Origin of the sequence: Halopseudomonas sabulinigri (genome assembly GCF_900105255.1) — a bacterium.
Classification (GTDB): Bacteria; Pseudomonadota; Gammaproteobacteria; order Pseudomonadales; family Pseudomonadaceae; genus Halopseudomonas; species Halopseudomonas sabulinigri.
Window position 1 is genome coordinate 1549012 of record NZ_LT629763.1, and the last position, 56491, is coordinate 1605502.

At 61.7% G+C, this 56491-nt stretch carries 60 protein-coding genes (2 of these 60 running past the window's edge); 36 read left to right on the forward strand and 24 right to left on the reverse strand.

Features of this window, described 5'->3' with window-relative positions:
* Nucleotides 1-115 carry the 5' end (the start) of an ATP-dependent helicase HrpB gene (gene hrpB, locus BLU26_RS06970; protein ID WP_092285145.1) on the reverse strand. It extends 2420 nt beyond the left edge of the window, so only the first 115 of its 2535 coding nucleotides appear in the window; the start codon lies at nt 113-115; its stop codon lies beyond the left edge, outside the window.
* Nucleotides 116-296: 181 nt separating this feature from the next.
* Here hrpB and BLU26_RS06975 point away from each other — a divergent pair, with 181 nt between their 5' ends.
* The 9 genes from BLU26_RS06975 to BLU26_RS07015 all read left to right on the forward strand — a co-directional run bounded on the left by BLU26_RS06975 (nt 297) and on the right by BLU26_RS07015 (nt 7773).
* The gene (locus BLU26_RS06975; RefSeq protein ID WP_092285147.1) at nt 297-707 is read left to right on the forward strand and encodes a polyribonucleotide nucleotidyltransferase; all 411 of its coding nucleotides are present in this window, start codon (nt 297-299) and stop codon (nt 705-707) included.
* A complete protein-coding gene (locus tag BLU26_RS06980) occupies nt 704-1588 on the forward strand; it encodes a cation diffusion facilitator family transporter (protein ID WP_092285149.1) in 885 nt (294 codons plus the stop codon). Before BLU26_RS06975 ends, BLU26_RS06980 begins: the two co-directional genes overlap by 4 nt.
* A gap of 327 nt (nt 1589-1915) precedes the next feature.
* Nucleotides 1916-2404, forward strand: coding sequence for an Lrp/AsnC family transcriptional regulator (locus BLU26_RS06985; protein ID WP_092285151.1), 489 nt, complete (start codon nt 1916-1918; stop codon nt 2402-2404).
* 87 nt (nt 2405-2491) lie between these two features.
* Complete coding sequence (locus BLU26_RS06990; RefSeq protein WP_092285153.1) at nt 2492-2689, forward strand: DUF2788 domain-containing protein; 198 nt, start codon at nt 2492-2494, stop codon at nt 2687-2689.
* 117 nt (nt 2690-2806) lie between these two features.
* Entirely contained in the window at nt 2807-3448 is a 642-nt protein-coding gene (locus BLU26_RS06995) for a TetR/AcrR family transcriptional regulator (RefSeq protein ID WP_092285155.1), read from the forward strand.
* Nucleotides 3445-5094 carry an acyl-CoA dehydrogenase family protein gene (locus tag BLU26_RS07000; RefSeq protein ID WP_092285157.1) on the forward strand — a complete coding sequence of 550 codons (1650 nt, stop codon included), beginning with the start codon at nt 3445-3447 and terminating at the stop codon, nt 5092-5094. The genes BLU26_RS06995 and BLU26_RS07000 overlap by 4 nt, the downstream gene beginning before the upstream one ends.
* Before the next feature lie 15 nt (nt 5095-5109).
* Entirely contained in the window at nt 5110-5550 is a 441-nt protein-coding gene (locus tag BLU26_RS07005; RefSeq protein WP_092288395.1) for a PaaI family thioesterase, read from the forward strand.
* A 21-nt stretch (nt 5551-5571) separates the two neighbouring features.
* Nucleotides 5572-6189, forward strand: coding sequence for a pseudouridine synthase (locus BLU26_RS07010; RefSeq protein WP_092285159.1), 618 nt, complete (start codon nt 5572-5574; stop codon nt 6187-6189).
* A 105-nt stretch (nt 6190-6294) separates the two neighbouring features.
* A complete protein-coding gene (locus BLU26_RS07015; RefSeq protein ID WP_092285161.1) occupies nt 6295-7773 on the forward strand; it encodes a class I adenylate-forming enzyme family protein in 1479 nt (492 codons plus the stop codon).
* A gap of 76 nt (nt 7774-7849) precedes the next feature.
* Here the strand turns inward: BLU26_RS07015 and BLU26_RS07020 are convergent, their stop codons facing one another.
* Complete coding sequence (locus BLU26_RS07020; protein ID WP_092285163.1) at nt 7850-8272, reverse strand: Mpo1 family 2-hydroxy fatty acid dioxygenase; 423 nt, start codon at nt 8270-8272, stop codon at nt 7850-7852.
* A gap of 251 nt (nt 8273-8523) precedes the next feature.
* Here BLU26_RS07020 and BLU26_RS07025 point away from each other — a divergent pair, with 251 nt between their 5' ends.
* The 6 genes from BLU26_RS07025 to BLU26_RS07045 all read left to right on the forward strand — a co-directional run bounded on the left by BLU26_RS07025 (nt 8524) and on the right by BLU26_RS07045 (nt 13914).
* Complete coding sequence (locus BLU26_RS07025; protein ID WP_092285165.1) at nt 8524-9792, forward strand: DUF1835 domain-containing protein; 1269 nt, start codon at nt 8524-8526, stop codon at nt 9790-9792.
* A 125-nt stretch (nt 9793-9917) separates the two neighbouring features.
* The gene (locus tag BLU26_RS18760; protein WP_231702019.1) at nt 9918-10718 is read left to right on the forward strand and encodes a hydroxymethylpyrimidine/phosphomethylpyrimidine kinase; all 801 of its coding nucleotides are present in this window, start codon (nt 9918-9920) and stop codon (nt 10716-10718) included.
* Nucleotides 10715-11344 (forward strand): thiamine phosphate synthase, encoded by a 630-nt coding sequence (thiE, locus tag BLU26_RS07030; RefSeq protein ID WP_231702020.1) that lies wholly within the window; start codon nt 10715-10717, stop codon nt 11342-11344. The genes BLU26_RS18760 and thiE overlap by 4 nt, the downstream gene beginning before the upstream one ends.
* An 11-nt stretch (nt 11345-11355) precedes the next feature.
* Nucleotides 11356-12648: a glutamate-1-semialdehyde 2,1-aminomutase gene (gene hemL, locus BLU26_RS07035; RefSeq protein WP_092285169.1), complete on the forward strand. Its 1293-nt coding sequence runs from the start codon at nt 11356-11358 to the stop codon at nt 12646-12648.
* Nucleotides 12645-13304, forward strand: a complete 660-nt coding sequence (locus tag BLU26_RS07040; protein WP_092285171.1) for a hypothetical protein — start codon at nt 12645-12647, stop codon at nt 13302-13304. Before hemL ends, BLU26_RS07040 begins: the two co-directional genes overlap by 4 nt.
* Nucleotides 13305-13311: 7 nt before the next feature.
* Nucleotides 13312-13914: a tetratricopeptide repeat protein gene (locus BLU26_RS07045; protein ID WP_092285173.1), complete on the forward strand. Its 603-nt coding sequence runs from the start codon at nt 13312-13314 to the stop codon at nt 13912-13914.
* A gap of 747 nt (nt 13915-14661) precedes the next feature.
* Here BLU26_RS07045 and BLU26_RS07050 read toward each other — a convergent pair.
* The gene (locus BLU26_RS07050) at nt 14662-14997 is read right to left on the reverse strand and encodes a DUF1820 family protein (RefSeq protein WP_092285175.1); all 336 of its coding nucleotides are present in this window, start codon (nt 14995-14997) and stop codon (nt 14662-14664) included.
* Nucleotides 14998-15148: 151 nt separating this feature from the next.
* On the opposite strand from BLU26_RS07050, the gene miaB reads away from it, so the two are divergent.
* From miaB to lnt, 5 genes are all read left to right on the forward strand, one after another.
* Complete coding sequence (gene miaB, locus BLU26_RS07055; RefSeq protein WP_092285177.1) at nt 15149-16489, forward strand: tRNA (N6-isopentenyl adenosine(37)-C2)-methylthiotransferase MiaB; 1341 nt, start codon at nt 15149-15151, stop codon at nt 16487-16489.
* A 145-nt stretch (nt 16490-16634) separates the two neighbouring features.
* Nucleotides 16635-17678 (forward strand): PhoH family protein, encoded by a 1044-nt coding sequence (locus BLU26_RS07060; protein WP_092285179.1) that lies wholly within the window; start codon nt 16635-16637, stop codon nt 17676-17678.
* A complete protein-coding gene (gene ybeY, locus BLU26_RS07065; protein WP_092285181.1) occupies nt 17668-18126 on the forward strand; it encodes an rRNA maturation RNase YbeY in 459 nt (152 codons plus the stop codon). Before BLU26_RS07060 ends, ybeY begins: the two co-directional genes overlap by 11 nt.
* Before the next feature lie 6 nt (nt 18127-18132).
* Nucleotides 18133-18972, forward strand: coding sequence for an HlyC/CorC family transporter (locus tag BLU26_RS07070; protein WP_092285183.1), 840 nt, complete (start codon nt 18133-18135; stop codon nt 18970-18972).
* A gap of 18 nt (nt 18973-18990) precedes the next feature.
* The gene (gene lnt / locus BLU26_RS07075) at nt 18991-20526 is read left to right on the forward strand and encodes an apolipoprotein N-acyltransferase (RefSeq protein WP_092285185.1); all 1536 of its coding nucleotides are present in this window, start codon (nt 18991-18993) and stop codon (nt 20524-20526) included.
* On the opposite strand, the gene BLU26_RS18565 is transcribed toward lnt, so the two are convergent.
* Entirely contained in the window at nt 20464-20748 is a 285-nt protein-coding gene (locus tag BLU26_RS18565) for a hypothetical protein (protein ID WP_157719321.1), read from the reverse strand. The genes lnt and BLU26_RS18565 overlap by 63 nt on opposite strands.
* A 206-nt stretch (nt 20749-20954) precedes the next feature.
* Between BLU26_RS18565 and leuS the strand changes: the two genes are divergently transcribed.
* Genes leuS through holA form a run of 3 tightly spaced genes read left to right on the forward strand, consistent with a single transcriptional unit; the run spans nt 20955 to nt 25170 of the window.
* Nucleotides 20955-23564 carry a leucine--tRNA ligase gene (gene leuS / locus BLU26_RS07080; RefSeq protein WP_092285187.1) on the forward strand — a complete coding sequence of 870 codons (2610 nt, stop codon included), beginning with the start codon at nt 20955-20957 and terminating at the stop codon, nt 23562-23564.
* Between the two features lie 21 nt (nt 23565-23585).
* Nucleotides 23586-24134: an LPS-assembly lipoprotein LptE gene (locus tag BLU26_RS07085; protein WP_157719322.1), complete on the forward strand. Its 549-nt coding sequence runs from the start codon at nt 23586-23588 to the stop codon at nt 24132-24134.
* A 7-nt stretch (nt 24135-24141) separates the two neighbouring features.
* Complete coding sequence (holA, locus tag BLU26_RS07090; RefSeq protein ID WP_092285191.1) at nt 24142-25170, forward strand: DNA polymerase III subunit delta; 1029 nt, start codon at nt 24142-24144, stop codon at nt 25168-25170.
* A gap of 15 nt (nt 25171-25185) precedes the next feature.
* Here the strand turns inward: holA and BLU26_RS07095 are convergent, their stop codons facing one another.
* The gene (locus BLU26_RS07095; RefSeq protein WP_092285193.1) at nt 25186-26049 is read right to left on the reverse strand and encodes a universal stress protein; all 864 of its coding nucleotides are present in this window, start codon (nt 26047-26049) and stop codon (nt 25186-25188) included.
* A 31-nt stretch (nt 26050-26080) separates the two neighbouring features.
* Nucleotides 26081-27574 carry a SulP family inorganic anion transporter gene (locus BLU26_RS07100; RefSeq protein WP_407920340.1) on the reverse strand — a complete coding sequence of 498 codons (1494 nt, stop codon included), beginning with the start codon at nt 27572-27574 and terminating at the stop codon, nt 26081-26083.
* Nucleotides 27575-27948: 374 nt separating this feature from the next.
* Here BLU26_RS07100 and BLU26_RS07105 point away from each other — a divergent pair, with 374 nt between their 5' ends.
* Together BLU26_RS07105 and lipA are read left to right on the forward strand one after the other, a co-directional pair.
* Complete coding sequence (locus BLU26_RS07105; RefSeq protein ID WP_092285195.1) at nt 27949-29256, forward strand: lytic murein transglycosylase; 1308 nt, start codon at nt 27949-27951, stop codon at nt 29254-29256.
* A 148-nt stretch (nt 29257-29404) separates the two neighbouring features.
* Nucleotides 29405-30454 carry a lipoyl synthase gene (gene lipA, locus BLU26_RS07110; protein ID WP_092285197.1) on the forward strand — a complete coding sequence of 350 codons (1050 nt, stop codon included), beginning with the start codon at nt 29405-29407 and terminating at the stop codon, nt 30452-30454.
* Between the two features lie 3 nt (nt 30455-30457).
* Here the strand turns inward: lipA and lipB are convergent, their stop codons facing one another.
* From lipB to BLU26_RS07165, 11 genes are read right to left on the reverse strand one after another with little or no spacing between them, the layout of a single operon-like run.
* Entirely contained in the window at nt 30458-31093 is a 636-nt protein-coding gene (gene lipB, locus BLU26_RS07115) for a lipoyl(octanoyl) transferase LipB (protein WP_092285199.1), read from the reverse strand.
* Nucleotides 31093-31371, reverse strand: a complete 279-nt coding sequence (locus BLU26_RS07120; protein ID WP_092285201.1) for an HP0495 family protein — start codon at nt 31369-31371, stop codon at nt 31093-31095. The genes lipB and BLU26_RS07120 overlap by 1 nt, the downstream gene beginning before the upstream one ends.
* 18 nt (nt 31372-31389) lie before the next feature.
* Complete coding sequence (locus tag BLU26_RS07125) at nt 31390-32592, reverse strand: D-alanyl-D-alanine carboxypeptidase family protein (RefSeq protein ID WP_092285203.1); 1203 nt, start codon at nt 32590-32592, stop codon at nt 31390-31392.
* A gap of 46 nt (nt 32593-32638) precedes the next feature.
* Nucleotides 32639-33559 carry a septal ring lytic transglycosylase RlpA family protein gene (locus BLU26_RS07130; protein WP_407920347.1) on the reverse strand — a complete coding sequence of 307 codons (921 nt, stop codon included), beginning with the start codon at nt 33557-33559 and terminating at the stop codon, nt 32639-32641.
* Entirely contained in the window at nt 33559-34581 is a 1023-nt protein-coding gene (gene mltB / locus BLU26_RS07135; RefSeq protein ID WP_269433966.1) for a lytic murein transglycosylase B, read from the reverse strand. The genes BLU26_RS07130 and mltB overlap by 1 nt, the downstream gene beginning before the upstream one ends.
* 25 nt (nt 34582-34606) lie before the next feature.
* A complete protein-coding gene (rodA, locus tag BLU26_RS07140; RefSeq protein ID WP_092285207.1) occupies nt 34607-35749 on the reverse strand; it encodes a rod shape-determining protein RodA in 1143 nt (380 codons plus the stop codon).
* Nucleotides 35746-37653 (reverse strand): penicillin-binding protein 2, encoded by a 1908-nt coding sequence (gene mrdA, locus BLU26_RS07145; protein WP_092285209.1) that lies wholly within the window; start codon nt 37651-37653, stop codon nt 35746-35748. Before mrdA ends, rodA begins: the two co-directional genes overlap by 4 nt.
* A gap of 3 nt (nt 37654-37656) precedes the next feature.
* Nucleotides 37657-38124 (reverse strand): 23S rRNA (pseudouridine(1915)-N(3))-methyltransferase RlmH, encoded by a 468-nt coding sequence (gene rlmH, locus BLU26_RS07150; RefSeq protein WP_092285211.1) that lies wholly within the window; start codon nt 38122-38124, stop codon nt 37657-37659.
* A 6-nt stretch (nt 38125-38130) separates the two neighbouring features.
* On the reverse strand, nt 38131-38490 hold the full coding sequence (gene rsfS / locus BLU26_RS07155) for a ribosome silencing factor (RefSeq protein ID WP_092285213.1): 360 nt from the start codon (nt 38488-38490) through the stop codon (nt 38131-38133).
* 21 nt (nt 38491-38511) lie between these two features.
* On the reverse strand, nt 38512-39153 hold the full coding sequence (gene nadD, locus BLU26_RS07160; RefSeq protein ID WP_092285215.1) for a nicotinate-nucleotide adenylyltransferase: 642 nt from the start codon (nt 39151-39153) through the stop codon (nt 38512-38514).
* 7 nt (nt 39154-39160) lie between these two features.
* On the reverse strand, nt 39161-40426 hold the full coding sequence (locus tag BLU26_RS07165) for a glutamate-5-semialdehyde dehydrogenase (RefSeq protein ID WP_231702021.1): 1266 nt from the start codon (nt 40424-40426) through the stop codon (nt 39161-39163).
* Between the two features lie 135 nt (nt 40427-40561).
* On the opposite strand from BLU26_RS07165, the gene BLU26_RS07170 reads away from it, so the two are divergent.
* Together BLU26_RS07170 and BLU26_RS07175 are read left to right on the forward strand one after the other, a co-directional pair.
* Nucleotides 40562-41299, forward strand: a complete 738-nt coding sequence (locus BLU26_RS07170; RefSeq protein ID WP_172830647.1) for a DNA-3-methyladenine glycosylase — start codon at nt 40562-40564, stop codon at nt 41297-41299.
* The gene (locus BLU26_RS07175) at nt 41289-42491 is read left to right on the forward strand and encodes a DedA family protein (protein WP_157719323.1); all 1203 of its coding nucleotides are present in this window, start codon (nt 41289-41291) and stop codon (nt 42489-42491) included. Before BLU26_RS07170 ends, BLU26_RS07175 begins: the two co-directional genes overlap by 11 nt.
* A gap of 19 nt (nt 42492-42510) precedes the next feature.
* Here BLU26_RS07175 and BLU26_RS07180 read toward each other — a convergent pair whose 3' ends face one another.
* Nucleotides 42511-43095 carry an LON peptidase substrate-binding domain-containing protein gene (locus tag BLU26_RS07180; RefSeq protein WP_092285221.1) on the reverse strand — a complete coding sequence of 195 codons (585 nt, stop codon included), beginning with the start codon at nt 43093-43095 and terminating at the stop codon, nt 42511-42513.
* 209 nt (nt 43096-43304) lie between these two features.
* On the opposite strand from BLU26_RS07180, the gene BLU26_RS07185 reads away from it, so the two are divergent.
* Nucleotides 43305-43760 carry a MaoC family dehydratase gene (locus tag BLU26_RS07185; RefSeq protein ID WP_092285223.1) on the forward strand — a complete coding sequence of 152 codons (456 nt, stop codon included), beginning with the start codon at nt 43305-43307 and terminating at the stop codon, nt 43758-43760.
* Nucleotides 43761-43829: 69 nt separating this feature from the next.
* Here the strand turns inward: BLU26_RS07185 and BLU26_RS07190 are convergent, their stop codons facing one another.
* Nucleotides 43830-44456: a flavin prenyltransferase UbiX gene (locus BLU26_RS07190; RefSeq protein WP_092285225.1), complete on the reverse strand. Its 627-nt coding sequence runs from the start codon at nt 44454-44456 to the stop codon at nt 43830-43832.
* Entirely contained in the window at nt 44449-45810 is a 1362-nt protein-coding gene (gene mpl / locus BLU26_RS07195) for a UDP-N-acetylmuramate:L-alanyl-gamma-D-glutamyl-meso-diaminopimelate ligase (protein ID WP_092285227.1), read from the reverse strand. Before mpl ends, BLU26_RS07190 begins: the two co-directional genes overlap by 8 nt.
* 287 nt (nt 45811-46097) lie before the next feature.
* On the opposite strand from mpl, the gene BLU26_RS07200 reads away from it, so the two are divergent.
* From BLU26_RS07200 to BLU26_RS07235, 8 genes are all read left to right on the forward strand, one after another.
* Nucleotides 46098-47357 carry a 6-phosphofructokinase gene (locus BLU26_RS07200; protein WP_092285229.1) on the forward strand — a complete coding sequence of 420 codons (1260 nt, stop codon included), beginning with the start codon at nt 46098-46100 and terminating at the stop codon, nt 47355-47357.
* A gap of 148 nt (nt 47358-47505) precedes the next feature.
* Nucleotides 47506-47955 (forward strand): GNAT family N-acetyltransferase, encoded by a 450-nt coding sequence (locus BLU26_RS07205; protein ID WP_092288399.1) that lies wholly within the window; start codon nt 47506-47508, stop codon nt 47953-47955.
* A gap of 216 nt (nt 47956-48171) precedes the next feature.
* The gene (locus tag BLU26_RS07210; protein ID WP_092288400.1) at nt 48172-48654 is read left to right on the forward strand and encodes a sigma-70 family RNA polymerase sigma factor; all 483 of its coding nucleotides are present in this window, start codon (nt 48172-48174) and stop codon (nt 48652-48654) included.
* Entirely contained in the window at nt 48651-49592 is a 942-nt protein-coding gene (locus BLU26_RS07215; RefSeq protein WP_092285231.1) for a FecR domain-containing protein, read from the forward strand. The genes BLU26_RS07210 and BLU26_RS07215 overlap by 4 nt, the downstream gene beginning before the upstream one ends.
* Nucleotides 49593-49686: 94 nt before the next feature.
* Entirely contained in the window at nt 49687-49881 is a 195-nt protein-coding gene (locus tag BLU26_RS07220) for a hypothetical protein (RefSeq protein ID WP_092285233.1), read from the forward strand.
* 12 nt (nt 49882-49893) lie between these two features.
* On the forward strand, nt 49894-52149 hold the full coding sequence (locus BLU26_RS07225) for a TonB-dependent siderophore receptor (protein ID WP_269433989.1): 2256 nt from the start codon (nt 49894-49896) through the stop codon (nt 52147-52149).
* A 155-nt stretch (nt 52150-52304) separates the two neighbouring features.
* Nucleotides 52305-52832 carry an inorganic diphosphatase gene (gene ppa / locus BLU26_RS07230; protein WP_092285235.1) on the forward strand — a complete coding sequence of 176 codons (528 nt, stop codon included), beginning with the start codon at nt 52305-52307 and terminating at the stop codon, nt 52830-52832.
* Between the two features lie 92 nt (nt 52833-52924).
* Complete coding sequence (locus tag BLU26_RS07235) at nt 52925-53713, forward strand: methyltransferase domain-containing protein (protein ID WP_092285236.1); 789 nt, start codon at nt 52925-52927, stop codon at nt 53711-53713.
* A gap of 1 nt (nt 53714) precedes the next feature.
* Here the strand turns inward: BLU26_RS07235 and dinF are convergent, their stop codons facing one another.
* The 4 genes in view from dinF to BLU26_RS07255 are tightly spaced (at most 3 nt apart) and all read right to left on the reverse strand, a layout consistent with a single transcriptional unit that may run on beyond the window.
* Complete coding sequence (dinF, locus tag BLU26_RS07240; RefSeq protein ID WP_231702022.1) at nt 53715-55067, reverse strand: MATE family efflux transporter DinF; 1353 nt, start codon at nt 55065-55067, stop codon at nt 53715-53717.
* Nucleotides 55068-55070: 3 nt separating this feature from the next.
* A complete protein-coding gene (locus BLU26_RS07245) occupies nt 55071-55439 on the reverse strand; it encodes a translation initiation factor Sui1 (RefSeq protein ID WP_092285238.1) in 369 nt (122 codons plus the stop codon).
* Nucleotides 55440-55442: 3 nt separating this feature from the next.
* Nucleotides 55443-55979 (reverse strand): NUDIX hydrolase, encoded by a 537-nt coding sequence (locus BLU26_RS07250; RefSeq protein WP_092285240.1) that lies wholly within the window; start codon nt 55977-55979, stop codon nt 55443-55445.
* Nucleotides 55980-55982: 3 nt separating this feature from the next.
* Nucleotides 55983-56491, reverse strand: the 3' portion of a protein-coding gene (locus BLU26_RS07255) for a DUF2333 family protein (protein WP_092285242.1). 457 nt of this gene lie beyond the right edge of the window; the window shows 509 of its 966 coding nt (coding positions 458-966); its start codon lies off the right edge, out of view; it ends in the stop codon at nt 55983-55985.

A 56491-nucleotide genomic window follows, 5' to 3' on the forward strand; every position in this document is an offset into this window, starting at 1 on the left:
GCGGCACCAGCGTAGTTTTACCGGCACCGGGCGGCGCCTGCAGCACCGCCGAGAGATGGCTTTCCATGGCGTGCAGCAGTTGCGGCAGAATCTGGGTAACCGGGAGTTCACTCATGCGCTGACCATACCGAAAGAGAGGCCCGCATTATACGGGTTGCGGGCTTTCAGTCAGCCCGGCGCGCAGATATGCTATGCGCAACCGCTGTGGCGCCAGCACAGCTCCGCGCGACCCGTGCTTGCACACGGTGCCCCGCTGGCGTCCACCCTCACATCGTCTTATCAGGAGATCTGTCGCCATGCGTCTGAAGCCCCTTGCCGCCGTTCTGCTTGCTACCACCCTGACCACCCAGCTGACCGCCTGTGGCACCGTGTTTTACCCGGAGCGCCGCGGCCAGATCAGCGGTGAGATTGATCCTGGCGTCGCGATTCTCAACGGCATCGGCCTGTTGTTCTACATCATCCCCGGCGTCGTTGCCTTCGCGGTGGACTTCGCCACCGGCGCAATCTATCTGCCGGATGCGCGCTACAGCCTGGAGCCTTCGCAGCTGCAACCGGCAATCGACGCTGATGGCAAGGTCGACAAAAGCAAACTGCAGGCAATTCTGCACCGCGAGCTGAACCTGGATCTGCAACTCGATCAGGCTGAAGAAAGCCGGCAGCCTCTGCCCAGCCACATTGCCCTGCTGCATACCGCGCCGCGCGCGTGAGTTCAGAGCGTACGCACGACAGCGCCGAGCGCGCGCGCCTGCTGAGACTGGCGACCCGCGCCTCGGTCGCCGTGGCATTGGTGTTGATTGCACTCAAGGGTGGCGTGTGGCTGGCATCGGGTTCGGTCAGTCTGCTGGCCGGCCTGATCGACTCGCTGATGGATGCCGGCGCCTCGATCATCAACCTGTTTGCGGTGGGTTACGCGCTGAAGCCGGCAGACAAGGAGCACCGTTTCGGGCACGGCAAGGCCGAGGCCCTGGCCGGACTGGCGCAGGCCGCGTTCATCAGCGGCTCGGCACTGCTGGTGTTACTGCAAGGCGTCGACCGGCTGTTGCATCCGCAGCCGCTTGATGCGGCCTGGTCCGGCATTGCGGTCATGCTGTTCTCGATTATCGCTACCCTCGGGCTGCTGGCACTGCAACGCCACGTAATCAAGCGAACCGGCTCTACAGCGATCGGTGCCGATGCATTGCATTACCGTTCTGACCTGCTGCTCAACCTGAGCATCATCGCCGCCCTTCTGTTGGCGCAGTTTGGCGTGCAGCGTGCCGACGCTCTGTTTGGTCTGGCCATTGCGCTGTTCATCGCTTTTGGCGCGGTACAGATCGGGCGGCAGGCGGTGCAGATTCTGATGGACCGCGAATTACCTGACGGCGTGCGTGCCCACACCTTGCAACTGGCCCGCTCGATTCCCGGCGTACTGGACATCCATGACCTGCGCACCCGCGAATCGGGGCAGCATTGGTTTATGCAACTGCACTTGGAGCTTCCGGCCGAGCTCAGCCTGGCGCAAGCGCACGAAATCGGCGAGCAGGTGCGCCTGGCCATCATCACCCACTATCCCCAGGCCGAAGTACTGGTGCACAAGGACCCGGCCTGAGCCTCGGCTTGCAGCAAACCGCGCACAACAAAAAGGCGAGCCACCCGTTGAGTAGCTCGCCTTTTTTACGTCCGCTGGATTCCTTGTGGGATCTTGCCTTGCTCCCGTGCCTTGTGGGCTGGGTAACCGGCTGGCAGCACACCTGTTAGATGCTCTTGCCCCGACTCGCCGGATAAGCGAGGCGGCTGGACGACCGGTTCTGGCTGAAACTGTTGACTATAGTAGGCCGACCGGAGCGAAATAACTTACCTTATATTGCATAAAATATTGCCAAATCAGCAATTTTTATCTAAAAATCACAAAACATGCGCAATAAGGTAAAAACCGATGAATTCTCTCAACCTGGATCGCTACGACCTGAAGATTCTCGCTGCCCTGCAGCACGATGCACGCATCAGTAATCAGGAGCTGGCAGAACGCATTGGCTTGTCGCCCTCGCCCTGCTCACGCCGCGTCAAGGCACTGGAAGACAGCGGGCTGATAAAGCGTCAGGTTGCACTGCTTGACCCCGGCATGCTTGGGCTCAAGCTTACCGCCTTCGTGATGATCGGCATGGACCGCCACACCCCGGAACGCTTTGCCGGATTTGAAGCGGTAATCCGCGAATGCCCCGAGGTACTCGACTGTTGTCTGGTCACTGGCATGGACGCCGACTATCACCTGCGCGTGGTGGTGCCTGATATGGAGCACTATCAGCAGCTGCTGCTGGGCACGCTGACGCGTATCGAAGGCGTCTCCAGTGTGCGCTCCAGCTTTGTACTGAGCCAGGTACTGGCCAGCACCGAGCTGCCGCTCAAGCACCTGGGCCTGAACTGAAATAAGCGTGCTGACGCCTGCCACTGGCGCAAGCACGCTGCAGAGCCGTTATACTGGCGCCCCTTTTTCATCGTCTGGAGCCCGCCCATGACCTACGACCAGTTTGAAGCTCTCGCCATGCCGCTAATGATCTTTGGCCTTGTGGCCTTCATGGGTTTCATCGTCTGGGATCTGGCCAAGCAATCCAAGGCTGGACGCTACGGCACGTTTGTACTCTTTGGTGTACTGGGTCTGGGTGTGATGGCCTTTGTTATCAAGGAAGTGGTGATCGGCATCATCAGCTGAGCGCCACCTGCCAGTACAGCCGCGGCCAAAAAGCCGCCAAATCTGACCAATATCCCGCCTGCATCAAAGTCTGAATCATGATTCACTGCATTCAAACAATGAATACGGATTCAGATCATGGCTTACCGCACCACCGCCACCCGCATCGAACGTGACCAGGTACTGCGTGAACACATTCTCGATTGCGCCCTGCAACAGGTTGCCGAACAGGGTTTCACGGCCCTGACCATGAGCGGCCTTGCCGGTGCCGCCGGGGTCGCCACTGGCAGCCTGTACCGGCACTTTCCGGGCAAGGGTGCGCTGGCCGCCGATGTGTTTGTCAAAGCCACGCGCATCGAACTGAACACCCTCAAGGAACAATTTCAGGCACCGGGTAAAGCCTCTGACCGCCTGCGCAACGGCCTCACGCAGTTCGCCGCGCGGGCTTGGCACAGCCGCCAACTGGCCTACGCGCTGATCGCCGAACCCGCTGAAGAAGAGGTTGAAACCCAGCGCCTGTTCTATCGTCAGGCTTACGCCACCATTTACGGCGAGCTGTTGGCCGATGGCGTGGCCGATGGCAGTTTTGTCGTGGAAAACATCCCGCTCACCTCAGCCTGCCTGGTTGGCGCCATTGCCGAATCACTGGTCGGCCCGCTCTCGCCGCAGGCTCGCGCCGACCGGGAAAGCGGCCTCCCCAGCGAAAGCCTGGAGGCGGTTACCCGCACCATCACCCGTTTCTGTCTGCGCGCCCTGGGCGCCAAGGAGCCAACGCCATGAACCTGCACCAGTTCGCCGAAACCCATGAGGTATCCAATCAGGTCCCGCCGCTCAGCGGTATCAATCTGTACCGCGATGACCTGCCGCTGCAGGAATGGGTCAAGCGTTACCAGGGTGACTGGGCAGATGCGGCGCTGAACGCATACGGCCAACTCACCGGCAGCAGCCTGATGGAGGCCGGCTTTCTGGCCAATGAGAACAAACCGGTATTCCACAGCCATGATCGCTATGGGCATCGCATTGACCTGATCGAGTTTCACCCGGCCTACCATGAACTGATGGCCGCCGGAATTGGCGCGGGCATCACCAGCGCGCCCTGGACCGACCCGCGGCCCGGTGCGCAGGTGGCACGTGCGGCGACCATGTATTTGCATAACCAGGCCGAGGCCGGCACCAGTTGCCCAATGACCATGACCTACGCCTGCGTGCCCGCCCTGCGCCTGCAGCCCGACCTGGCCGAACATTGGCTACCCAAAATCCTCTCGCGCCAATACGACCCGCGCAACCTGCCGATCGAGCAGAAAACCGGCGCCACCATCGGTATGGCGATGACCGAGAAACAGGGCGGCACCGACGTGCGCGCTAACACCACCCGCGCCTACCCCGTGGGCACGGGGGGCCCTGGCCAGGCCTATGAACTGGTCGGCCACAAGTGGTTCTGCTCGGCCCCGATGTGCGATGCCTTCCTGACCCTGGCGCAGACCGACAAGGGGCTGAGTTGCTTCCTGCTGCCGCGCCATCGCCCGGACGGCTCACGCAATCAGTTTTACGTTCAGCGCCTGAAGAACAAACTGGGCAACTGGGCCAACGCCTCCAGCGAAGTCGAGTTCCGCGGCGCGCTGGCCTGGATGGTCGGGGCCGAAGGCCGTGGCGTACCGACCATCATCGAGATGGTCTCCCTCACCCGTTTCGATTGCATGATTGGCTCCAGCTCCCTGATGCGTCAGGCCTTGACCCAGGCAGCGCATCACTGCGCGCACCGCAAGGTCGGCACCCGCGTGCTCAACGAGCAGCCGCTGATGCAGAACGTACTGGCTGACCTGGCGCTGGAAAGCGAAGCGGCGCTGGCGCTGACCATGCGCATGGGCAAGGCGCTGGACAACCAGCATGATGAGCAGGAAGACAAGTTCGCCAGGCTGGTCACCGCCATCGGCAAATACTGGATCTGCAAGCGCGCGCCGGGGATGATCAACGAAGCGCAGGAATGCCTGGGCGGTGCCGGCTACGTGGAAGAAACTATCCTGCCGCGCCTGTACCGCGAAGCGCCGGTCAACTCGATCTGGGAAGGCTCCGGCAACGTGCAGTGCCTGGATGTGCTGCGCGCGCTGTCCAAGGAGCCGGGCGTGCTCGATGCCCTGTTTGCCGAACTGGGCGACGGTCATGGCTCAGCTTTGCTAGGTCAGCGGATCGACCAGCTGAAGCAGCAATTCCGCGATACCGACGACATCCAATACCGCGCCCGCCAACTGACCGAAGACGTCGCCGTGGCGCTGCAAGCCAAACTGTTGCTGGAAGCCGGCAACAGCAGCGTGTCGGACGCCTTCATCGCCAGCCGTCTGGGCCAGCACGGCCAGGCCTATGGCACACTGCCCAAGGGCCTGGATGTCGAAGCACTGGTGGCGCGCTCGACGCCTGCCGCACTCTGAGGAATACGCGTGACAATCGAACAGAGCACCATAGAGGCGCGGGTGGAGGCCGGATTCAGCCGCGCCAACTTCATCGCTGACCTGGGCATACGCCCCACGGCCTGCGGTGCGGGCTGGGTAGAAGCCGAGCTGAGTATTCTGCCCCGGCATTTTCAACAGGGCGGCTTTGTACACGCCGGCGTACAGACCACCCTGGCGGATCACTGTGCCGGCGCGGCGGCGGCAACGACCCTGGCTGAAGGATTTAGCGTCCTCAGCGTCGAGTTCAAGCTCAATCTGTTGCGCCCTGCGCTGTGTGAAACCCTGCTGTGCCGTGCCGAGGTATTGAAATCAGGCAAACAGATTTGCGTAGCGGAGTCGGAGGTTTTTGCGTTGAAAAATGGCGAAAAGCGGCTGTTCAGCAAAGCGACGGTAACCCTTGCGGTGCTGCCCGTTGCCGCTACACTGCCGCGCTGAACCGCCGCTGGATAGCCGCCTATGAAACAACGCCTACGCTCAGCCCAACGCCCTGGCCCCGCCGGCAAACCGCGCCGGCAGGCCGCTGCGCCGCCCGCCAATCCACAACTGATTGCGCTGAACAAGCCGTTCGACGTACTTACCCAGTTTACCGATGGCCAGGGTCGCGCCACCCTCAAGGACTTCATCACACTAAGCGGCGTCTACCCTGCCGGTCGACTGGATCGTGACAGTGAAGGTCTCTTGCTGCTGACCAACGATGGTCGGTTACAGGCGCGCATCACCGACCCCAAGCACAAGCTGGCCAAGACCTACTGGGTTCAGGTAGAGGGCGAACCCAGTGCCGAACAGCTCGACCAGCTGCGCGCCGGCCCGCAGCTGAACGACGGCCCCACCCGTCCGGCGGAGGTAGAGCAGATAACCGAGCCCGACCTCTGGCCGCGCAATCCGCCGGTGCGCTTTCGCAAGAGCGTGCCCACCAGTTGGCTGGCGATCACCATCCGCGAAGGCCGCAACCGCCAGGTACGCCGTATGACCGCCGCCGTCGGCCTGCCCACCCTGCGTCTGGTGCGCGTGCGTATTGGCGACTGGCAGCTCGGTGACCTGGGCCCTGGCCAATGGCGTAACCAACCTATTTAGCAGCGTGCCACGGAATCTGCACTGGCGTGGACAAAAAATGAACCAAGATTCAGATCTTCTCGATTCCGTAGCACTGATTCCCAACAACAAGAACAGGACAGCAGCATGAACATCCCCGATCTACTGGCGCTCAATGCGCGCAAATTTCCCGACCAGGAGGCCCTCATCACCCCAGAGTGTCGTCTCGACTGGGCCAGCCTGCATGAGCAGAGCCTGCTGCTCGCCGCACACCTGCGCACCGCATATGGTATTAGTCCGCAGGACCGCGTCGCTCTTTTCATGCCCAACGGCTATGCCTGGGTGCTGGGTTACTTTGCCGTGCTCAATCTGGGCGCTGTGGTGGTGCCCATCAACGCGCGTCTGGCGCCGGCCGAGCTCGACTACATATTGCGAGACTGCGGCGCCAGCCTGGTACTTGGCTGTGCCGAGCAATACCTGACCCTGGCTCCGCTGCTGAGCGAAAGCCGCCCCGGCCTGAACCTGGACGACCTGACCAAGCTGCTGCCCCACTGGACGCGCAAACACACGCTGGAAGCCATCGAACCCAGCGCGCCCTGTACGCTGCTGTACACCTCGGGCACCACCGGCAAGCCCAAGGGCGTATTGTTCAACCATATCAATCTGCTCACCGTTGCCAACACCACTGCGGTAGAAATGGACGTGCGCCCGGACAGCCGCCTGCTGCACATGATGCCGCTAACCCATTCCGCGCCCTTGCACGTATTCTTGCTTGGCGGCACCTACGTTGGCGCAGCGCATATCGTCTTGCCGGAATTCACCCCGACCCTGCTGCTCGACACGGTGGAGCGCGAGCGCACCACGCACTTCTTCGGCGCCCCCGTCGCCTATCTGCTCACCGCGCAGCAACCGGATATTGCCCAGCGCGATCTCAGCTCCATGACCTGCTGGGTCTACGGTGGCGGCCCCTTATCGGCTGAACAGGTCGAATTGATCCGCCAGCGTATGGGCACCGAGCAGTTGTTCTGTGTGTATGGGCTGACCGAAGCCGGCCCCAGTGGCAGCCTGATGAAACCCGCCGAGCACAAAATCAAAGCCGGCTCCATCGGCTGCCGCGGCGCGCTGCACACCGAACTGCGGCTGATCGACGATGCCGGCCACCCCATCGCCGGCGAAGGCACCGGACAAATCCAGATTCGCACCGCCGCGACCATGCTGGGCTACTGGAACAAGCCCGAGGCGACCGCCGAATGCCTGCACGCCGACGGCTGGCTGGACTCCGGAGACGTTGCCCGGCGCGATGCCGACGGCTATTACTGGGTCCTGGCACGCAAGAAGGAGCTGATCATCAGCGGCGGCGTGAATATCTACCCGCGCGAAATCGAATCAGCGCTGGAGCAGCACCCTGCCATCGCCGAGGTAGCGGTAATCGGTGTGCCGCACGCCGAGTGGGGTGAAACCGTCAAAGCCTGCGTGGTGCTGCGCGAGCCACTGGACGACTGCGCCCAAATCCTGCGCACCTACCTGCAACCGCTACTGGCCGACTACAAGATTCCGCGCCTGTTCAGCCAGCACAGCGCCCTGCCGCGCAACGCCAACGGCAAGGTGATGAAGCACCAGCTTTAACAAAAAAGGGGCCTCGGCAGAGACCCCTTTCTACTTGGTGCACGGCCTGTGCCGCAGGACAGGCTGCAGGCCAACGTCAGTAGCGCAGCCCAAACAGGCGAAACAGAAAACCCAGCAGCCAGATGGGGCCGATCAGCAAAAATTGCAGGTCTTTGAAGAACGACGGTTTCTTGCCCTCAAGATGGTGGCCGATGAACTGGCCCACCCAAGCCAGCACAAAAATGGCTACGCAGGGCCAGAACACATAGGTCATCAGGCTGAGGATCAGCAGCATGAGTAACGACAGCACCAGCATCACCGCAGCGATGCGCCACGAGAGTGTGACGTAGAACGCCAATGCCGCCGCCACGGCGAGCATCGACACCCAGGGGTGTATCGCCCAGAGAATTCCCAGCACGCTGAAGGTAATCAGCGGCACGCAAATCCAGTGCAGCAGTTTGTTCATCGGATTGCGATGGCTTTCACCATACTCGTCGAACCATTGGTCAATCGCTTTCATAAACCACCTTGTTGTAGGTCTGATGTGGTGTTTTTACTGTCTCACAGTGTAGACAAAGCGCTCACCGTAACCAGTGTCGCAAGGCGCCATACCCAGTGTCATTGACAACCTGCGGCCCAGCGGCGATGCTCTGACTCACGCCGACTGGCGTCCCCGTTCGCGGAAAGGGCTGCGCCCGCTGTACCCACCTTCGATCTTGTCCATACGACACCCAGCCTGCCAGGCGGACACAGGCCCGATAAGGGGATCGTATGTCCACATCCAAAACATCCAGAAGCCCGGTCAGCCACGGCCGATTGAATCTTGAGCAGCAGCGCAAGCGCGCCAAGGAACTACTCAAGGCACTCAACGCCGGCAACCCGAGCGCGCTGCAACGCGTCAGCCTGCATTTGCCTGCGCGCAGCCAGGCATTGCGTCTGGCCGACGCGCAGTTGGTCATTGCCCGCGAGGCCGGCTTTGCCAGCTGGCCGCGACTGAAGAGCCATATCGACAGCCTGGAGCACGCCGGCCGCCGCATGTTGCGTGACGGCGACCAGGACCTGCGCACCCTGCACATTCGCTGCGGAAGCGACATTCAACACAACTTGAAAACCGCTGGTTTCAGCGGCGACTTTCTCGAATTTTCAGATCCTTTTTGCATCGGCCCGCTCAGCGCCAGCGAACCCGAAACGCTGCTGCGCCAGCGCGCCGTATTTCTTGCCGAAACCTTCGACCTGACCCTGGCCGATGCGCTCGCCCGTCAGCAGCAAAGCTACCGCCGCCTGCAACAGCTGGATGACTACCAGCGCTTTGTGCTCTGGTTTGAGCACGACAGTTACGACCAACTGATTCTCGCCTACCTGTTACAGCGTTTGCAGCAGCTGCGCCCCAGCGCGCAGATCGAACTGATAGCGGTAGACCAGATTCCCGGCGTGCAGCGCTTTATCGGCATAGGCCAGCTCGCTCCCGACGTGCTCAGTTGGCTGTGGCCCCGCCGCCAGCCGGTCAGCGAAGCATTGCTCGAGCTAGGCTCCCAAGCCTGGCAGGCGCTGACCGAGCAAAGCCCGGAAGCCTTGTTGCAATTGATCAAAAACGGCACGCCAGCGCTGCCAATGCTCGGCAAGGCGCTACACCGTCACCTGCAGCAACTACCCGATGAGCAGCACGGTCTGGGATTGACCGAATACCTGAGCTTGCAGATCTTGCAACAACAGGGCCCGCTGACCGCAGGTCAGGTTTTTCGTGAACTCATGCTGCACCAAGAACCCCTGCCCTACCTCGGCGACCTGATGTTCTGGTGGCTACTGCAGCCGCTACTAAGCGGCGCGACACCGCTACTGCAAATAGACGACCCGGCGCCCGCGTGGCCGCAACGTCTGATACGACTGACGGCGCAGGGCGAAGCCGTGCTGGCCGCCAAGGCCGATGGCTTTGCCGCGCGCGGGACGCCCTACTGGGTCGGCGGTGTGCAACTCATTCCGGGAGCAGCGCACTGGCGCTATGATGCCGAGCGGCAACAGCTGCACTACCATAGCGCCTGAAACACCGCGCCGCTGCCCGTCGGCGGCGCGAGATGTTAAGCTAGCGCACTTATTTCGCAGGGCTTGCGCCGCCTCCCGCGCCAACGCCCCGCCCATCGCACAGCCAAAAGCCGGAATCTATATCCATGCCACAACCCAACCCCTTCAAGCCTGTCGTTCTCTGCCTCTCCGGCCATGATCCGAGTGGCGGCGCCGGCTTGCAGGCGGATATCGAAGCGCTAATGGCCCAGGGCTGCCATGCCGCCCCGGCGGTCACCGCGCTGACCGTGCAGAACACCGTCGATGTGACCGACTTCCGCGTGCTGGACCGCGACTGGGTGCTGGCCCAGGCCAACGCTGTACTCGGCGACATGCCGGTATCGGCAGTCAAACTCGGTATGCTCGGCAGTGTCGAAATGGTCGACACCGTAATCGAGCTGATGCAGGCCAACCCTGCGCTGCCGCTGGTCTGTGACCCGGTGCTGCGCGCCGGCGGCGGCGGCTCATTGGGCAAGGAAGATGTCGGCTTTGCCCTGCGCGAACGCCTGCTGCCGCTGGCGCTGATCGCCACGCCCAACCTGCCGGAAGCGCGCATCCTCGCCGAATTGCCAGAAGGTAGCGCGGACGAATGCGCCGCCAAACTGCTGCCCTACTGCCAGAACCTGCTGATTACCGGCGGCCACGGCGACGAGGCCGATATTCACAACCGCCTGTACTGCAAGGACGGCAGCCAGCACGACTTCACCTGTGCGCGCCTGCCCGGCAGCTACCACGGCTCCGGCTGCACCCTGGCCAGCGCACTGAGCGGCCGCCTGGCGCTGGGCGAAGAACTGGTCAGCGCGGTGCGTTCCGCGCTCGACTACACCTGGCGCACGCTGCGCGACGCCGAGCAGCCAGGTCATGGCCAATACGTGCCACGCCGCCTGCCACTGGATTTCTGCTCGTGAGCCAGCGCGGCCTATACGCCATTACCGACAGCACGCTGCTGGCCGATGGCAAGCTGCTGCCCTACGTGACGGCCGCACTGCGCGGCGGTGCGCGCTGGCTGCAATACCGCGACAAAAGTGGCGACGCCAGCCGCCGTCTGGATGAGGCCAGCCAACTGGCGCAGCTGTGCAAAAGCCATGACTGCCAGCTGATCATCAACGACGACCTGTCACTGGCCAGCCGCCTCGGCGTCGGTTTGCACCTGGGCCAGGAAGACGGCTCGCTACGCGAAGCACGCCAGCAACTCGGTTCGCAGGCGCTGATCGGCGCCACCTGCCACGCCAGCCTGGAACTCGCTGCGCAAGCCGTCAGCGAGGGTGCCAGCTACATTGCCTTTGGTCGCTTCTTCCAGTCGGTAACCAAACCCGGTGCACCCGCAGCCACACCGGTTCTGCTGCAGCAGGCGCGTCAACGCTTCAGCCTGCCGATCATTGCCATTGGCGGAATTACCCTGCACAACGCGCCGCAATTGCTCGGCGCCGGCGCCGATTATCTGGCCGTGATCAACGGTCTGTTCGGCGCCCCGGATGCTGAAACTGTGCAACTTCGCGCCTGCACCTTCAGTCAACTTATTAACGCCTGTTGAGAGACTTCGTCATGTCCCGTACCGAAACCCGTTCCGAATCCCTGTTTGCCAGCGCCCAGAAACACATCCCCGGTGGCGTCAACTCGCCGGTGCGTGCGTTCAAGAGCGTGGGCGGCACGCCGCTGTTCTTCAAGCACGCCGAAGGCGCCTACGTGACCGATGAAGACGACAAGCGCTACGTGGATTATGTCGGCTCCTGGGGCCCGATGATCCTCGGCCACAGCCACCCCGATGTGCTGGACGCGGTACGCAACCAGCTGCAACACGGCCTTTCCTACGGGGCGCCGACGGCCATGGAAACCGAGATGGCCGATCTGGTCTGCCAACTGGTGCCGTCGATGGACATGGTCCGCATGGTCAGCTCCGGCACCGAGGCCACCATGAGCGCCATCCGCCTGGCGCGCGGCTATACCGGCCGTGACAGCATTATCAAGTTCGAGGGCTGTTACCACGGCCACTCCGACAGCCTGCTGGTCAAGGCCGGCTCCGGCGCGCTTACCCAAGGCGTACCGAACTCCGCCGGCGTACCCGCCGCCTTCGCCAAACACACCCTGACCCTGCCGTTCAACGACATTCAGGCGGTGCGCGAGACGCTGGCCAAGGTCGGCCAGGAGGTTGCCTGCATCATCGTCGAGCCGGTAGCCGGCAACATGAACTGCGTGCCACCCGCACCGGGTTTCCTGCAGGGTCTGCGCGAGGCCTGCGACGAACATGGCGTGGTGCTGATCTTTGATGAGGTGATGACCGGCTTCCGCGTCGCCCTCGGCGGCGCCCAGGCGCTGTATGGCGTAAAGCCCGACCTCACCACCTTCGGCAAGATTATCGGCGGCGGCATGCCGGTCGGCTGCTTCGGCGGCAAGCGTGCAGTAATGGAGCAGATCGCCCCGCTCGGGCCGGTATACCAGGCGGGCACGCTGTCGGGTAATCCGCTGGCCATGGCCGCCGGCCTGACCACTCTGAAATTGATCAGCCGCGAGGGCTTTCACGCCGAGCTGACCGATTACACCAGCCGCCTGCTGGCCGGTCTGCAGCAACGCGCCGACGCCGCTGGCGTACCCTTCGTCACTACGCAAGCTGGCGGCATGTTCGGTTTGTACTTCTCCGGCGCTGACGACATCGTCACCTTCGACGACGTTATGGCCAGCGACGCCGAGCGCTTCAAACGCTTCTTCCACCTGATGCTGGACGGCGGTGTCTATCTCGCCCCCAGTGCCTTCGAAGCCGGTTTTACCTCGATTGCGCACGGCGATGCCGAGCTGCAGCTGACCCTGGATGCGGCCGAAAAGGCCTTTGCCGCCCTATGATCAGCCTTGCCTACGGGTTGCTCTGTGCCAGCCTGCTCGCATTGGGGTACTGGCTCTGGCAAAGACGCAGCGGTTTGAGCGAAAACGCGCGCGGCGCCCTCACTGCCACGCTGCTGGCCCTGCTGCTGCCGGCCATCAGCAGCCTGCTGCTGGCGCTGCAAAGCTTGGAACTCGGCGATGTTGTTACCCACACCCAACGGATCTTCGGCCTTGCGGCGCAAAGTATCAGCCTGCCACTGCTTGGCCTGGCCGCGCTGTACCTGGCCTTTGGCCTGCGTTGGCAGCCCGGCAACTGGGGACGCATCTTGCTTGGCTTGATGGCCGCGTTTGAACTGACCCGGCGCATGCAGCTGCAGCATGGCTACCAGTGGAGTATCAGCCTAGTGGGCCTACTGCTGTTGATATTGAGCTGCATGCTGATTCTGCGCCGCGACCTGCGGCCCATGCTGACCGGCGCCGCCTGCTGCCTGGGAGCCCTGGCGCCGCTGTTCAGTGCCGGCGCGCCGGCACTGGCCGGCCTGCTCGACAGCTCGGCGCTGGTGCTCTGGCTGTTCCCCGCCTTACTCGGTGCGGGCCTGACAGTTGGCCTGCTCAGCGAACAGGCGCACAATAGATCCAGCGACGCCCCTTCGGCGCCTGCCACCGAGAGGACCTGACCACGCCATGCTCCGCCAGCTGCCACGGCTTATTCTGCTCAGTCTGCTGCTACCCGCAACCCAGACGTTTGCTGAGACTGACAACACCCTGCTGATCAGTGCCGAAGATCGCTGTGCCTTCGAGCGCGTGGACGAAGAAAGCCTGCAACTGGCGATCGACACCTGCGTCAGCGCCGCCGAAAGTGGCGACATGAAAGCCCAGTACGAGCTGGGCCAGCTGTACTACAGCGGCGAGCGGGTGACGCAGGACTACAGCATGGCGCTGCAATGGCTTGAACAAGCTTCCATTCAAGGCGAACCCCGCGCGCAGTATCGTCTGGGTATGATGCACTTTCAGGGTGAAGGCGTGCAGCGCAACTTGGCGCAGGCCTACATCATCCTGAAAATGGCCTCCATCAATGGTCATGACGCCGCGATGGACAGCGCTGACCTGGTGGCATTGCAGATGAACCAGCAGGAAATGAACGCCGCCACCCACGTGCTGGGAACCTTGTTTCGCGATTATCTGGCGCAGATTCGGGAAGAGCAGTTGAATGGAACGCTGAAGATGGAGGAGCCTGAGTTGCAGCCTGATTCGAATGCGCAGGAGATTGAGAAGCTGTTGGAGTAGTCACTCGATTACCCCTTTGACCGAATAACCCGTAACGCAATGTCGTTAGTTGTTTGAACTTAGATACTCGGTTCATTACCGCTTTTCGCCTCTAGGCGAGTCAGGGGGAGATGCTTGCCCATCTCCCCCTAACAACCCCCTCGGGCACCCAGCTGCGCGGCCCTTCGGGTTCGCTGCGTTGCTCGATCTGCCGGGGCCCTGCGGAACTCGTCGCTGCGCTCCTCAAACAGTCCTCGGGCTTATTCCCGGCAGCTCTGCGCTACTCGCCCACTCAGATGGGACTTTTTAGGCCATGCAGCGGCGGGTTTTTTAGTCCAAAGTTGGACCACACACCCCAAACCTGAAAACCACGCCGTGGTCGACCAGGGATTCCCCGTTCCGAGCTGCCGAGTAACGCAGGGGGTTGAGCGATTGAGCCGAGGACTGTCTGAGGTGCGGAGCTCGCGTAGCGCCGAGTTCCGCAGGCGCGCTCAACACCGAGTAACGCAGGGAAGCCGAAGGCCAGCTTGGTGGGGTGGCCTTTCATTTGGTTACTTTTCTTTGGCCAAGCAAAGAAAAGTGACTCGCCGGAAAAGGCGAAAGGCAAGATTGAAACCGCGCAAAGAAACAACTGAACTCGGATGCCGATCCAAGCCTTGTAAAGAGATAAAACAACGAGCCAATCAGCAGAGCGAGAAGCAGACCAATTTGCGGTTTGCGAGCCACACGCCCCACAAGAACCACATCAGGCAGTAGCGCCCAGCCTGATCAACTATCCGACCGCGGCGGCATCGGAAAATGCATCACATTACTGCCGCCATCCCCCTTGGCCTCACTGATCTTCGCCGTGCCCACCCGCTCAACCTCATCAATCCGAATGATCGAGTGCACCGGAATAAAGCTGCGCTTGACGCCATCAAACTGATTTTTCAGTTTTTCTTCGCCCGGATCGACCACCAGTTGGGAGCGCTCACCGAAGATCAGCTCCTCGATTTCCATAAAGCCCCACAGCTCGCTCTGGAAAATCTGCTGTGCGTAGAGTTCGAACACCTGTCCCTGGTTGTTGAAGATAACCCGGAAAACCGGCTGACTTTCTTTACTCATAGCGGGATGACCAACACCTTGAAAAACGCGTGAACGCCGCGGCGGCTGCCGTTCGGCGGGCGCGCATCATAGCACAGCGCGGGACATAACAAAGGCCCCTGCTTGTGTGTATAATCGCCCCTTTTCTCAAGCGATGCCCAGCAAAGATCCCATGGCCAAGAAACTCTTTATCCAGACCCACGGTTGCCAGATGAACGAGTACGACAGTTCACGCATGGCCGACCTGCTCGGTGAGCACCAGGCAATGGAGCTGACCGACAATGCAGACGAAGCAGACGTGATTCTGCTCAACACCTGCTCGATCCGGGAAAAGGCCCAGGAAAAGGTATTTTCCCAGCTGGGCCGCTGGCGGCCGCTGAAAGAGAAAAACCCCGATCTGATCATTGGCGTGGGCGGCTGCGTGGCCAGCCAGGAAGGTGATGCGATCCGCAGCCGTGCATCCTACGTGGATGTGGTCTTCGGCCCGCAGACCCTGCACCGCCTGCCCGAGACGATCGACGCGGCGCGCACCACGCACAAGCCGCAGGTGGATGTCAGCTTTCCGGAAATCGAGAAGTTCGACCGCCTGCCCGAACCCCGCGTGGATGGCCCCACCGCCTTTGTGTCGGTGATGGAAGGCTGCAGTAAATACTGCAGTTTCTGCGTGGTGCCCTACACCCGTGGTGAAGAGGTCAGCCGACCCTTTGATGACGTGTTGGCCGAAGTGATCCACCTGGCTGAAAATGGCGTGCGTGAAGTGACGCTGTTGGGTCAGAACGTGAATGGCTACCGCGGCGTGACCCACGACGGCAGCGTCGCCGATCTGGCCGACCTGATCCGCGTGGTCGCCGCCGTGGACGGCATCGATCGCATTCGCTACACCACATCGCATCCGCTGGAGTTCTCCGACAGTCTGATTCAGGCCCACGCCGAGGTGCCGGAGTTGGTGAAGTACCTGCACCTGCCGGTGCAGTCGGGCTCCGACCGCGTACTGGCGGGTATGAAGCGCAATCACACCGCGCTGGAATACAAGTCACGCGTGCGCAAGCTGAAGGCAGCCGTACCCGGCATTATCCTCAGCTCCGATTTCATCATCGGTTTTCCCGGTGAGACCGACCGCGATTTCGAGCAGACCATGAAACTGGTGGAGGATGTGGGTTTCGACTTCTCCTACTCCTTTATCTACAGCGCGCGCCCCGGCACGCCCGCCTCGGACCTGCCCGACGACACGCCCGACGAGGTCAAGAAGCAGCGTTTGCAGATTCTGCAGAACCGGTTGAACCAGCAGGGCTTCGAGAACAGCCGCCGCATGGCCGGTACCACCCAGCGTATTCTGGTGACCGATTACTCGAAGAAGGACCCAGGCATGCTGCAGGGCCGCACCGAGCACAATCGCATCGTCAACTTCCGCAGCAACAACCCGCAGCTGATTGGCCAGTTTGTCGACGTACTGATCGACGAAGCACTGCCACATTCGCTGCGCGGCACGCTTATCAGCGAAACGCTGCATTAACGCCATGCGCCCTGCCCCATCCCGCGCACTGCCAATTCCCGCTGTCCGCCTTGCGACCAGCGGAAAATGGCATTGCTTTGCAGAGCCATATTTGCGCGCTATTCTGTCGTTTCATCCATGCCATCTGGCGACCTAACGGACTATTTTGAACGCACCTCTACATATTCATCGTTTCAGCATCGAACCCGTCGACTCTCGACGCTTTGCCGCTCTCTGCGGCCAGTTCGACGAAAATCTCCACCTGATCGAGCAACGCCTCGGAATCGAAGTGCGCAACCGCGGCAACCATTTCGAGCTGATTGGCGAAGAGGCCATCACCCGCTCCGCTGAAGCCGTGCTGCGTCAGCTGTACCGCGAAACCCGCGACAGCAAGGACTTGAGTCCCGATACCGTACACCTGTTCCTGCAGGAATCCGGCCTCGAAAGCCTGAGCGAAACCCTGAATCAGACCGGCGACAATCGCCCGGTGATTCTGCGCACGCGGCGCATGACCATTCAGCCACGCGGGCCGAACCAGCAAAGCTATGTGCGCTCGATTCAGGAACACGACATCAACTTCGGTATTGGCCCGGCCGGCACTGGCAAAACCTATCTGGCCGTGGCCTGCGCAGTAGATGCGCTGGAGCGCGAGCAGATCAGCCGCATTCTGCTGGTGCGCCCGGCGGTCGAGGCGGGCGAAAAACTGGGCTTCCTGCCTGGTGACCTGGCACAGAAGATCGACCCCTATTTGCGCCCCCTGTACGACGCACTCTACGAGATGCTCGGTTTTGAACAGGTGACCAAGCTGATCGAGCGCCAGGTGATCGAAGTCGCGCCACTGGCCTACATGCGCGGCCGCACCCTGAACAACAGCTTCATCATTTTGGATGAAAGCCAGAACACCACGCTGGAACAGATGAAAATGTTCCTCACGCGCATCGGTTTTGGCTCGACCGCGGTGATCACCGGCGACATTACCCAGGTCGATCTGCCGCGTGGCACCAAGTCTGGCCTCGGCCACGTGATCCAGGTGCTCAAGGATGTGCCCGGCATCGGCTTCACCCACTTCCTGTCCAAGGACGTGGTGCGCCATCCGCTGGTGCAGCGCATCGTAGAAGCCTATGACCTGTTTGAGCAACTGCAGGAAGCCGAGCGCGAAGAGCGCAAGCTTGAGCAGCGCCGGCAGCAGCAGGATAGCGATGAGCATTGAGCTCGACATCCAGCGCGCCTCGGATGCGCCGGACCAGCCTGACGACGACAGCTTTTTACGCTGGGTCGGGCTGGCATTGGGCTCCGGCACCGACCGCGAACTGACCATACGACTGGTAGACGTTGATGAGGGCCGTGATCTCAATCACACCTGGCGCGGCAAGGATTACGCGACCAACGTACTTTCCTTTCCGGCCGACCTCCCCCCTGAACTTGACCTGCCACTGCTGGGTGATCTGGTGGTGTGCGTACCCGTGGTGGCGCGCGAGGCCCAGGAACAGGGCAAGCCGCTGAACGCCCACTGGGCACATATGGTCATACACGGCTGCTTGCATTTACTCGGCTATGACCATATTGATGACGCCGAAGCAGACGAAATGGAAGCCCTGGAACGCGACTTGCTTGCGCAACTGGGCATTGCCGACCCCTATCTAGATGATGATGAGTAAGGATCAATGAGCGAAGATCGATCGACCAATGGGCATAAGTCCTGGCTGGACAAACTGGTCCAGGCTTTTGTCCATGAACCCAAGAACCGCCAGGAACTGCTGGAACTGCTGCGCGAGGCGCACGCCAACGAAGTCCTGGATATCGAGGCCCTGTCGATCATCGAAGGCGCCCTGCAGGTCAGCGACATGCAGGTGCGGGACATCATGGTCCCGCGCTCACAGATGACTACCATCAAAGCCAGTCAGTCGCCGCGCGAGTTTCTACCCGAAGTGATTGAGGCCGCGCATTCACGCTTTCCGGTCATCGGCGACGGCATCGACGACGTGCTTGGCGTACTGCTGGCCAAGGATCTGCTGCCCCTGTTGCTCGAAGACAACATGGAGCGCTTCAACATCAAGGACATTCTGCGCCCGGCCACCTTTGTACCGGAGTCCAAGCGCCTGAATGTGCTGCTCAAGGAGTTCCGAGCCACACGCAATCACATGGCGGTAGTGATTGATGAGTACGGTGGAGTCTCCGGCCTGGTAACCATTGAAGATGTACTTGAGCAGATCGTCGGCGACATCGAAGACGAGCACGACGTCGACGAGGACAGCCAGATCAAGCCGCTGCCCAGTGGCGATTATCTGGTCAAGGGGCTGACACCGATCGAGGAGTTCAACGAGCACTTCGAAACCGAATTCCCCGATGAAGAGTTCGACACTGTTGGCGGCCTGGTAATGAACGCCTTTGGCCACCTGCCCAAACGCAACGAGGTGGTCGAACTGGATGGCTTCCGCGTGCGCGTGCTGAACGCCGACAGCCGCCGCGTGCACCTGCTGCGGGTTACCCTGGTCAATACTTAAGCGTCTCTAAGGAACGGCATGTCTCTGCCTACTGCTCTGCTGGCCCGCCTGCGTGGCCCCGGCCTGGTTGGCCATCTGCTCGCGCTGGTGGCCGGCGCACTCAGCACCCTGTCGTTCGCACCCTACAACCTCTGGCCACTGGGGCTAGTATCCATTGCCCTGTTGTATCAGGGTCTGAAGCAGGTGAGCAGCAAACAGGCGGCCGTTCGCGGTGGCGCCTGGGGGCTTGGCCTGTTTGCTTCCGGCGTGTCCTGGATCTACATCAGCATCCACCTGCACGGCAATGCCTCACCGCTGCTGGCCGGTTTTTTGACCGGCGGCCTCGAGCTGGGGCTGTCACTGTTCATCGCGCTCTGGGCCTGGGCCTGGGCCCGGTTTTTCCGCAGCAACAGCCCCTGGCTGGGCAGCCTTGGCTTTGCCGCCGTCTGGGTAGCACAGGAAGTGTTCCGCAGCTGGTTCCTTACCGGCTTCCCTTGGCTTTATCACGGCTACGCACACACTCATACCTGGTTGAATGGCTATGCGCCCCTTGGCGGTGTCTGGCTGCTGGGCGGGATTTCGGTGTTTATGGCCTGCCTGCTGAGCGAGTGGCGGCTGGTGCGCCAGCCGCTCCAGTGCGGCCTCGCGCTGCTGGCGGTGGGCGCGCTCTGGCTCGGTGGTTACGGCCTGCAACAGGTCGTCTGGACGACCACCAAGGGCCAGCCGCTCAGCGTCAACCTGGTGCAAGCCAACATCGAGCAATCACGCAAGTGGGACCCGGATTACATCACCCACACGCTCTCGCTCTACCGCGACCTGACCTACGCCCAACTCGCCACCGACCTGGTGGTCTGGCCGGAAACCGCCGTGCCGGTGTTACAGAGCCAGGGGCAGTACTTTGTCGACGGCATTGCTGCCAATCTGGCAGAGCGCGGCAGCACCCTGATCACCGGCATACCGGTTGATGAGATGGACCCCAACGGCCTGCGTATCTATAACGGCATCATGGTGGGCGGTAGCGAGCCGCAAAGCGAATACCTGAAGCAGAAGCTGGTGCCCTTTGGCGAGTACGTGCCGCTGGAAGAGCTGCTGCGCGGGCTGATCGATTTTTTCAACTTACCGATGTCCAGCTTCAGCCGCGGGCCGGCTGATCAGCAACCGCTGCTGGCGGCTGGCTATCGACTCGCGCCGCTGATCTGCTACGAAGCGGTTTACCCCGACTTTGCCGCCAAACAAGCTGCCCAGAGCGACCTGCTAATCACCATCAGCAACGACAGCTGGTTCGGCAGCTCCATAGGCCCGCTGCAACACCTACAGATGGCGCAGATGCGTGCAATAGAGGCGCAGCGCTGGATGATTAGGGCGACCAACAACGGCGTTACCGCGCTGATAGACCAGCACGGCGAGATACGCACACGTATTCCACAATTTCAGCAGGAAGTCTTGCTCGGTGAGGTACAACCCATGACAGGACTGACGCCCTACCTGCGCTGGCGCAGCGTGCCCTTGGGGTTAGTGGTGGTCTCGGTGCTGCTGATGGCCGGCTTGTGCCGGCGGCGGCAAAACGCCAGGTAACGGGCAACGGCTGTCCAGGGTTTCGAGGATCTGCCAGAGTACCGCCAGGTCCTCCTTGCTCAAGCCCTGCAGTTCCAGCTCTGCCACCCCGCCTGCCTGGTAACCGGTGAGCCATTGCCGGGTGTGTGCCATGTCCAACGCCTGATCAAGGTGTCGCAGAATTCGCCCGTAGGACGAGTCTTTCTGTCGATGGAGCAATGTCTCCGGCGTTCTCCAGCTCATGCAGTACCTCCATCGGGTGATTGTCGGTTCGGCTCCCTCCCAGGGTCGCGCAGCCCGGTGTCTCACTCTGAGGATAGACCCGCTGCAGCACGTACAAGGCACCCGGCGACGAATGGCATATGACTACCTGTGGCCGGCCTGGTGGTGTATCCTGCCCCATTACTTTTCCGCCTCCATTCGCCATTACGAGTCTTCAGACCCACGCCATGCAAGAACAGTATTCACCGAGTGATATCGAAGCCGCCGCACAGACTGACTGGGACAACGCAGAGGCGTTCAAGGTCAGCGAAACACCGAATCAGGACACCTTCTACTGTCTGTCGATGTTCCCCTACCCCAGCGGCAAGCTGCACATGGGCCACGTGCGCAACTACACCATCGGTGATGTGATCGCGCGCTATCAGCGCATGCAGGGCAAGAACGTGCTGCAACCCATGGGTTGGGACGCCTTTGGCATGCCGGCGGAAAACGCGGCGATGAACAACAAGGTCGCCCCCGCCGAGTGGACCTACTCCAATATCGACTACATGCGCACCCAGCTGAAAAGTCTCGGGCTGGCGATCGACTGGTCACGCGAAGTGACCACCTGCAAGCCAGACTACTATCGCTGGGAGCAGTGGCTGTTCACCAAGCTGTTCGAGAAGGGCGTGATCTACCGAAAGAGCGGCACCGTCAACTGGGACCCGGTCGACCAGACGGTACTGGCCAACGAGCAGGTCATCGACGGTAAGGGCTGGCGCTCCGGTGCGCTGATCGAAAAGCGCGAAATTCCCATGTACTACTTCGCCATCACCGATTACGCCGAAGAGCTGCTCAGCTCGCTGGATGACCTGCCGGGCTGGCCCGAGCAGGTCAAGACCATGCAGCGCAACTGGATCGGCAAATCGGTGGGCATGGAAGTGCACTTCCCTTTTGATGCCGCCAGCATCGGCGAAGAGGGCAAGCTCAAGGTCTTCACAACCCGTCCGGATACCCTGATGGGCGCTACCTACGTGGCGGTAGCCGCTGAGCATCCGCTGGCCACCCTGGCGGCAAAAAATGACAGCAAGCTGCAGGCGTTTATTGATGAATGCAAGCGCGGCGGCGTCGCCGAAGCCGACATTGCCACCCAGGAAAAGAAGGGCCTGCCTACGCCGCTCTTCGTCAAGCACCCGTTGACCGGCCAGAAGCTGCCGGTCTGGGTCGCCAACTACGTACTGATGACCTACGGCGAAGGCGCAGTGATGGCGGTACCCGCGCACGACGAGCGCGACTTTGAATTTGCCAGCAAGTTTGATCTGCCGATCAAGCCGGTCATCCGTACCTCCGCTGGTGACACTACCCCTGCGCCCTGGCAGGACGCCTACGGCGAAAAAGGCGAGCTGATCAACTCCGAGGAATTCGACGGCCTCGACTTTGCCAGCGCCTTTACTGCCATCGGCGACGTGCTGGAACAGAACAACCTCGGCGCACCGCGCACCCAGTTCCGCCTGCGCGACTGGGGCATCAGCCGTCAGCGCTACTGGGGCTGCCCGATCCCGATCATCCATTGCGACAGCTGCGGTGATGTGCCGGTGCCGGAAGAGCAACTGCCGGTGGTTCTGCCAGAAAATGTGGTACCCGATGGCGCTGGCTCCCCGCTGGCCAAAATGCCCGAATTCTATGACTGCAGCTGCCCCAAGTGCGGCGCGGCTGCCAAGCGCGAAACCGACACCATGGACACTTTCGTGGAAAGCTCCTGGTACTTCGCCCGCTATGCGTCACCGCATTACGAGCAGGGCATGGTCGACCCCAAGGCAGCGAACCATTGGCTGCCGGTCGATCAGTACATTGGCGGTATCGAGCACGCGATTCTGCACCTGCTGTACGCCCGCTTCTTCACCAAACTGATGCGCGACGAAGGCCTGATCGAAGCCAGCGAGCCGTTCAAGAACCTGCTGACCCAGGGCATGGTGATCGCGGAGACCTACTACCGCCTCGAGGCCAACGGCAGCAAAAGCTGGTTCAACCCGGCCGACGTGGTGGTCGAGCGCGATGCCAAGGGCAAGATTCTCGCTGCCAAGTTGGCAAGCGATGGCCTGCCGGTCGAGATCGGCGGCATCGAGAAGATGTCCAAGTCGAAGAACAATGGCGTCGATCCACAGGCGATGATCGAGCAGTACGGCGCGGACACCTGCCGCCTGTTCATGATGTTCGCCTCGCCCCCGGACATGAGCCTTGAGTGGTCGGACTCCGGGGTGGAAGGCGCGTTCCGCTTCCTGCGCCGGGTGTGGCGCCTGAACCACGCGTTCAGCAGCAACGGCGGCCCGGCTGGCAAAGCTGAACTTGCCAGTCTGAGCGACGCCCAGAAAGACACCCGCCGCGCCATTCATCTGGCCATCAAACAGGCCAGTCAGGATATTGGTCAGCATCACAAGTTCAATACCGCCATTGCAGCGGTGATGACGCTGATGAACGTGCTGGAAAAGGCGCCGCAAGCCACCGAGCAAGACCGCGCGTTGCTGCAGGAGGGGCTGGAAACGGTAGCCCTGTTACTCGCCCCCATTGCTCCGCACATTTGCCACAGCCTCTGGCAGGCGCTCGGCCACAGCGACGCCATCATCGATGCGCGCTGGCCGCAATTGGATGAAAGCGCGCTGACCCAGGACACCCTGCAACTAGTCATCCAGGTCAACGGCAAACTACGCGGACATATTGACGTGGCTGCGGACACCAGCCGCGAGGCCATTGAAGCCGCCGCGCGGGAAAACGAAAATGTGCAACGCTTTACCGAAGGCCTGACCATCCGCAAGGTGATCGTAGTGCCCGGTAAACTGGTCAACATTGTCGCCAACTGATTTATGCAACGGAGAGCCAAGATGTCCCTGACCACCCCTCGTCTGCTGCTGGGCTGCGCTGTTTTGGGCGCTACACTGCTCGCCTCCGGCTGCGGCTTTCAGCTGCGCGGCACCGGTGTCGACAACGTCGACCTGAACGAGCTGGACGTTACCGCCCGCAACCGCTACGGACAGACCTACCAGCAGGTATTGGAAGCGCTGGAAATCGACGGCGTTAACGTCACTCCGTCCGCTCCCTACCAACTGCAACTGCTCAACGAGTCGCAGGGCCGCCGCGCCGTCAGCTACACCAGCCGCGCGACGCCAGCCGAGTATGAGCTGACCAGCAACCTGACCTTTCAGATTGCCGACCGTCAGGGTCGCCCGTTGATTGGCCCGGAAACGCTGAACACCCGTCGCACCTACGTCAACGACAAGGACAACATCATCGGTACCACCGAAGAAGAAGCCCTGCTGCGTAACGAGATGCGTGGAGACCTGACGCGCCAATTGCTGTTCCGCCTGTCGAGCCTGACCGAAAGCGAGTTGTCGGCACGCGAACAGACGCTCGATCAAGAGCAGATGCCCTGAGCGCGCCATGAAGCTGAATGCGGCACAGCTGCCACGCCAGCTCAAGGATGGCCTGGCCGCGGTCTACGTAGTCAGCGGTGACGACCCGCTGTTGTGCAGCGAGGCCGAGGACCTTATCCGCAAGGCATGCCGCGCCGCGGGCAGCGAAGAGCGTCAGGTGTTTCATGCCGAGCGCAATTTCGACTGGTCGCAGCTGTACGAGGCCAGCCACAGCCTGTCACTGTTTGCCCAGCAACGCCTGCTCGAACTGCGCCTGCCCTCCGGCAAGCCTGGTGACCAGGGCGCCAAGGCGCTGCTTGGCTACCTTGAGCAACCACCCGCCGACACTACCCTGCTGATCAGCCTGCCCAAGCTGGACGGCACGGCCATGCGCAGCAAGTGGGCCAAGGCACTGGTTGATCACGCTGACAGTCGCTTTGTGCAGATCTGGTCCATTGAGGCCCATCAATTACCCAACTGGATGCGCGAACGCCTGGCGGCCGCTGGTATCCAGGCTAGCCCCGATGCGCTGGAGCTACTCTCGGCCCGAGTGGAGGGCAACTTGCTGGCGGCTGCGCAGGAAATAGAAAAGCTCAAACTCTTCTGCAGTGAAGGCAAGCTGGATCTCGATACCGTGCAGCAGGTGGTAGCCGACAGCGCCCGTTTCGACGTATTCAACCTGACCGACGCCATGCTGCTGGGGCAACCGCAACAGGCCCTGCGCATACTGCAGGGCTTGCGCGGCGAAGGGGTCGAAGCCCCGGTAGTGCTCTGGGCGCTGACCCGCGAGCTGCGGACCCTGGCCAGTATTGCGCAGGACAGCGCCCGCGGCATTCCGCTGGACAAGGTGTTCGCCAGCCAGCGCCCACCGATTTGGGACAAACGCAAACCTGTGATCAAGACCGCACTGGAACGCCACCCCGCCAGCGTCTGGGAAGACTGGCTGGGCGCAGCGCAAACGGTGGACGAGCAAATCAAGGGACAGGCCGCAGGCTCGCCCTGGGATGGGCTTGCCCGCATTCTGGTTGAGGCGGCCGGGATCAGACTGGCGCTGTAAAGTCAGTATTCCCGCTCAGCGCAGCAGCAACAGCGGGCATTCGGTATTGCGCAGCATTCCCGTGGTGGTGCTACCGACCAGAAACTGCCTGATGCGCGAATGCCCGTAAGCCCCCATCACAATCAGATCGATCTGCTCTTCGCGCTGGTACGCCAGCAAAGTGGCCTCGACCTCGCCGCTGCGCTGCGCGGTAACAACCTCAAAGCCGGCCTGCTGCAGGCGCTGGCGGGCATCTTCAAGCCCGCGGGCAATGTCATCAGAGGCGCTGCCCACAGTCAGCAGGTGAATAGGCAATCCGGCAAACAAGGGGCTTTGCGCCAGCATGTCGAGGCCCTTGCGAGTGCTGGGGCTGTTATCAAAGGCCAGCATCAGCCTGCGCGGCGCGTGAAACTCCCCGGTGGTGACCAATATAGGGCGATGCAGCGTACGAATGACGCTCTCCAGATGGCTGCCGACGTGGCGCGCCAGCGAGTCACTGACCTCACCATTGCGGCCCATTACCAGCAAACGTATGTCGCCCTCCAGCTCGCGCAGGGTATCGACCAGTTCACCATGACGTTGGCGCGTCAGCGGCGTCTCGACGCCGTCGGCGCGTGCGCGCTGCGCAGCCGCTTCGAGCATCACCTTGCCCTGCTCACGCAGCAGCCGACCGCGCTGCTCATCCAGCTCGGCCAGCTCCACCAACAGATGCTCGCGACTGCCAAGGCCGATACTGCCAGACAGGTCAGCGTGCGCCGGCGTCTGACTGTGATCCAGCACATGCAGCAGTTCCAGCGGTGCCTGCAGGCGTTGGCTGGCCCAGGCGGCGTAGTCGCATACCGCGACCGCCGCACCGGAGCCATCGATACAGGCTACGACCTTGGCTTGGCTCTCGCTCATCTGCTTCTCCTTGTTGTTGTAGCGGCGGCGCTCAATGCCCGATCAGTTGATCAGCGGCATCGGGCTTGTCGTGCACACCAAAGCGGTCAACGATGGTCGCGCTGGCCTGGTTAAGGCCAATTACCGCGACTTCGGTACCTTCGCGGCGGAACTTGAGCACCACCTTGTCCAGCGCACCCACGGCAGTGATATCCCAGAAGTGCGCGCGACTGAGGTCGATTGTCACCTTATCAAGCACCTCCTTGAAATCAAAGCTGGCGCTGAACTTGTCGGCGGAGCTGAAAAACACCTGGCCCACCACCTGATAGCGACGCTCGTTGCCGCTGGCATCCAGCTCGCTGGAAATGTACAGAAAGTGGCCAATCTTGTTGGCAAAGAACAGCGACGCCAGTAACACGCCAGCCAGTACGCCATAAGCCAGGTTATGGGTCGCCACCACGACAGCTACCGTAGTCACCATGACGATATTGGTCGATAGCGGGTGCTTGCGCAGGTTGCGCAACGAATCCCAGCTGAAGGTGCCGATGGAGACCATGATCATCACCGCGACCAACGCGGCCATCGGAATCTGACCTACCCAATCGCTGGCAAACACCACCAGCAGCAACAACACGACACCTGCGACAAAGCACGACAGCCGCGTACGGCCGCCCGACTTCACGTTGATCACCGATTGGCCGATCATCGCGCAGCCCGCCATACCGCCCAGCAGGCCCGAGCCTATGTTGGCGATACCCTGGCCCTTGCACTCGCGATTCTTGTCGCTACTGGTGTCGGTCAGATCGTCCACGATGGTCGCGGTCATCATCGACTCCAGCAGACCTACCACCGCCATGGCGGCCGAATAGGGCAGGATGATCAGCAGGGTATCCAGATTCAGCGGCACATCCGGCCAGAGGAACACCGGCAGGGTATCCGGCAGTTCGCCCATGTCCGCCACCGTGCGGATATCCAGACCAAAGTACATGGCGACCGCCGTCATCGACAGAATGCACACCAATGGCGAGGGGATGACCTTGCCGATCTTCGGCAGGTAAGGGAACAGGTAGATGATACCCAGCCCCGCTGCCGTCATGGCGTACACGTGCCAGGTAACGTTGGTCAGCTCCGGCAACTGCGCCATGAAAATCAGAATCGCCAGTGCATTGACGAAGCCCGTCACCACCGAGCGTGACACGAAGCGCATCAGCGAACCGAGACGCAGGTACCCGGCCGCTATCTGCAATACCCCACAGAGTACCGAGGCCGCGAGCAGATACTCCAGGCCATGGTCGCGCACCAAGGTTACCATCAGCAACGCCATCGCGCCGGTAGCAGCAGAGATCATGCCGGGGCGGCCACCGGTGAAGGAGATCACCACGGCGATGCAGAAAGACGCGTAGAGACCGACCTTGGGATCAACGCCGGCGATGATGGAAAACGCGATGGCCTCGGGAATCAGCGCCAAAGCCACCACCAGACCGGACAGCAGGTCGCCGCGCACATTGGAGAACCATTGCTGGCGAAGGGTTTCGATCAGAGTCATAAGCAGGGTCTACCAGTTTGCAGTTACTTGATTGACTGCCCGTCAGGGGCATTGCCGCGCCAGCTTGCACACCGATAAGAGCTGGGGCCGCACGACGGCAAGAGGTGCACGCCGCCATTGTCACAGCAGCGCGAGTCCGGTAAATGAACCCTAAGGTGGCGTAACGCCGCGGTGGCAGATCATCACTTGTCCGTCAGTCAATCCGGGAAGAGGCCGCGGACTCTAGCACAAAGCGGGTGTACGGGCCACACAGCCCCGCTGGCCGGCGCTTTCGCGCGAGGCTGGCAGGAACCTTCGCGCACCAGTATCCTCCAAGGCAGAGAACAAGAACTTGCCACCGCTTTCGGTGCCAGACCGCTTTCAGGAAACCACGCATGTCCCATCCGTTCCACCGCCGCAGCGGCATCCATCTGCTGGCCTCCGCCAGTCTGTTTTGCCTTACGGCTTGCGCCGATACCCAGGCCATTGCCGAGGCTGAGCCCAGCCAGGTCGCCAAGCCGGCAACCCTGCAACCCGCCACAGCGCCAGTGATGGTCGAGCCGGTGATAGTCGCGCGCAGCTTTGCCGACTGGCGCGCCGATTTTCGCGCCGAAGCGCTGGCCAAGGGAATCGATCCAGCGTTGTTTGACCAGGCGTTCGACGGCGTGACGCCTGACCCTGATGTGATCAAGGCCGACCGCAGCCAGCCGGAGTTTTCCCGGCCGGTCTGGACCTACCTGGACGGCGCACTTTCCAGCCAGCGGGTTGCCAGCGGCCAGCGCAAGCTCGAAGAACAGCGCAGTAATTTTGACGGTATTGAGCAACGCTATGGGGTTGACCGGCATATACTCGCGGCGATCTGGGGCCTGGAGAGTAACTTCGGCCAGAATATGGGGAGCCGCTCGGTGATTCGCTCGCTGGCCACCCTCGCCCACGAGGGACGACGCCCGGTATTCGCCCACGACCAACTGCTGGGCGCTTTGGACATCCTGCAGCACCGTGACATCCAACCCGAGCGCATGCTGGGCTCCTGGGCGGGCGCCATGGGCCAGACCCAGTTCATCCCCACCACCTACAACCAATACGCGGTCGACTTCGATCAAGACGGTCGCCGCGACATCTGGTACAGCGCCGCCGACGCACTGGCCTCTGCCGCCCACTACCTGCAGCAATCAGGCTGGCAGACCGGTCAACCCTGGGGGCAGGAGGTACAGCTGCCCAGCGACTTCGACTATGCCCTGGCCGATACCAGCATCCGCAAGTCGTTCAGCGAGTGGAGTTCACTCGGGGTACGCAGCGCCACGGGCAACGCCTTACCAACCAACCTTGGCGCACAGCCCGCTACTCTGCTGCTGCCAGCTGGCCATCGCGGTCCGGCTTTTCTGGTGCTGAACAACTTCCGCGCGATCATGCGCTACAACAACTCCACCAGCTATGCCCTGGCCATCGGTCTGCTGTCGCAACGCTTTCAGGGCGGCGGCAAGGTGGTCGCCAGCTGGCCCACCGAAGACCGCCCGTTGTCGCGCAGCGAACGCATCGAACTGCAAACCCTGCTGACCGCGCAGGGCTTTGAGCCCGGCGGCATCGACGGCATCATCGGCGCCAATACGCGTAACGCCATTCGCCGCGTTCAGCAGCAGCTGAGTTCGCCTGCCGACGGCTACCCCACCCCGGAACTGCTGGAGCAGCTGCGCCGCCGGTAAGACCCGGCGCGACCGCACTCACGCCGCCTGCAGCCCGCCAAGGCCGGTGCAGGTGGCGCTTTCTGTGATAAACTCCGCCGAGGCCACAAGCCGTCCCGTGCCCAGCACATTCCCCGTGGAGCCGCTACCCGCAGGAGCCCTGATTTCGATGTCCGATAGCCCGCAGAAAACCGTTTCCAGTGGCGAGAAATTCCGCAACGCCCAAGGCATCCCAGCCATCAAGGATGGCCAGAAACGCCGTACCTCAAACGAGCCCCAGGTCTTCACCCCCAAGCCCAAGTGGCTGCGCGTCAAGGCACCCAGCGGCGATCGTTTCGAGGCAGTGAAGCGCAATGTGGGCGAACATCGCCTGAGCACGGTCTGCCAGGAGTCGCATTGCCCCAACATGGGCGAGTGCTGGTCCAATGGCACCGCGACCATCATGGTCATGGGCTCGGTGTGTACCCGGGCTTGCCGCTTTTGCGCGGTCGATACCGGCAACCCCAACGGCTGGCTGGATCATGAAGAACCCGAGAACACCGCCAAATCGGTCGAACTCATGGCGTTGCGCTATATCGTACTCACCTCGGTTGACCGCGATGACCTCGACGATGGCGGCGCAGCGCATTATGCCGCCTGTGTCAGCGCCATCAAGGCACGCACACCGGACGTGGTAGTAGAGGCGCTGACCCCGGACTTTGACGGCGACCTTGCCGCCATCGAGCGGGTTGTCGACTCGGGCTTGCAGGTGTTCGCCCAGAACGTCGAGACGGTAAAACGCCTGACTCACGTGGTACGCGATCCGCGCGCCGGCTATGAAAAGACCCTGAGAGTGCTTGAGCACGCCAAACGCCACCGCCCAGATGTGCTGACCAAGACCAGTCTGATGCTGGGCTTGGGTGAAACCGACGAAGAAGTACTGCAGACATTCGATGACCTGCGCGCCATCGGCGTAGACATCGTCACCCTGGGCCAGTATCTGCAACCCACGCGCAACCATTTGCAGGTGCAACGCTGGGTCAGCCCAGACGAGTTCAATCACTTCCGCGAGTTAGGTCTGGCCAAGGGTTTCATGGAGGTGGCGGCAGGCCCGCTGGTGCGCTCCAGCTACCGTGCTGATCGGGTGTTCGAGAAAAACAACCTGGGCCTGGCAGCGCCGGTGGCCGTGCCCGGGCAGGAGATAGACAACAGCCTGATACCGGCTCTGAACCTCAGCTAAACCTCAGCTCGGCACATACCCCAGGCGCTGCCGCAGCGCCTGACTCAGCTGTTGCTGTACCCGGGGCAAGGAAACCGACTCCTCTACCAGTTCGCTCAGCTGCACCATACGCAGCCCTGAATAACCGCAGGGATTGATGCGCTGGAACGGCTCCATGTCCATATCCACGTTCAGCGCCAGGCCATGAAAGGAGCAGCCGCGCCGCACGCGAAGGCCCAATGAGGCAATCTTGGCTCCCTGCACATAAACGCCAGGGGCGTCAGGCTTGGGCGCAGCGTCCAGCCCGTAGCCCTGCAGCACATCGACCAGTGCCTGCTCCATGGCCGTCACCAGATCGCGCACCCCCAGGCCCAGACGGCGCAGATCCAGCAACAGATAACCCACTAGCTGACCTGGCCCATGGTAGGTAACCTGGCCGCCCCGCTCCGCCTGAATTACCGGGATATCGCCCGCCGCGAGCACATGCTCGGCCTTGCCGGCCTGCCCCTGGGTGAACACGCGAGGATGCTGCAACAGCCAGATTTCATCCGGCGTGTCGGCATCGCGCTCATCGGTAAATCGGCGCATCGCCTCCAAGGTGGGCTGGTAATCCACCAGCCCCAGCTCTCGGATCAGCAGCTCAGGTACGGCAGCTGCCATCACAGCACCATGTGCACACGACCGGTTGCCTTGAGGTCTTTGTGCAGCGCATCGAGCTGCTCCGGTCCCGTTGCAGTGATAATCACCCGCAGCGAGAGAAAGCGCCCGTTCTTGCTGTCCTTGATCTCCACCGTGGTGGTATCGACACCGGGCGCGTGCTTCTCGACGACCCGGCAGATGACTTCGGCGAAGTCGTCCCCGGCGGCCCCGATCACCTTGATCGGGTACTGACAGGGAAACTCGATCTTGGGTGCCTGCGGCTCAGTGCGATCGTCCATTGCGCTACCCTCCCCGACTCAGTTGAACAGACCGTAGAAGAACAAACGGATGCTGTCCCACAGACGACCGAAGATGCCCGCCTGCTCAACATCGGACAGCGCGACCAGCGGTGCGGAGTGAACGACCTCCTCGCCCAGTTTGACCTCAACCTGACCCAGCACATCACCCGCCTTGATCGGCGCCTGAATCGGCGTCTGCAAGGTGATACCAGCTTCCAGCTTGTCGAGCTGGCCCTTTGGCAGAGTCATTTGCAGGCCGTTTTGCAGGCCGAGGTCGACCTTGTCCTGCGCGCCTTTCCAGACCCGCGCAGTGGAGATCACCTGGCCAGGCTGGTAGAAGCTTTTGGTTTCAAAGAAGCGGAAGCCCCAGGTCAGCAGCTTCTGAGTTTCGGCAGCGCGCGCCTGCTCGCTGCTGGTGCCCATCACAACGGAGATCAGACGCATGTCTTCACGCTTGGCTGAGGCTACCAGGCAGTAGCCGGCCTCTTCGGTGTGGCCGGTTTTCAGGCCATCTACCGTGCTGTCGCGCCAGAGCATCAGGTTGCGATTGGGTTGGCGGATTTCATTCCAGACAAACTCTTTCTCGCCGTAGATCTTGTAGTGCTCTTCCGGATCGTCATCGATGATGGCACGGGCCAAGATCGCCAGGTCGCGAGCAGAGGAATAATGCCCTTCGGCCGGCCAGCCGGTGGCGTTGACGAAGTGGCTATTGGTCATGCCCAGACGCTTGGCCTGGCCGTTCATCATGTCGGCGAATGCATCTTCGCTGCCGGCAATATGCTCGGCCAGCGCGATGCTGGCGTCGTTGCCGGACTGGATGATGATGCCGCGCAGCAGATCAATGACCGATACCTGGTTGCCCACCTTGATGAACATCTTGGAACCACCCATGCGCCAGGCCTTCTCGCTGACCAACACCAGATCGTCCTCACCAATCTGGCCTCGCTTGATTTCCTGGCTGGCAATATAGCTGGTCATCATCTTGGTCAGACTGGCCGGCGGCAGCGCCTCATCGGCGTTGTGCTCTACCAGCACAGCCCCTGAACTGGCATCGATCAGCAGGTAACTGCTGGCGGCCAGCTCGGGGGCGGCCGGAACTATGGGCGCCGCCGACTGGGCATCCGGCACAGGCACATTGGGCGTCGGGGTTTGCGCCAGCGCGGTCACAGACAGCAGGGTGGCGCCAGAGAGAAGCACTGTGGAGATCAGATTTTTCAGCATGTTACTCACAATCAATGGTGGAGTGCGTTTGTTCTAAATCGGTGAATCAGTTGACCGTTACCAACGTTGGCGTGCCCATGTTGGCCAGCCGCAGGGTTTCCATCAGGCGGCGCGCTTCGTCCTGACTGGACACCGGCCCCAGGCGAACCCGGTGCAGAGTTCGCGCATCCTGCTGGAACTCGCTGACAAATACATTGGCCGAGACCACGCTGCGCAGGCGCTGCCGCAACTGTTCGGCGGACTGTGCATTGGAAAACGCACCAACCTGCAGGTAATAACCGGTATGGCCGGTTTCAATCGGCTCCGGCGGTATGATTTCGGCACGCTGCGGGGCGGCTACCGGCTGAGCCTGAACCAGATAACTCGGGTTGTTCTGCTGTTGCCAGGCGACCGGGTCAATGCCCTCTACCAGCACGTGTGCCGTACCCTGGTCGGCGTAACCCAGCTTCTTCGCAGCGGCGTAGGAAAGGTCGATGATGCGGTCAGAATAAAATGGACCACGATCATTGACGCGCACGATAATCTTTCGGTTATTCGCCAGGTTGGTGACCTGTACATAGGTCGGCAGGGGCAGCGTCTTGTGCGCGGCGGTCATGCCGTAGAGGTCATACAGCTCGCCATTGGCGGTATTCTGGCCGTGGAACTTGGTGCCGTACCAGGACGCCGTGCCCTCCTCCCGGTAATCGCGACCATCCTGCATCGGGTTGTAATCACGGCCGAGCACATTGTAGGGCGACGCCTTGTAACGCCCGGTGTGCGGCACCGGCACGGCATCCGGAATCTGCGAGACATCCTGCATGTAACTCGGCGGGCCATCGTGTACCGTGCGCACCGGGCCCGGCGCGCCTGCCGGTGGCGCACTGCTGGCGGCGCTGCTATTGGAAGTCGGGCTTGACGAGCAAGCCGCCAGCGCCAGCAGCGCGGCACAACCGAGGGATAGACGCAGTACAGAGATGGATGCTGGCATCATTGCTGCCGTGCCTCGCGTAACAAATCGGCTAGTTGGTGCACCACCATGGCATACATCACGCTGCGGTTGTAGCGGGTGATCACATACAGGTTGTTCAGACCCAACCAGTACTGCATTCGTTCCCCGGCATCAAACTCGAACGCCATCACCTCGGCGTCCTGCTCCAGCTCGCTGCGCGGCGTCCAGCCCAGGCTCTTCAGTTCGGCTACGGTCTTGCGCGCTTCGAGCCCCTGCTCGAGGGTTACACCCTCAGCAAACCTGTCCCCTGTTACATCGGCGGGGATGGCCACGGCGGCGCCATGCTGCCATTTGTGTTGATGGAAATAATTGGCGACGCTACCGATGGCGTCGACCGGATTGTTCCAGATATCGACCACGCCGTCGTGGTCAAAATCCACGGCAAAGGCCTGGTAGCTGCTGGGAATGAACTGACCATAACCCATCGCCCCAGCATAGGACCCCTTCAGCACCAAGGGGTCCATCTGCTGTTCGCGGGTCAATACCAGGTAGCTCTCCAACTGACGACGGAAAAACTCTGCCCGTGGTGGGTAGTCAAAGCCCAGGGTGGTCAGCGCATCAATGACGCGGTAGGAGCCCATATTTCCGCCATAGGAGGTTTCTACACCCATGATCGCCAGAATGATTTCCGGCTCGACGCCATACTCTTTCTCGGCGCGTTCAAGGGTCTCTGCGTGCTTATCCCAAAAAGCCACACCATCGTTGATGCGCTTGTCGGTAATAAAAATGGCGCGGTACTCGTGCCAGGGCTTTACCCGCTCAGCCGGACGCGCAATCGCCTTGAGAATGGCTTCCTGACGCACCGCCTGATCCAGCAGGCTCTGCACGTGTTGCGGGCTGAAGCCATACTCGGTCTGCATTTTCTCGACAAAGGCCGGCACGTCGGCGTGCTCTGACCCATAATCCTGCGCCGGGACGCCAGCGCTCAGCAGGCCACCGAACACCATTGCAGCCAACCGGGCCTTCCAACGGCCATCAATAGCCGTATTGTTTTTGTACATGTTTTGTTTCAATCCAAGCCCCAGATCATGAACTTTTTGCCATCCATTTGCGGTGTGTATGGATGGACATGAGAATACCGAACCCCGACAACAGGGTAATCAGCGAGGTACCACCGTAACTGATAAAGGGCAGCGGCACGCCAACCACCGGCAGCAGGCCGCTGACCATGCCGATGTTGACGAAAACATAAACAAAGAACGTCAGGGTGATACTGCCAGCAAGCAGTTTGCAGAATGCGTCCTGCGCTTGCAACGTGATCACCATACCGCGACTGATCAACAGCATGTAGACGCAGAGCAGCAGGCAGACGCCGACCATGCCGAACTCTTCCGCCAGCACCGCGATGATGAAATCGGTATGCCCCTCGGGCAGAAAATCCAGGTGTGACTGGGTGCCCTGCAACCAGCCCTTACCAAACACGCCGCCGGAACCAATCGCCGCCTTGGACTGGATAATGTTCCAGCCGGACCCCAGCGGATCGCTCTCGGGATTGAGGAAGGTCAGTACGCGCTGCTTCTGATAACCGTGCATCACGAAATACCACATGCCGGCCGCCGCTGGCGCCAGCAGCAGCAACGCACCAATGATATAGCGCCACAGCAGCCCGGCCAGCAGCAGGGCAAATATCCCGGAGGCAGCGATCAGCAGCGAGGTACCCAGGTCAGGCTGTTTGAGGATCAGCACTACCGGCACAAAAATGATCGCCATGGCGATGACCACATGCTTGAACCGCGGTGGCAAGGTGCGCGCGCCCAGATACCAGGCGACGCTCATCGGCATTACCAACTTGAGGATTTCCGAGGGCTGGAAGCGCATCAGGCCGGGAATGGTCAGCCAGCGTTGCGCTCCCTTGGCCTCGGTGCCGAACAGCAGCACCGCGACCAGCAGCACGGTACCCCCGACATAGGCCACCGGCACCCAGCGCTGCATGAAGCGCGGCTGGAACTGGGCGATAACCACCATCACCGCGATACCGACCGCGAAGTAGGCCATCTGCCGGTAAACCATGCCCAGGCTCTTGCCACTGGCGGAGTACAGGACAAAGGCATCAACCGCCGCCAGCCCGAGAATCAGCAGCAGCAGCCAGGGGTCGATATGAATGCGCATCCAGACGGATTCGCGGCTGCGCAAGCCAGCGGCAGCCGGCATCGGCGTTGGGCGCTTCATTGCGCGGCCTCCTGTGGCGGGCTGCCAGCGTCTGGTTCGGCTTCAACCTCAGCCTCAGCATCGGGTTTGGGCAAGCGCGGCAAAATCCAGGCATCAAACACGGCACGCACTACCGGCCCGGCGACCCGGCCACCGGATTCGCCGTTCTCCACCAGCGCGGCCACCGCGATCAGCGGTTTTTCCGTCGGTGCAAAGCCGACAAACAGCGCGTGGTCACGGTGCCGTTCGCGCAGACTTTTGGAGTCATAACGCTCACCCTGGGCGATGGCCACCACCTGCGCGGTGCCGCTCTTGCCCGCCATGTTGTACTGCGCGCCCTGCGCGGCGGCACGTGCAGTACCGTGCGGGGACTGCATCACATCCTGCATGGCCTGCGTGATAAAGTCCCAGTCCGAGGGGTTGCGCAGCTCGATATTCGCCGGGGTATCGGTCTCATCCGGCGTCACCCCTTCCGCATCCATCAGCAGGCGCGGACGGTGCCATCTGCCGTGATTGGCAATCAGCGCCATGGTCTGCGCCAGCTGCAACGGCGTCGACAGCATATAGCCCTGCCCGATACCGGCAATCAGCGTCTCGCCCGGATACCATGGCTGCTTGTACTTGGTGCGCTTCCAGTCGCTGGACGGCATCAAGCCCGCCGCCTCTTCATACATGTCGATGGACACCCGCTGGCCGATGCCAAAGCGGGTCATGAAGTCGTGCATCCGATCGATGCCCATCTTGTTCGCCAGATCGTAGAAGTAGGTATCGTTGGAGCGCGCGATAGCGTACGACATGTTCACCCAGCCATCGCCACTGCGGTTCCAGTTGCGGTACTTGTGGCTGAAGTTCGGCAACTGAAAGAAGCCCGGATCATAGACCCTGGCGTTGCGTGTGGTGGCACCGGTTTCCAGACCGGCCAGAGCAACTACTGGCTTGATGGTAGAACCAGGCGGGTACTGACCCCGCAGCACCCGGTTGAACAGCGGCTGGTCCAGTGAATCACGCAGCGCACCGTAGTCTGCGTAGCTGATGCCGGTGACAAACAGATTGGGATCAAAGCCCGGCTTGCTGACAAATGCCAGCACGCCGCCGGTCGCAGGATCAATCGCGACCACCGCGCCGCGCCGATCGCCCAGCGCTTCTTCGGCAACCCGCTGCAGATTGGCATCCAGGTGCAGGGTCACGTCCTTGCCGGCCACCGGCTCGGTGCGCGACAACACCCGCAGTACGCGGCCACGGGCGTTGGTTTCGACTTCTTCATAGCCCACAGTGCCGTGCAGCAGCTCTTCGTAGTAACGCTCGATACCGGTCTTGCCGATGTAATGCGTGCCCGCGTAGGCCACGGTATCGATAGTTTTCAACTCGCGTTCGTTGATCCGACCGACATAGCCCAGCGCATGGGCAAAGTGGTCGGCAAAGGGGTAGTAACGGACGAAGCTCGCCTGCACTTCCACACCGGGCAGGCGAAACTGATTGATCGCGATGCGCGCAATCTGCTCCTGGGTCAGCTCCAGCATCACCGGCACCGACTCGAACGGCCGCCGGGCCTGCATCAGCCGCCGCTCAGCCTGGGTCACGTCCTCGTCGGTCAGCGACAACAACGACTTCAGCAGCTCAAAGGTCGCCGGCAGATCTTCTACCCGATCACGCGTAATGGTCAGGCTGTAGCTCGGACGGTTCTCCGCCAACACCTTACCGTTACGGTCATAGATGCGGCCACGGGTCGGCGGTATCGGCTGCACGTGCACGCGGTTATTTTCCGACAGCGTGGAGTGATGCTCATACTGGATGACCTGCAGGTAGTACATGCGGGCGATCAGCGCGCCCACCAGCGCAAGCACAAAGATACCGGCCAACAGCAAACGGCGATGGACGATACCGGCGTCTTTACTGTGGTCTTTCAGATGGATGGGCTTGGCCATGAATCACTTGTGGTAGGGATGACGATTGAGAATGGTCCAGGCCCGATAAAGTTGCTCCGCCAACAGGATACGCACCAATGGATGCGGCAGCGTCAGCGGCGACAGTGACCAACGCTGATCACTGCGCACGCTGACGTCCTCGGCCAGCCCTTCGGGCCCACCCACCATCAGATTGACGTTGCGCGCGTCCAGCCGCCACAGTTCCAGTTGCTCTGCGAGCGTCTCGGTAGACCAGGCACGCCCTGTGACCTCCAGGGTAACAATGCGTTCCCCTGGCTGCACAGCGGCCAGCATCTGCTCGCCTTCGCGGCGCATCAACCGGCTGACGTCGGCATTCTTGCCGCGGGTAGCCAGCGGGATCTCCACCAGCTCCAACGGCAAGTCCGGCGGCAACCGCTTGGCATACTCCTGGTAGCCCTGCTCAACCCAGCGCGGCATGCGTGATGCCACGCTGATCAGGCGAATACGCAAGGGGGCTTACTCCGCTGGGCGCTGCTGCTGTTCCCGGCGTGATTCGGCACTCTGCCACAGACGCTCAAGATCATAGAACTCGCGGGTGGCCGGCTGCATGACGTGGACGACCACGTCGCCAAGGTCAACCAGCACCCACTCGCCGGACCCCTTGCCCTCGACACCCAGCGGCTTGCGCCCGGATTCCTTGGCTTTCTCGACCACATTATCGCTGAGCGCGTTGACGTGGCGGTTGGAGGTGCCGCTGGCGATGATCATGAAATCAGTCACGCTGGTGTGCTCACGCACGTCAATGCGCACCACATCCTTGGCCTTGAGTTCGTCCAGCGCGTTTTCTACCAGTTGCGCAAGCTCTTCAATCTGCATAAGGCGTTTAAATCCTCAATATCAGGGCCGATACAGCCCTTCGGTTTCAATATAGTCAAGCACGGCATCAGGCAACAGAAAGCGCGGTGAGGCGCCGCTGGCTATCAGACCGCGGATATGCGTCGCAGAAATCGCCAGCGGCGTCTGCGACAGGCAAAGAATGTAGCCATGACTGGCCTGCGCCAGCCGTGCCGGATCGTCTACGCTGCGCGCAGCCAGCAGATCCTTGAGTACTTCGGGCACATCCAGATCATAGTCCGGCCGCTGCAATACCACGATGTGCGCCAGCCGCAGCAATTCATCCCAACGATGCCAGTTGGGCAGGCCGCAGAAGGCATCCCAGCCAAGCACCATGAACAACGCCGCATCACTGCCGAGTTCAGCGCGTAGCGACTCCAGGGTATCTACCGTGTAGGAAGGCCGTTCGCGGCGCAGCTCACAGTCGTCCACCTGTAGGCCGCTACCCTCACCCGCTGCCAGCTGAACCATGGCCAGCCGCTGACTGGCACTGGCACCCGGCAGCTCGCGGTGCGGCGGCCGGGCGCTGGGAATCAAGCGCAACTCGTCGAGCTGCAATTGTTCGCGTACCTCGACCGCACTACGCAGGTGACCAAAATGCACCGGGTCGAAGGTGCCGCCCAGCAAGCCGATTCGCTGCCTCATCCGCGCATCACTGGCGAATATGGCCGTCGCCGAAGACCACGTATTTCTCGCTGGTCAGCCCATCCAGACCAACCGGGCCGCGGGCGTGAATCTTGTCAGTAGAAATACCGATCTCGGCACCCAACCCGTACTCGAAGCCATCGGCAAAGCGGGTCGAGGCGTTGATCATCACCGAACTGGAATCCACCTCGGCAAGGAAGCGCCGGGCGCGGGTGAAGTCCTCCGAGACCATGGCATCGGTGTGCTGCGAACTGTAATGATTTATGTGCTCGATGGCAGCGTCCATGTCGGCCACCATCTTGACCGACAGGATCGGCGCCAGGTACTCGGTAGACCAGTCCTCTTCAGTAGCGGCGACCGCTTGGGGCAGCAGCGCGCAGGTACGCTCGCAGCCGCGCAGTTCAACGCCCTTTTCCGCGTAAACGGCGGCAACCCGTGGCAGAAACTCGGCGGCGACGGTCTCGTGCACCAGCAGCGTCTCCATCGCGTTGCATACGCCATAACGATGGGTCTTGGCGTTGATGGCAATCGCCTCGGCCTTGGCCAGGTCGGCGCGGTCGTCTACATACACGTGGCAAATGCCGTCCAGGTGCTTGATCACCGGTACCCGCGCGTCCTTGCTGATGCGCTCGATCAGACCCTTGCCACCGCGTGGCACGATAACGTCCACGTAGTCGGGCATGGTAATCAGCGCGCCAACAGCGGCGCGGTCGGTGGTTTCCACGACCTGCACCACCTCGTTCGGCAAGCCCGCTGCCGCCAGACCTTCACGCAGACAGGAAGCAATGGCGCGGTTGGAATGAATCGACTCCGACCCGCCGCGCAGAATGCAGGCGTTACCGGATTTCAGGCACAAACTGGCCGCTTCGACGGTCACATTGGGGCGGGATTCGTAAATGATGCCAATCACGCCCAGCGGCACGCGCATCTTGCCGACCTGAATACCTGAAGGGAGGAATTTCATATCGCGGATGGCACCCACCGGATCAGGCAGCGAGGCCACCTGACGCAGACCTTCGACCATGGCGTGCAAGCGCGCCGGCGTCAGCGCCAGTCGGTCCAGCATGGCCGCATCCAGACCGCTGTCGCGGCCGGCCTGCAAGTCCAGTTCATTGGCAGCCACCAGCGCGTCGCTGGCGGCTTCGATGGCCTCGGCCGTGGCCAGCAGGGCCTTATTCTTGACGGCTGTCGTCGCGCGGGCAATGACCCGCGATGCGCGCCGGGCGTTTTGCCCCAGCTCGGTCATGTAAACGACCACCTGTTCCGCACTCATGCTGTTACCTGTTACCTGTCTGCGCAAATGCGGCATTATAGCCGGGTCACCGGGCACTTGACAGGGCCGCCCCCTCGAATCCTGCAGCCTCACGCCAATTCAATCTGCAATACCTATGCTGATAGGATGAGTTCCATGTCAAACGCCCAGCCAACCGCTATTGCCAACTCCGCCCTGCCCGCCAGCTTCTTCCAGCAGGACGCCCGCACCCTGGCCGTCGCGCTGCTCGGCAAGGTTATCCGTCGCCGGCTTGATGGGCTGTGGTTATCGGCACGCATTATCGAAACAGAAGCCTATCTGCTGGAGGAAAAGGGCAGCCACGCCTCGCTTGGCTTTACCGAGGCCAGGCGCGCACTTTTCATGGAGGGTGGCATCATTTACATGTACTACGCCCGTGGCGGCGACTCGATGAATTGCAGCGCCGCCGGGGCCGGTAACGGCGTGCTGCTGAAGTCTGCCTATCCGCTGACCGACCACCTGAGCGGCGCGACCAGCCTGCAGCACATGCAACGGCTGAACCCCAATCGCGACGGCAGCCCACGCAGCGAGCAACGGCTATGCGCCGGCCAGACTCTGCTTTGCCGCGCGCTCGGCATCAAGGTGCCCGACTGGAACGCGCGGGCGTTCTGCCCCGACAATCTCTACATCGAAGACGACGGGTACCGACCCCAGCAGGTTATTCAGGCCGCGCGCCTGGGCATTCCCGCGGGCCGCGATGAAGCCCTGCCTTATCGCTTTGTGGACGCGGCCTATGCAGCTCACTGCACGCGCAACCCACTCGGCCGTAGCCGCGCAGCGGGGCGCGACTATCGCCTGCTGACGCTCCCGCAAGCCGAACAAACTGCCGCAAGTGGAGGCCCCCTTGCTGGTTGAGCTGACGCAATGGCTGGCCGAACATCAGCAATGGCTGGGCTTGGCGATCTTTCTGATTTCTTTCAGCGAGTCACTGGCTGTTGCCGGTTTGGTGGTACCCGGGGTGTTTTTGCTGTTTGCCGTATCAGCACTGGCCGCGGGCGGCGGCATGCCACTTACAGTCGCGGTGATCTGGGCCTTCAGCGGCGCAGTCCTGGGCGACTTGATCAGTTTCTTTCTGGGGCGCTACTTCCATCAGAACATTCGCAATTTTGGGCCTTTCAAGCGCAACCCGAAGTGGATCGATGGCGGCGAACGTTTTTTCCGCCGCTACGGTTGGCTGAGCGTAGTACTGGGCCGCTTTATCGGCCCGATACGGCCCATCATTCCTATGGTGGCGGGTATGTTCGACATGCCCGCGTGGCGTTTTCTGGCGATTAATCTGGTGTCTGCATTGGCCTGGGCGCCGGCCTACCTGATTCCCGGTTACACCACCGGGCGCGCAGCGCAGTGGACGGTACCACCGTTTTTCTGGAACCAGGCCCTGAGCCTGCTGATCGGGGCGATCATCCTGGTCGGCTGCTGCCTGTACGTACTCAAACTGCAGAAGCGCTGGAGCTGCCTGGTTGCAGCGGCAGGTTGCCTGCTGTCATTGCTGGCCCTGAGCATGAACCAGACCGCCCTGGCGATTTTTGACAGCACGCTGATCGACAGTGCCGCCCACTTACGCCTCCCCGGTGCCAGCGACATACTGATTCTAACGCCGCAGGTACTTCTGGTCGCCGCGCCGATCATTGCCGCACTGCTGCTTGCCCGGCGCTGGAATCATGCAGTAATGCAGGTCAGCGCGCTGGCGCTGGCGCTACTGATGAGTTGGTCGATCGGCTTGACCGGCGGAGCCAGCATCAACGCCCTGCTGACCGCGATCCTTTGTGCCCTGGTGGTCAATTGCAGCCGCAGCCAGCATTTCTGGGTGCGTAGCGCCTGGCTGCTCTACTTGCTGCCCTTGCTGTTGCTGATCGCCAGCAACGTACTTGAGCATCGCGTACTACCGCCGCTGGAGATGCTGCGCAGCCTGCTGGTGGGTGTCAGCGCCAGCCTGTTGGCCTGCTGGCTGGTGGAGCGCGTGAGCCCGATGACGCCACTGGCCAAACCTCTGCGCTGGGTTATCGCCAGTTGGCCCTTTATCGCCGCGGCCTGGTTACTCTGGTAGCGGCAGGATGCACCGCGCCTCAGGCCTGTAGTACCTCCAGCCATTCAGTGATCTGCTGCAAGCGCTCGGCCGGATGATCCAACGCCAGCAGGTGGGTTTTCTGATCCAAACTGAACGGCAGCAAGTAGGCGAGCTGATAAGCCAGCGCCTGCTGGCTGCGGCCGATCGGCGGCAAGCCCAGACCGGACGCCAGCGGGTGCTCCAGCAAGGCAGCGTGCAGGGTTTCCAGCTCGTCATGTGCCACCACCAGGTTGTCGTCTTCCGCCTCGGCGCGCCATTGCACCTGTGCCAGCACCAGACCGTCGGCAGCCACCTCCACGTCGCTTACCTGCGCGCGGCGACCGCCCAGCACCCGGATGCCCAGCAACCCGTTATCGCGCTGCTGAAAATCGACTATTTGCGCCTCACAGCCCAAGGCACTGAACCGCAGGTCGCCGGTACCGGACTCTGGGCCCTTTTCCAGCGCCACGACCACAAAGCCCTCGCCTGCCTTGAAGCAGCGGCTGACCATATCCAGGTAGCGCGCCTCAAACAGCTGCAGATCCAGCGTACAGCCCGGCAGCAATACTGTTTTAAGCGGAAATAATGCGGTTTTTTCGCTCATTCGATCCTCTTGTCATCCATCGCCGTCAGGCATAGCCTTCAGCAGGAAGGTCGAATCATTCAGCAAACCAATATAAGGCCGCGACTGATTGACCCCCTCGCCGGCGCTTGCAACCATTCACCCGGAAACGCTTGTGCCGGCAGGTTAGCATTGCAGCGGGCAGGTATGCACACCCCCAGCGGGCCACAATAAGAGTCACGGAGAACGCCATGACAGCTATACCAGTTAGCGAACTTACCTCATTGATCGGCAAGGATATGGGCCACTCGGAATGGCTGCAGATCGATCAGGAGCGGGTCAACCAGTTTGCCGAGTGCACCGGCGATCACCAGTTCATCCACATCGATGAAGAAAAAGCCAAACAGACGCCCTTCGGCGGCACCATCGCCCACGGCTTCCTGTCGCTGTCGTTGCTGCCAGCGCTCTCTGCCGGCCTGATGCCGCGCCCTGAAGGCCTGAAAATGGCTGTCAACTACGGCATGGATAGCCTGCGCTTCATCCAGCCGGTACGTGTCGGCTCACGCGTGCGCCTGCACACCACCATTCTGGATGTCACCGAGAAGAATCCGGGGCAATGGCTGATGAAGGCACGCAACACCCTGGAAATCGAAGGCGTCGACAAGCCAGCGTTCATTTCCGAAGGTCTGTCGCTGTACTTCGTGTGAAGTAACACCGGTAGTCGCTGCGGGCAGGCCACGCACCTGCCCGTGCATCCTCCCCGCGCGCGCCGCTCATTACTCCCCTTGCGGGCCAGCCTCGCCCCACCGCGGCAGCAGCTGCTGCTCGATTCCCAGCTGATTTAGAATCCGCGCCACAACAAAGTCGATCAGATCGGCAACCGACTCGGGATGCTGATAAAAACCCGGACTGGCCGGCAGAATAACCGCGCCCATCTGGCTCAGCTTGAGCATGTTTTCCAGGTGGATAGTCGAAAACGGCGCTTCGCGAGGCACCAGAATCAGCTTGCGGCGCTCTTTCAGGGCCACGTCCGCCGCCCGCTCGATAAGGTTATTGCTGGCCCCTGTGGCAATCGCCGAGAGCGACCCGGTGGAACAGGGGCAAACCACCATGGCGGCTGGTGCACCGCTGCCGGAGGCGACGGGCGCCATCCAGTCCTGCTTGCCATATACCCTGATCTGCCCCGGCCTGGCAGCAAACTGGTCGGTCAGATACAGTTCCAGCGCCTGCGGCTTGGCCGGCAATTGCCACCGCGTCTCGGTCGCCACGACCAACTGGGCTGCCTGCGAAATCAGGAACGAGACCTCTACACCGGCCTGTACCAGGCATTCCAGCAGACGCATGGCATATTGCGCCCCCGAAGCACCGGTAACCGCCAGGGTTACCCGCTGCAGTTCAGCCATGACGAGCCTCCAGCGCCTGAACCAGCTTCTGATGAATACCGCCAAAGCCGCCGTTGCTCATGATCACTACCCGGGTACCGGGCGTGGCTTTATCAACGACCTGCTGCACGATGGCGTCCAGACTGGTGACTACCTGAGCCGGTACAGGACTGCCCTGCACCACCGGAGCCAGCGACCAGTCCAGGCCCGGCGGCTGATACCAGATCACCTCACTGGCATCACAGACGCTGGCAGGTAGCGCCTGCATGTGGCTGCCCAAACGCATGGTATTGGAGCGTGGCTCGATAATGGCGATCAAGCGGTCATCGTCAATCTGCGCGCGTAGCCCCGCCAGGGTTGTGGCGATGGCCGTGGGGTGATGGGCAAAGTCATCGTAGACGGTAATGCGGTTGATCTCGGCCAGCTTTTCCATCCGCCGCTTGGCGTTGCGAAAGCCGCCCAATGCGGCGATTCCCTGGGCCGGCGTCACGCCCACATGGCGCGCTGCAGCCAGTGCCGAGAGCGCGTTGGCAACGCTGTGCATGCCGGTTTGCTGCCAATCCGCAACACCCTGCAGCTCACCGTTGAGCCAGACTTCAAACTGCGAACCGTCGGCTTTGAGCAACCTTGCCTGCCAGTCCCCGTCTTCGCCGGTGGTTTGGCATGGCGTCCAGCAGCCCATCTCGATCACCCGATCCAGTGCTGCCACGCCCTGCGGGCGAATGATCAGGCCAGCGGCCGGAACGGTGCGCACCAGATGATGGAACTGCCGCTCAATGGCGGCCAGATCAGGAAAGATGTCCGCGTGATCAAACTCCAGATTATTCAGAATCGCGGTACGCGGGCGGTAGTGTACGAACTTGGAGCGCTTGTCGAAGAAGGCACTGTCGTACTCATCGGCCTCGACCACAAAGAACGGCGTATCGCCCAGCCTGGCCGAGATGCCGAAATTCTGCGGTACCCCGCCAATCAGAAAGCCGGGAGCCATACCGGCATCTTCCAACAGCCAGGCCAGCAGACTGGAGGTCGATGTCTTGCCATGGGTGCCGGCAACCGCCAGCACCCAGCGCTCCTGCAACACATAGCGCGCCAGCCATTCCGGGCCGGAGGCGTAGGGCATCCCCTGGTCCAGCATGTATTCGACCGCCGGATTGCCGCGACTCATGGCATTACCGACGATCACCAGATCCGGCGCCGGCTGCAGATGCGCGGGGTCATAACCTTCCTGCAGGGCAATGCCCTGGGCCTCAAGCTGCGTGCTCATCGGCGGATAGACATTGGCGTCCGACCCGCTGACCTCGTGCCCCAGCTCGCGCGCCAGCAGCGCCAACGACCCCATGAACGTACCGCAGATACCCAGAATGTGCAGATGCATTGATTAGCCTTGTAGCCGTCGTTGAACTCTCTATAACCCGCAACACTGACCCGAATCGGCAGACAAAAGTTGCCGACGGGCGGGCCATTTGCACGCTAGGAGGATACTAGCACGACGCGCCTGAGGTCAGGGTCTGCGGCCTGATTGTCATGCAACTGACGCGGCTTTGGGCTATCATTCGCGCATCTGTCCGCTCCACCTGCGCACTTGCCCCGCGCGCCCTGTCGCTCGACGGCAGCAATGGATCTGCGGCTAACGCCTTTAAAGTCTCAACACATGGAGTCCACATGACCGTCAAGAACGCTTTCTATGCCCAGTCGGGCGGGGTAACTGCCGTTATCAACGCCTCTGCTGCCGGCGTGATCGAAACTGCTCGCCAGCATCCCGATAAGATCGGCACGGTCTACGCCGGACGCAACGGCATTATCGGCGCCCTGACCGAAGAGCTTATCGACACCAGCCTGGAATCCATCGACGATATCGCCGCGCTGCGCCACACGCCGTCCGGCGCCTTCGGCTCCTGCCGCTACAAGCTGAAAAGCCTGGAAGCCAACCGCGCCGAATACGAACGTCTGATCGAAGTTTTCAAAGCGCACAACATCGGTTACTTCTTCTATAACGGCGGTGGCGACTCGGCCGACACCTGCCTCAAGGTCTCGCAACTGGCCGAAACCCTCGGCTATCCGATCCAGGCCATCCACGTACCCAAGACGGTCGACAACGACCTGCCGATCACCGACTGCTGCCCGGGCTTTGGCTCCGTGGCCAAGTACGTCGCCACCTCGATCCGCGAAGCCGGGTTCGACGTTGCCTCCATGGCCGCCACCTCCACCAAGGTGTTCATCCTTGAGGTGATGGGCCGCCACGCTGGCTGGATTACCGCCGCCTGTGGTCTGGCCAATGAAGGCGAAGGTCAGCCGCCGCACATTCTGCTGTTCCCCGAAATCGAGTTCGACCAGGCCGCCTTCCTGGCCCGTGTCGACGAGTGCGTAAAAACCCACGGTTACTGCGTGATCGGCGTTTCCGAGGGCATCAAGAACAGCGATGGCAAGTTTCTCTCCGAGTCCGGCCTGACCGACGCCTTTGGTCACGCGCAATTGGGCGGCGTGGCGCCGACCATCGCCAAACTGGTAAAGGAAGAGCTGGGCTATAAATACCACTGGGCCGTTGCCGATTACCTGCAGCGCGCTGCCCGTCACATCGCTGCCAAGGTGGATGTGGATCAGGCCTACGCGCTGGGCCAAGCCGCAGTGAAAATCGCCCTGGAAGGCAAGAACTCGATCATGCCGGCGATTCGCCGCCTGAACGATGCGCCTTACGAGTGGGACATCATCGAAGCGCCGCTGAAGGATGTGGCCAACGTCGAGAAGTTCATGCCGCGCGATTTCATCACCGATGATGGCTTTCACATTACCGACGCCTGCCGCCGCTACCTGTCGCCGCTGATCCAGGGCGAAGACTTCCCGCCGTTCAAGAATGGCATGCCGCACTACGTCACCCTGAAGCGCCAGACCGTAGCCAAAAAGCTGCCGCCATTCGCAGTCTAGACGCCTCGAGTTGACACAACCGCCGTATCCTCTGGAGCGGCGGTTTTTTTGTGGCCGCCGATTGCAGATTGCCTCATGCTGATGCAGGATGAAGCGAATGACTGATAAAAACCTCCCAGCCACTTAATGACCAAAAATGGGTAATCGTATGCGCATAGTTCAGGCAGATGTGGATCGCCTTGATGAAGTAACGCCCCTGTTCATCAAGTACCGCGAGTATTACGGGCAGTTGCCCAAGCCGGAAGCCTCACGCCGCTTTTTGGAGGCGCGCCTGGTGCACGAGCAAGCCATCATCCTGATCGCCGAAGACGATGACTCTGGCAAGGCCTTGGGCTTTTGCCAGTTCATTCCGAGCTTCTCGGCGCTGACGCTGTCTGCCGCCTGGGTACTCAAAGGCATCTACGTTACCGAAGAGGCGCGCCGGCAATTGGTTGCCGACAAGCTGATCAACCACGCCAAGGACCTGGCGCGCGCTGCGGGTGTTGAACGCATGACGGTAATGACCGGCGAAGATAACGTGGCGGCGCAAAGCCTCTACCGCTCACTGGGTTTCAGCAACGATCACGACTTCATGTACTTCGCGCTGAAGCTGAACTAACCCGCCCTCGCCCCCTTCGCACACACTACCTACGGTGAGCGGCCACGCCGCTCCTGTTCCCCATTAAAGCGTCCAGCAAACTGCCTGCCAGCATGCACCGCCACAACGCCCGCTTGCGCGCGTCTGGCCCCCACCATAGAATGCGACTGATTATCATTAGCTGAACCCGAGTCAACCGGGCCTCCCAGCTGACTGGCACAGGGCCCGGCGATGGACATGCACACACTTTACCGCGACCACCACGGCTGGCTCGAACGCTGGTTGATCAGCAAACTCGGCTGCTCGCACCGCGCGGCCGACCTGGCGCAGGACACCTTCATGCGCTTACTGGCCAAGGACGACCTGCCCGGACTGCATGAACCCAGGGCCTTTCTCACCACAGTGGCCAAACGGGTCATGTCCAACCAATGGCGCCGCAAACAGCTCGAGCAGGCCTACCTTGAAGCCTTGGCACACCAACCCGAACGCTTCGCCCTGTCGCCGGAAGAGCAGGCACTGGTGATGGAGACCTTGCTGCAGGTCGACCGCCTGCTCGACGGCCTCCCCGGTGTGGTGCGCCGTGTTTTTCTGCACGTACAGCTCGACGGCATGAGTCATGCCGACGTGGCCCGGGCGCTGAATATTTCCATCAGCACAGTCAAGCGCCACCTGCGCCGCGCCGCCCTGCGCTGCTACTTCGGCCTGGAACTGGAGCAATGACCTCCCTTGGCGATATTCCTCAGGACGTCGCGCTGGCGGCGGTAGACCGGCATATCGCACAGCTGGCCGGCGAGCTGGACCCAACAGAGCTTTGCGACTGGCTGGCAGCCGATGAACGCCATCAGCGTGCCTGGCAGCACATCCAATCCACCAACCAGCAGTTCGGCGCGGCCCTCAACCCCGCCGCCCGCGCAGCACTGTTGGCCCCCAGCGGGGCGCAGCGCCGCCGGGCAGTCAAAGCCCTTGGCCTGCTGTTGTTTAGCGGCAGCCTTGCGACTGTGGGCTATCAACTACCCTGGCGCGAGAGACTGGCCGATATTCGCACCGACACCGGAGAACATCGCAGTCTTACCTTGCCAGGTGGGGCGCAGCTGGAGGTCAACACCGCGAGCGCAATAAACCTCGAGTACACTGCCTCGGGCCTGCAACTGCGACTGCTGCAAGGCGAGCTGCTGCTGAATACCTCCGCGACCAACATCAGTGTTGTCACCGCACAGGGCGTGCTGCGGCCGCAGGCCACGCGTTTCGCGGTGTTACAGCGGGACGGCAGGTCGCAGGTTGATGTATTGAGCGGCGCGGTGGCGATTTACCCCGCACAGGCCTCGGGGCTGGCAGGCGTGCTGCAAGCAGGCCAGAGCGCCCACTTCGATGAGCGCCAGCTGTCGGCGGTACAACCCACTGACGCACAGCGCTTCGCCTGGACCCAGGGCATGCTGGTGGCCTCCAGCATGCCGCTCGGGCAATTTGTGCAGACGCTTGCGCGTTACCGCCCAGGCTATCTGGGCTGCGACCCCACCATCGCGCAGCTGCGGATCTCCGGCTCCTACCCCCTGGCCTCAACTGACCGCATTCTCACCAGTCTGACGCAAAGCCTGCCGGTGCGCTTGCAAAGCCTGAGCCGTTATTGGGTGCGCCTGGTACCTGCCAGCGCCGCCTGAGCATTTCGCCGAATATAAAATAAATGAGCTGATTTTGATTCTCGCGTGACAGGGAAGGTAACCACTCGCCAACACCATTAAAAAAGGAATCAGCATGAGCTTCCCTCCCTTCCAGCGTCACCGACTGGCGGTCTGCTCCGCTACGCTGCTGCTGACCAGCGCGCTGGGTCTCGCGGCAGGCCCGGCGACCGCAGCCGATAGTCCCCAGGTAAAGCACTACCAGATCGCCAGTAGCGCACTGGAAGACGCACTCAACCAATTCGGCCGCGAGGCCGGCATCCTCTTGTAGTACGACCCCAGCCTGGTTGCAGGGCGGCGAGCGCCGGCACTGCGTGGCGATTTTAGCGTTGCCGAAGGCTTGCAGCACTTGTTGCGCGGCAGCGGCCTGACCTTGGTGCACCAGGGTGACAACAACTACACCCTGAGCAAAGCGCAAGCGACTGGCGATGCCGACGGTACGGCTATCTTGCCCGCGATGGTCGTATCCGGCGCCGCCGTCAGCAGCACCACCGAGGGCAGCAACTCCTACACTACCGAGGTTACGAGCTCATCCACCGGACTTGACCTGTCGATACGCGACACACCGCAATCGGTCACCGTGGTGACCCGTCAGCGCATGGACGACCAGAACCTGACCTCCATCTCCCAGGTGCTGGATCAGGTTGTCGGTATCGAGGCGAACAGCACCAGCGCGCTGGGCAGCGACGGCATCAGCTACATGTCACGCGGCTTCTCGGTGGAAAATTATCTGGTCGACGGTGTGCCGCGGCCCACCGGCATCTATGGCTTTACCGAAGAAACCGCCGACATGATCGCCTACGACCGCATCGAGGTGGTACGCGGCGCCTCCGGCCTGATGTCCGGCATGGGCTCCCCCGCCGCTAGCGTAAACCTGGTGCGCAAGCGCGCTACCGCCATGCCGCAGGTACAGATCAACCTGCAGGGTGGCGCCTGGGACATGTACCGTGGCGAAGTAGACGTCAGCGGGCCGCTGCTCGATTCCGGCCGATTGCGCGGCCGGCTGGCAGCGGCCTATCAGGAGAACGACAGCTTCGTCGACCGCGAGCACCATGAGCAGCAGGCGCTTTTTGGTGTGCTCGAGGCCGATCTGAGCGACAGCACGCTGTTGTCAGCAGGCTTCGAGTATCAGGATTTCAACAACCAGGGCGCCTCGCGCGACGGCCTGCCGCTGTTCTATAGCGACGGCAGCTATACCGATCTGTCGCGCTCAACCAACTCCGGCACCGACTGGTCCGACTTTACCCGCGACAGCTTGAACCTCTTTGCCCGCCTGGAGCATCAGTTGGGCGACCGCTGGCAACTGAGAGTTCAGGCCGAAAACAAGAGCGGCGGCTACGACGAAAGCCTGGGCTACAACTACGCCCGCTGGATCGACAAGCAAACCGGCGCCGGTGGCACGCTGTATATGACCCGCTGGGCCGCCGACCAGGAGATAACCGCTTTCAACGCCAGCCTGCAAGGTAGCTTCGACTGGCTGGGCCAGGAGCACCAGCTGTTATTCTCGGCCTTCCACGCCGACTATGCCAATGAGGGCGACAATTACCCAGGCTGGTACAACGGCACCATGCCGGTGTCGCTGCCCAATTCCTTTGAGTTCTATGAAACCGGCTACTGGCCCAAGCCCGACCTGAGTGCAACGGGCGGCACCTTCGGCTCAGATGTCAAAACCACCGCCTACGCCGCGGCCATGCGCCTGAATCCAACCGATCGGGTACACCTGCTGCTCGGCGCCCGCGTCAGTGACTGGCAGCAGGACGACTGGACTAAAACCGCCGCCGGTGCCAAGACCACCACACCGGTCACCAACGAAAACGGCGTGGTCACCCCCTATGCCGGCCTGGTGCTCGATTTGACCGAGCAGTGGTCCACCTACGCCAGCTACACCGCCATCTTTGAGCCGCAGAACGAACAGGACATCAGTGGCAAGACGCTCGACCCGCTGGAGGGCAACAACTACGAGCTGGGCCTCAAGGGTGAGCTGATGGACGGCCGCCTGAATGCCACTCTCTCGGTGTTTCAGCTGCAGCAGGAGAATCTCGCGGTATCACTCGGCCCGGGCTTCGTTACGCCTAACGGCGCTCAGGCTTACCGCGCCGAGGCTGGTGCCGAGTCCGAAGGCTTCGAGCTGGAGCTTGCCGGTGAGCTGGCTGAGGGCTGGCAGGTGGCTGGCGGCTTTGCGCGCACCACCACCGAGAACAGCACCGGCGATCACATCAACCGCTACATCCCGGACAATACCTTCAAGCTGTTCACCACCTACGAGTGGGATCAACTGCTGCAAGGCCTGACAGTTGGCGGCAACCTGCGCTGGCAAGACGAGGCCGTTGCCGAAGACGCCGGCCCCAATGGCGAGGATTTCGTGCAGGACAGCCTGTTTCTGGTCGACCTGCTGGCCAAATATCGGGTCAACGAGCAGTTGAGTCTGGCGCTCAACCTGAACAACGCCTTCGACAAGACCTACTACAGCGGCATGCAGTATATCGGCCGCTACGGCGAGCCCCGCAACCTGGTCGCGTCGGCACGCTGGCAGTTCTGAGCCCACGTAGGCATTCGCCGCGAGCCTCGCGGCGAATGCCTGTTAATACGGGGCATATCAACTACGACCAAGGTACACCGGGTTTTACTTGGTATCCCTGCGCGATACGCCTATAATGCCGCCCAGTTTTCAACTATGGCCGATTCAGGTACCCCATGAGCTACGACCAGATCCCCGCAGGCAAAGACGTTCCCAACGACATTTATGTCGCCATTGAAATTCCAGCCAACCACGCGCCGATCAAGTACGAGATCGACAAAGACAGCAGCGCGCTGTTCGTTGACCGCTTCATGGCTACCCCCATGTTCTACCCGGCCAACTATGGCTACATTCCCAACACCCTGGCCGACGACGGTGACCCGCTCGACGTGCTGGTTGTGACGCCGCATCCGGTCGCCCCTGGCGCCGTGATCCGTGCTCGTCCGGTTGGCGTACTGCACATGACTGATGATGGTGGCGGAGATGCCAAGCTGATCGCCGTACCCCACGACAAACTGAGCGTGCTGTACCACGACATCAAGGAATACACCGACCTGCCTGAGCTGCTGATCCAGCAGATCCAGCACTTCTTCGAGAACTACAAGGATCTGGAAGCCGGCAAGTGGGTCAAGATCGACCGTTGGGGCAACGCTGACGAAGCCCGCGCGGAAATTGTTAAGGCTGTAAACGCTTACCAAAAATAAGCGTTTCGCCCCGTTGAAAAGCCGGCCACAAGCTGGCTTTTTTTATGTCTGTCGGTCAGCCTGAGGCTAGCCACCCGCCACCGGAAACTCGTATGACCGACCGCTACTTTGACCACCTGGGCGCACGCTTTGCCCAGCGTATCTACGACAGCCCCAAGGGTGCCATCCGTCTGGCGGTGCTGCAGCGCGACCTGCAGCAGTGGCTGCCGGCGCTAAGCGCATCAGCCACGCCACTGCGCATTCTGGACATAGGCGCCGGGCTGGGTCAGATCAGCACCTGGCTGGCCGGACTCGGCCACCAGCTAACCGTAGCCGAACCCGCCGAGGCCATGCTGGATATCGCCCGCCAGCGCATCGAGGAAAGCGCTCCGGCGCTGCCGGTGCACTTCCTGCAGGCGCCACTGCAGGAACTCGCCGCCCGTGGCGAGCAATATGACCTGGTGGTCTGCCATGCCGTCCTTGAGTGGCTGGCCGACCCGGCCACGGCCCTGCAGCAACTGGCGTCACTGGTACAGCCCGGCGGCGCGCTGTCACTGGCGTTCTACAACCGCGACGCGCTGATCTACAAGAATCTGGTCAAGGGGCAGTTCAAAAAGCTGCGCAAAAAGCCGCTATCCGGGCAAGGCAAGAGCGGTCTGACACCGCAACAGCCGCTGGACCCGCAAGAGGTACTACAGTGGAGCATCGCCGCCGGACTGGACTGCCGCGCCACCAGCGGTGTGCGCGTGTTCTACGATTACATGCCCGAACCCTTCTGCAGCAACAGCAGCCTGGATGACCTGATCGAGTATGAACTGCGCTACAGCCAGCACCCGGCCTATCAGCATCTGGGGCGGTATCTGCATTGGTGGCTGACGCCAGCGATGAGTGGGCAACTCTGAATCAGCGGCGCGCCATCCAGCGGTCGGCACGCCATAGATGCACAAACCAGCCGCCCAGCAGTAGCGAGCGCAGCAGCATGAAGCACAGAAACCCCAACCACACACCCTGATTGCCCAAGCCCTGCAGGCTCCAGGCCAGCGGCAGGTATAACAGCAGCGCGGCCAGCATGGCATTACGCATCGCGCGGGCGCGGGAGGCGCCGATGAATAGGCCGTCAAGCAGATAGCTCCAGACTGCAGCCAGCGGCATCACTGCCATCCAGGGCAGATAGGTGCCGGCCTGCTGGCGCACTTGGGGCAGATCGGTCAGCAGGGCAATAATCGTGTTGCCGCCCAGCAGAAATACCAGTACGAAACCGCAACTCAGCAGTAGTGACCACAGCGTGGATACCACCAGCACCTTGCGCAGGGCCGGTTTGTCCTGCCGCCCCAGTGCATGCCCACCCAGCGCCTCAAGCGCATGCGCCAAGCCATCCAGCCCGTGCGAGGTAAGCAACAGGAAGTTGAGCAGTACCGCATTGGCCGCCACCACCTCGTCACCCAGACGCGCGCCCTGCACGACCAGCAGGTAAAACACCGACTCCAGCGCCAGGGTGCGAATCAGAATATCGCGATTCACCCGAATTAACGGCGCCGCGCCGCGCAGCAACAGGGCGCGCAGCCAGTCGGTCTGCCCCGTGTAACGGCGCAATATCGGCTGCAACAGCGCCAACCCCAGCAGCAGGCCCAGATAATCGCTGATCACCGTGGCCCAAGCTGCGCCCGCCACGCCCCATTCCAACGCCACTACCAGCAGCAGATCCAAAGCCACATTACAAAGATTGACCGCCAGCAGCAGCACGAAAGGCGCACGGCTGTTCTGCGCACCGATAAACCAGCCAATCAACACGAAATTGGCCAAGGCCGCAGGCAGACTGTAGAGGCGAATACCAACGTACAGACGCGCCTGATCCAGCAGCGCCTGGCTGCTGTCCAGCAGATGCAGGCCCAGATTCAACAAAGGGGTTTGGAATAACCAGACCAGCAACGAGATCAGCAGCGCCAGCCATAGCGGCTGCAGCAGTACTCGGCGCAGCGCAGCGCCGTCTTCGGCACCGCAGGCCTGAGCGGCAAAGCCGGTCGTGCCCATGCGCAGGAAACCGGCTGCCCAGAGAATGAAAGTGAAGAGCGTACTGCCCACCGCCACGCCACCGAGAAAGTGAGCGCCATCCAGATGACCGATCACCGCCGTATCGACCAGCCCCACCAGCGGCACGCTGATGTTGGACAGAATCATCGGCAGTGCGATCGCCCACACCCGCTTGTGGGTCGGCGGGTCGCGCCACAGCTGCAGCAGTTCACTGCCCGCAGCCACCGCCTAGCCGCCGGAACGCTTGGTCTTGTAACCCTCGGCGGTCAGCAACTCGCAGAGCAACTCGGCCTTGTCGCCCTGGATCTCGATAACGCCATCCTTGACCGAGCCGCCGCAACCACAGCGGTTCTTCAAGCGCTTGGCCAAGGCTTTCAGTTCCTCGGCGCCCAGCAGCACGCCGCTCACACTGGTAACAGTCTTGCCGCCACGCCCTTTGATTTCACGGCGTACCCGCACAATGCCGTCGCCTTCGGGCAGCGCCTGCTCAGCGCAGCGACACTGCGCCACCGGCTGGCTGCAATCGGGGCACATACGCCCACTGTCGGTTGAATAAACCAGGCCACCCAGGGCCTCGAGACCGTTTTTCTTTGCCATGCCCTATTCCACATCCAGCTGTTGCAACAGGCGCTGCAGAGCGTCCTGCGAATCCGGGGCGTACTGCTCGCCCGGGCGCTGCCAGTCACTGCGTGGATCGACCCAGCGCACTGCCTGCACCTCCTCGGGCTGCAGTTGCAGCGGACCGTCCCAGCAGCAGCTGAATACCGCTGCCCAGAGACGACTCTCTTCGGATTCAAAGTAGAAGCGCAGATGCTCGGTGAGCGTCACGCCTGCGACCCCCAGCTCTTCCGCCAGCTCGCGTTCCGCGCCCTGCTGATAGCTTTCGCCCGCTGCCACCACCCCACCGGCAGCCGCATCCCAGAATCCGGGGTAAAGGCGCTTGTGGTCGGTACGCTGATGCAGGCACAGCTCGCCACGGGAGTTGAAAACAAAGATGAAGGTGCAGCGGGTAATCAACCCGTCTACCTGCGCCTGGCCGCGCGGCACTATGCCAAGCGGCTGGTCCTGTTCATCCACATGAATGACCTGTTCAGCTGCAGACGCTGCCAGGTATGCCTCGATTGCCGTTTTATCCACTGCCTAGCCCTGTTCAAGCAACCGACGCAGGTCGATCATCGCCGCATTGGCACGAGACAGGTAGTTGGCCATCACCAGCGAGTGGTTGGCGAGCATGCCGAAGCCACTGCCATTGAGCACCATAGGGCTCCACAGGGTTTCCTGGGTCGCCTCCAGATCCCGGATGATCTGCTGCAGGCTGACCAGGGCATTTTTCTTCACCAGTACATCGTGGAAGTCATGCTCGATCGCACGCAGCAGATGCACCAGTGCCCAGGAGGTGCCCCGCGCTTCATAGAAGATGTCGTCGATTTCCAGCCAGGGCGTAGTGGTGCCCAGCTTGCCGCCTTCGATCAAGGGCGCGCGGCCCACACTGGCGGAGAGTCGCTGCGACAGCGAACCCAGCCGCGTGCTCACATCGCCCACCCAGCTGGCCAGATTGTCGGCGCGGGCATAGAAGTAGGCATCGCCGCGCTGCAGCCGAGTGATGTACTGGTCGAGCTGCTGCATACCGTGCTGGTACTCGCTTTCAC

Coding starts and splice junctions, on each gene's coding strand:
- BLU26_RS06975 (WP_092285147.1), top strand. CDS start 297: ATGCGTCTGAAGCCCCTTGCCGCCGTTCTGCTTGCTACCACCCTGACC.
- BLU26_RS06985 (WP_092285151.1), top strand. CDS start 1,916: ATGAATTCTCTCAACCTGGATCGCTACGACCTGAAGATTCTCGCTGCC.
- BLU26_RS06990 (WP_092285153.1), top strand. CDS start 2,492: ATGACCTACGACCAGTTTGAAGCTCTCGCCATGCCGCTAATGATCTTT.
- BLU26_RS06995 (WP_092285155.1), top strand. CDS start 2,807: ATGGCTTACCGCACCACCGCCACCCGCATCGAACGTGACCAGGTACTG.
- BLU26_RS07000 (WP_092285157.1), top strand. CDS start 3,445: ATGAACCTGCACCAGTTCGCCGAAACCCATGAGGTATCCAATCAGGTC.
- BLU26_RS07010 (WP_092285159.1), top strand. CDS start 5,572: ATGAAACAACGCCTACGCTCAGCCCAACGCCCTGGCCCCGCCGGCAAA.
- BLU26_RS07015 (WP_092285161.1), top strand. CDS start 6,295: ATGAACATCCCCGATCTACTGGCGCTCAATGCGCGCAAATTTCCCGAC.
- BLU26_RS07020 (WP_092285163.1), bottom strand. CDS start 8,272: ATGAAAGCGATTGACCAATGGTTCGACGAGTATGGTGAAAGCCATCGC.
- BLU26_RS07025 (WP_092285165.1), top strand. CDS start 8,524: ATGTCCACATCCAAAACATCCAGAAGCCCGGTCAGCCACGGCCGATTG.
- BLU26_RS18760 (WP_231702019.1), top strand. CDS start 9,918: ATGCCACAACCCAACCCCTTCAAGCCTGTCGTTCTCTGCCTCTCCGGC.
- hemL (WP_092285169.1), top strand. CDS start 11,356: ATGTCCCGTACCGAAACCCGTTCCGAATCCCTGTTTGCCAGCGCCCAG.
- BLU26_RS07040 (WP_092285171.1), top strand. CDS start 12,645: ATGATCAGCCTTGCCTACGGGTTGCTCTGTGCCAGCCTGCTCGCATTG.
- BLU26_RS07045 (WP_092285173.1), top strand. CDS start 13,312: ATGCTCCGCCAGCTGCCACGGCTTATTCTGCTCAGTCTGCTGCTACCC.
- BLU26_RS07050 (WP_092285175.1), bottom strand. CDS start 14,997: ATGAGTAAAGAAAGTCAGCCGGTTTTCCGGGTTATCTTCAACAACCAG.
- miaB (WP_092285177.1), top strand. CDS start 15,149: ATGGCCAAGAAACTCTTTATCCAGACCCACGGTTGCCAGATGAACGAG.
- ybeY (WP_092285181.1), top strand. CDS start 17,668: ATGAGCATTGAGCTCGACATCCAGCGCGCCTCGGATGCGCCGGACCAG.
- BLU26_RS07070 (WP_092285183.1), top strand. CDS start 18,133: ATGAGCGAAGATCGATCGACCAATGGGCATAAGTCCTGGCTGGACAAA.
- lnt (WP_092285185.1), top strand. CDS start 18,991: ATGTCTCTGCCTACTGCTCTGCTGGCCCGCCTGCGTGGCCCCGGCCTG.
- BLU26_RS18565 (WP_157719321.1), bottom strand. CDS start 20,748: ATGAGCTGGAGAACGCCGGAGACATTGCTCCATCGACAGAAAGACTCG.
- leuS (WP_092285187.1), top strand. CDS start 20,955: ATGCAAGAACAGTATTCACCGAGTGATATCGAAGCCGCCGCACAGACT.
- BLU26_RS07085 (WP_157719322.1), top strand. CDS start 23,586: ATGTCCCTGACCACCCCTCGTCTGCTGCTGGGCTGCGCTGTTTTGGGC.
- holA (WP_092285191.1), top strand. CDS start 24,142: ATGAAGCTGAATGCGGCACAGCTGCCACGCCAGCTCAAGGATGGCCTG.
- BLU26_RS07095 (WP_092285193.1), bottom strand. CDS start 26,049: ATGAGCGAGAGCCAAGCCAAGGTCGTAGCCTGTATCGATGGCTCCGGT.
- BLU26_RS07100 (WP_407920340.1), bottom strand. CDS start 27,574: ATGACTCTGATCGAAACCCTTCGCCAGCAATGGTTCTCCAATGTGCGC.
- BLU26_RS07105 (WP_092285195.1), top strand. CDS start 27,949: ATGTCCCATCCGTTCCACCGCCGCAGCGGCATCCATCTGCTGGCCTCC.
- lipA (WP_092285197.1), top strand. CDS start 29,405: ATGTCCGATAGCCCGCAGAAAACCGTTTCCAGTGGCGAGAAATTCCGC.
- lipB (WP_092285199.1), bottom strand. CDS start 31,093: ATGGCAGCTGCCGTACCTGAGCTGCTGATCCGAGAGCTGGGGCTGGTG.
- BLU26_RS07120 (WP_092285201.1), bottom strand. CDS start 31,371: ATGGACGATCGCACTGAGCCGCAGGCACCCAAGATCGAGTTTCCCTGT.
- BLU26_RS07125 (WP_092285203.1), bottom strand. CDS start 32,592: ATGCTGAAAAATCTGATCTCCACAGTGCTTCTCTCTGGCGCCACCCTG.
- BLU26_RS07130 (WP_407920347.1), bottom strand. CDS start 33,559: ATGCCAGCATCCATCTCTGTACTGCGTCTATCCCTCGGTTGTGCCGCG.
- mltB (WP_269433966.1), bottom strand. CDS start 34,581: ATGTACAAAAACAATACGGCTATTGATGGCCGTTGGAAGGCCCGGTTG.
- rodA (WP_092285207.1), bottom strand. CDS start 35,749: ATGAAGCGCCCAACGCCGATGCCGGCTGCCGCTGGCTTGCGCAGCCGC.
- mrdA (WP_092285209.1), bottom strand. CDS start 37,653: ATGGCCAAGCCCATCCATCTGAAAGACCACAGTAAAGACGCCGGTATC.
- rsfS (WP_092285213.1), bottom strand. CDS start 38,490: ATGCAGATTGAAGAGCTTGCGCAACTGGTAGAAAACGCGCTGGACGAA.
- nadD (WP_092285215.1), bottom strand. CDS start 39,153: ATGAGGCAGCGAATCGGCTTGCTGGGCGGCACCTTCGACCCGGTGCAT.
- BLU26_RS07165 (WP_231702021.1), bottom strand. CDS start 40,426: ATGAGTGCGGAACAGGTGGTCGTTTACATGACCGAGCTGGGGCAAAAC.
- BLU26_RS07170 (WP_172830647.1), top strand. CDS start 40,562: ATGTCAAACGCCCAGCCAACCGCTATTGCCAACTCCGCCCTGCCCGCC.
- BLU26_RS07180 (WP_092285221.1), bottom strand. CDS start 43,095: ATGAGCGAAAAAACCGCATTATTTCCGCTTAAAACAGTATTGCTGCCG.
- BLU26_RS07185 (WP_092285223.1), top strand. CDS start 43,305: ATGACAGCTATACCAGTTAGCGAACTTACCTCATTGATCGGCAAGGAT.
- BLU26_RS07190 (WP_092285225.1), bottom strand. CDS start 44,456: ATGGCTGAACTGCAGCGGGTAACCCTGGCGGTTACCGGTGCTTCGGGG.
- mpl (WP_092285227.1), bottom strand. CDS start 45,810: ATGCATCTGCACATTCTGGGTATCTGCGGTACGTTCATGGGGTCGTTG.
- BLU26_RS07200 (WP_092285229.1), top strand. CDS start 46,098: ATGACCGTCAAGAACGCTTTCTATGCCCAGTCGGGCGGGGTAACTGCC.
- BLU26_RS07205 (WP_092288399.1), top strand. CDS start 47,506: ATGCGCATAGTTCAGGCAGATGTGGATCGCCTTGATGAAGTAACGCCC.
- BLU26_RS07210 (WP_092288400.1), top strand. CDS start 48,172: ATGCACACACTTTACCGCGACCACCACGGCTGGCTCGAACGCTGGTTG.
- BLU26_RS07215 (WP_092285231.1), top strand. CDS start 48,651: ATGACCTCCCTTGGCGATATTCCTCAGGACGTCGCGCTGGCGGCGGTA.
- BLU26_RS07220 (WP_092285233.1), top strand. CDS start 49,687: ATGAGCTTCCCTCCCTTCCAGCGTCACCGACTGGCGGTCTGCTCCGCT.
- ppa (WP_092285235.1), top strand. CDS start 52,305: ATGAGCTACGACCAGATCCCCGCAGGCAAAGACGTTCCCAACGACATT.
- BLU26_RS07235 (WP_092285236.1), top strand. CDS start 52,925: ATGACCGACCGCTACTTTGACCACCTGGGCGCACGCTTTGCCCAGCGT.
- BLU26_RS07245 (WP_092285238.1), bottom strand. CDS start 55,439: ATGGCAAAGAAAAACGGTCTCGAGGCCCTGGGTGGCCTGGTTTATTCA.